At 33.7% G+C, this 57671-nt stretch carries 39 protein-coding genes and 1 pseudogene (1 of these 40 running past the window's edge); 32 read left to right on the top strand and 8 right to left on the bottom strand.

Annotated features, from left to right (window positions below; translation table 11 throughout):
* The 13 genes from FLS47_RS16435 to FLS47_RS16375 form a co-directional block, all read left to right on the top strand.
* On the top strand, positions 1–1126 hold the 3' portion of the coding sequence (locus FLS47_RS16435; RefSeq protein WP_149915413.1) for a CaiB/BaiF CoA transferase family protein. Its footprint begins 17 nt before the window's first position; the window shows 1126 of its 1143 coding nt (coding positions 18–1143); the start codon falls outside the window, past its left edge; it ends in the stop codon at positions 1124–1126.
* Complete coding sequence (locus tag FLS47_RS16430; protein ID WP_188347468.1) at positions 1119–2339, top strand: extracellular solute-binding protein; 1221 nt, start codon at positions 1119–1121, stop codon at positions 2337–2339. The genes FLS47_RS16435 and FLS47_RS16430 overlap by 8 nt, the downstream gene beginning before the upstream one ends.
* The gene (locus tag FLS47_RS16425; RefSeq protein WP_149915411.1) at positions 2336–3412 is read left to right on the top strand and encodes a Gfo/Idh/MocA family protein; all 1077 of its coding nucleotides are present in this window, start codon (positions 2336–2338) and stop codon (positions 3410–3412) included. The genes FLS47_RS16430 and FLS47_RS16425 overlap by 4 nt, the downstream gene beginning before the upstream one ends.
* A 24-nt stretch (positions 3413–3436) precedes the next feature.
* Complete coding sequence (locus FLS47_RS16420) at positions 3437–3895, top strand: MaoC/PaaZ C-terminal domain-containing protein (RefSeq protein ID WP_149915410.1); 459 nt, start codon at positions 3437–3439, stop codon at positions 3893–3895.
* Between the two features lie 46 nt (positions 3896–3941).
* Positions 3942–5243: an L-fucose:H+ symporter permease gene (gene fucP / locus FLS47_RS16415; RefSeq protein ID WP_149915409.1), complete on the top strand. Its 1302-nt coding sequence runs from the start codon at positions 3942–3944 to the stop codon at positions 5241–5243.
* A gap of 251 nt (positions 5244–5494) precedes the next feature.
* On the top strand, positions 5495–8620 hold the full coding sequence (locus tag FLS47_RS16410) for a SusC/RagA family TonB-linked outer membrane protein (RefSeq protein ID WP_149915408.1): 3126 nt from the start codon (positions 5495–5497) through the stop codon (positions 8618–8620).
* A 29-nt stretch (positions 8621–8649) separates the two neighbouring features.
* Positions 8650–10539 (top strand): RagB/SusD family nutrient uptake outer membrane protein, encoded by a 1890-nt coding sequence (locus FLS47_RS16405; RefSeq protein ID WP_149915407.1) that lies wholly within the window; start codon positions 8650–8652, stop codon positions 10537–10539.
* 202 nt (positions 10540–10741) lie between these two features.
* Positions 10742–12904, top strand: a complete 2163-nt coding sequence (locus FLS47_RS16400) for an alpha-L-rhamnosidase-related protein (protein ID WP_149915406.1) — start codon at positions 10742–10744, stop codon at positions 12902–12904.
* A 16-nt stretch (positions 12905–12920) separates the two neighbouring features.
* Positions 12921–16199, top strand: a complete 3279-nt coding sequence (locus tag FLS47_RS16395) for a glycoside hydrolase family 2 TIM barrel-domain containing protein (RefSeq protein ID WP_149915405.1) — start codon at positions 12921–12923, stop codon at positions 16197–16199.
* 22 nt (positions 16200–16221) lie between these two features.
* Entirely contained in the window at positions 16222–19632 is a 3411-nt protein-coding gene (locus tag FLS47_RS16390) for a glycosyl hydrolase (protein WP_149915404.1), read from the top strand.
* 4 nt (positions 19633–19636) lie between these two features.
* Positions 19637–21655, top strand: coding sequence for an aceric acid hydrolase (locus FLS47_RS16385; RefSeq protein WP_149915403.1), 2019 nt, complete (start codon positions 19637–19639; stop codon positions 21653–21655).
* An 11-nt stretch (positions 21656–21666) separates the two neighbouring features.
* A complete protein-coding gene (locus FLS47_RS16380) occupies positions 21667–23088 on the top strand; it encodes a sialate O-acetylesterase (RefSeq protein ID WP_149915402.1) in 1422 nt (473 codons plus the stop codon).
* 19 nt (positions 23089–23107) lie between these two features.
* Positions 23108–25423, top strand: a complete 2316-nt coding sequence (locus tag FLS47_RS16375) for a DUF5703 domain-containing protein (protein ID WP_149915401.1) — start codon at positions 23108–23110, stop codon at positions 25421–25423.
* Between the two features lie 59 nt (positions 25424–25482).
* Here FLS47_RS16375 and FLS47_RS16370 read toward each other — a convergent pair whose 3' ends face one another.
* Both FLS47_RS16370 and FLS47_RS16365 read right to left on the bottom strand, forming a co-directional pair.
* Positions 25483–27102, bottom strand: coding sequence for an NADP-dependent glyceraldehyde-3-phosphate dehydrogenase (locus FLS47_RS16370; RefSeq protein WP_149915400.1), 1620 nt, complete (start codon positions 27100–27102; stop codon positions 25483–25485).
* Positions 27103–27192: 90 nt separating this feature from the next.
* Positions 27193–28206, bottom strand: a complete 1014-nt coding sequence (locus tag FLS47_RS16365) for a zinc-binding alcohol dehydrogenase family protein (protein WP_223225385.1) — start codon at positions 28204–28206, stop codon at positions 27193–27195.
* Between the two features lie 348 nt (positions 28207–28554).
* Between FLS47_RS16365 and FLS47_RS16360 the strand changes: the two genes are divergently transcribed.
* Genes FLS47_RS16360 through FLS47_RS16340 form a run of 5 tightly spaced genes read left to right on the top strand, consistent with a single transcriptional unit; the run spans position 28555 to position 40689 of the window.
* The gene (locus tag FLS47_RS16360) at positions 28555–31290 is read left to right on the top strand and encodes a hypothetical protein (RefSeq protein ID WP_149915399.1); all 2736 of its coding nucleotides are present in this window, start codon (positions 28555–28557) and stop codon (positions 31288–31290) included.
* Positions 31287–32825 carry an MGH1-like glycoside hydrolase domain-containing protein gene (locus FLS47_RS16355; RefSeq protein WP_149915398.1) on the top strand — a complete coding sequence of 513 codons (1539 nt, stop codon included), beginning with the start codon at positions 31287–31289 and terminating at the stop codon, positions 32823–32825. The genes FLS47_RS16360 and FLS47_RS16355 overlap by 4 nt, the downstream gene beginning before the upstream one ends.
* A 2-nt stretch (positions 32826–32827) precedes the next feature.
* Positions 32828–34387 (top strand): glycoside hydrolase family 28 protein, encoded by a 1560-nt coding sequence (locus FLS47_RS16350; RefSeq protein ID WP_149915397.1) that lies wholly within the window; start codon positions 32828–32830, stop codon positions 34385–34387.
* 2 nt (positions 34388–34389) lie between these two features.
* Positions 34390–37185: a glycoside hydrolase family 95 protein gene (locus FLS47_RS16345; protein ID WP_149915396.1), complete on the top strand. Its 2796-nt coding sequence runs from the start codon at positions 34390–34392 to the stop codon at positions 37183–37185.
* 42 nt (positions 37186–37227) lie between these two features.
* Positions 37228–40689, top strand: a complete 3462-nt coding sequence (locus tag FLS47_RS16340; RefSeq protein WP_223225383.1) for a malectin domain-containing carbohydrate-binding protein — start codon at positions 37228–37230, stop codon at positions 40687–40689.
* 54 nt (positions 40690–40743) lie between these two features.
* Here the strand turns inward: FLS47_RS16340 and FLS47_RS16335 are convergent, their stop codons facing one another.
* Positions 40744–41631, bottom strand: coding sequence for an AraC family transcriptional regulator (locus tag FLS47_RS16335; protein ID WP_149915394.1), 888 nt, complete (start codon positions 41629–41631; stop codon positions 40744–40746).
* 513 nt (positions 41632–42144) lie between these two features.
* Here FLS47_RS16335 and FLS47_RS16330 point away from each other — a divergent pair.
* The 4 genes and pseudogenes from FLS47_RS16330 to FLS47_RS16315 all read left to right on the top strand — a co-directional run.
* Positions 42145–42975 (top strand): helix-turn-helix domain-containing protein, encoded by an 831-nt coding sequence (locus tag FLS47_RS16330; RefSeq protein WP_149915393.1) that lies wholly within the window; start codon positions 42145–42147, stop codon positions 42973–42975.
* Positions 42976–43040: 65 nt separating this feature from the next.
* Positions 43041–43652, top strand: a complete 612-nt coding sequence (locus FLS47_RS16325; RefSeq protein WP_149915392.1) for a DUF417 family protein — start codon at positions 43041–43043, stop codon at positions 43650–43652.
* A gap of 388 nt (positions 43653–44040) precedes the next feature.
* Complete coding sequence (locus tag FLS47_RS16320; protein ID WP_149915391.1) at positions 44041–45219, top strand: N-acetylmuramoyl-L-alanine amidase; 1179 nt, start codon at positions 44041–44043, stop codon at positions 45217–45219.
* Positions 45220–45231: 12 nt separating this feature from the next.
* Positions 45232–45492, top strand: a pseudogene (locus FLS47_RS16315) (transposase); the annotation flags it as partial.
* A 359-nt stretch (positions 45493–45851) separates the two neighbouring features.
* Here FLS47_RS16315 and FLS47_RS16310 read toward each other — a convergent pair.
* Positions 45852–46193, bottom strand: a complete 342-nt coding sequence (locus tag FLS47_RS16310; RefSeq protein WP_149915390.1) for a hypothetical protein — start codon at positions 46191–46193, stop codon at positions 45852–45854.
* Between the two features lie 523 nt (positions 46194–46716).
* On the opposite strand from FLS47_RS16310, the gene FLS47_RS16305 reads away from it, so the two are divergent.
* Positions 46717–47913, top strand: a complete 1197-nt coding sequence (locus FLS47_RS16305; protein ID WP_188347467.1) for a tyrosine-type recombinase/integrase — start codon at positions 46717–46719, stop codon at positions 47911–47913.
* 8 nt (positions 47914–47921) lie between these two features.
* Here the strand turns inward: FLS47_RS16305 and FLS47_RS16300 are convergent, their stop codons facing one another.
* Positions 47922–48410, bottom strand: coding sequence for a GNAT family N-acetyltransferase (locus FLS47_RS16300; protein WP_149915388.1), 489 nt, complete (start codon positions 48408–48410; stop codon positions 47922–47924).
* On the bottom strand, positions 48379–48696 hold the full coding sequence (locus tag FLS47_RS16295) for a type II toxin-antitoxin system TacA family antitoxin (protein WP_149915387.1): 318 nt from the start codon (positions 48694–48696) through the stop codon (positions 48379–48381). The genes FLS47_RS16300 and FLS47_RS16295 overlap by 32 nt, the downstream gene beginning before the upstream one ends.
* Before the next feature lie 78 nt (positions 48697–48774).
* On the opposite strand from FLS47_RS16295, the gene FLS47_RS16290 reads away from it, so the two are divergent.
* The 9 genes from FLS47_RS16290 to FLS47_RS16250 all read left to right on the top strand — a co-directional run bounded on the left by FLS47_RS16290 (position 48775) and on the right by FLS47_RS16250 (position 54961).
* The gene (locus FLS47_RS16290) at positions 48775–49773 is read left to right on the top strand and encodes a hypothetical protein (protein ID WP_149915386.1); all 999 of its coding nucleotides are present in this window, start codon (positions 48775–48777) and stop codon (positions 49771–49773) included.
* A 326-nt stretch (positions 49774–50099) separates the two neighbouring features.
* Positions 50100–50375: a helix-turn-helix domain-containing protein gene (locus FLS47_RS16285; protein WP_149915385.1), complete on the top strand. Its 276-nt coding sequence runs from the start codon at positions 50100–50102 to the stop codon at positions 50373–50375.
* A gap of 101 nt (positions 50376–50476) precedes the next feature.
* Positions 50477–51478 carry an AAA family ATPase gene (locus tag FLS47_RS16280; protein WP_149915384.1) on the top strand — a complete coding sequence of 334 codons (1002 nt, stop codon included), beginning with the start codon at positions 50477–50479 and terminating at the stop codon, positions 51476–51478.
* 251 nt (positions 51479–51729) lie between these two features.
* Positions 51730–52389, top strand: a complete 660-nt coding sequence (locus FLS47_RS16275) for a hypothetical protein (RefSeq protein WP_149915383.1) — start codon at positions 51730–51732, stop codon at positions 52387–52389.
* Between the two features lie 34 nt (positions 52390–52423).
* Entirely contained in the window at positions 52424–52618 is a 195-nt protein-coding gene (locus FLS47_RS16270) for a toprim domain-containing protein (RefSeq protein ID WP_188347466.1), read from the top strand.
* 117 nt (positions 52619–52735) lie between these two features.
* Positions 52736–53125: a hypothetical protein gene (locus FLS47_RS16265; RefSeq protein WP_149915381.1), complete on the top strand. Its 390-nt coding sequence runs from the start codon at positions 52736–52738 to the stop codon at positions 53123–53125.
* A complete protein-coding gene (locus FLS47_RS16260) occupies positions 53122–54075 on the top strand; it encodes a relaxase/mobilization nuclease domain-containing protein (RefSeq protein WP_149915380.1) in 954 nt (317 codons plus the stop codon). Before FLS47_RS16265 ends, FLS47_RS16260 begins: the two co-directional genes overlap by 4 nt.
* Positions 54076–54086: 11 nt before the next feature.
* The gene (locus FLS47_RS16255; protein WP_149915379.1) at positions 54087–54707 is read left to right on the top strand and encodes a hypothetical protein; all 621 of its coding nucleotides are present in this window, start codon (positions 54087–54089) and stop codon (positions 54705–54707) included.
* On the top strand, positions 54683–54961 hold the full coding sequence (locus tag FLS47_RS16250; protein ID WP_149915378.1) for a hypothetical protein: 279 nt from the start codon (positions 54683–54685) through the stop codon (positions 54959–54961). The genes FLS47_RS16255 and FLS47_RS16250 overlap by 25 nt, the downstream gene beginning before the upstream one ends.
* Positions 54962–55069: 108 nt before the next feature.
* Here FLS47_RS16250 and FLS47_RS16245 read toward each other — a convergent pair whose 3' ends face one another.
* Both FLS47_RS16245 and FLS47_RS16240 read right to left on the bottom strand, forming a co-directional pair.
* The gene (locus FLS47_RS16245; protein WP_149915377.1) at positions 55070–55516 is read right to left on the bottom strand and encodes an ASCH domain-containing protein; all 447 of its coding nucleotides are present in this window, start codon (positions 55514–55516) and stop codon (positions 55070–55072) included.
* Positions 55500–57593, bottom strand: a complete 2094-nt coding sequence (locus tag FLS47_RS16240) for a GNAT family N-acetyltransferase (RefSeq protein ID WP_188347465.1) — start codon at positions 57591–57593, stop codon at positions 55500–55502. The genes FLS47_RS16245 and FLS47_RS16240 overlap by 17 nt, the downstream gene beginning before the upstream one ends.
* Between the last annotated feature and the right edge of the window lie 78 nt (positions 57594–57671).

The raw sequence follows: 57671 nt of genomic DNA, 5'->3' as shown, positions 1-57671 counted from the left end.
GTATTTAGTGATAGATTTTAGCCAATTTTTGGCTGGTCCACTAGCTAGCTTGCGTTTAGCTGATTTGGGCGCAAGAGTAATCAAGATTGAAAGACCAGAAACGGGTGATATCTGCAGACATTTGTATACTTCAGATACTATTCTGAATGGTACATCTACAGTTTTTCATGCGATTAATAGAAATAAAGAGAGTGTTGCACTGGACATAAAAATTGAAAGTGACAAAGCAGTAATTTATGATTTGATAAAGCGTGCTGATGTCGTAATTCACAATTTTCGCCCGGGCGTAATGGAGCGTTTGGGTTTTGATCAAACTAGCGTCAGGAAGATTAATCCTACTGTAATCTATGCTGAAATTTCGGGTTATGGTTTAGATAACCCTTGGTCGACAAAGCCAGGGCAAGATTTATTGCTACAAGCAACATCGGGTTTAACTTGGCTAAGTGGTAATGCTAACGATGGACCTATTCCAATGGGACTATCAATTGTAGATATGTTTGCTGGAGCAAATTTATGTTCTACAATTCTAGCATGCATTTATCGTAAAGCGATTCATAATATGGGAGCGTCTATTCATATTTCGATGTTAGATACAGCTGTCGACATTCAGTTTGAAGTAATCACCACTTATTATAATGATGGGGGGCAGCTACCAAGTCGTACAGAAATAAGTAATGCAAATGCTTATTTGGGTGCACCATATGGAATTTATAAAACCAAAGATGGGTATCTCACTTTAGCTATGGGTTCTATCCCTGTGTTGGCCCAACTTTTAAACTGTACTGCATTAGAGAAATTTACAGAAATGTCTGATGCCTTTGATAAACGTGACGAAATAAAACAAATTCTTACCACACATTTAGAAACAGAAAGCACGATGCACTGGCTAGAGATTTTGGAGGCAGCGGATATATGGTGTGCGGATGTACTTTCCTGGGATAAATTATTTCAGCATGATGGATTTAAGGCAATAGATATGATGCAACAAGTCTTGATGGGTGATGGATATGGCTATACGACAACACGATGCCCTATTCGGATTGATGGTGAACTTTTGTTTTCTGAGCGGGGTTCCCCAAAATTGGGTGAACATAATGAACACATATTAAATGAATTGTATGGTTAAGTTAAGATTTGCCGTAAGAAAATTTGATCCCTTTGTAAAGGTGTTACAGTCTTTTTTAGAATCTTATAACGATCTAAATAAGAGTTCGATTGATATTGAGTTTGTTCCACTGGATTTGGAAGAACTTTATGAAGAATTATTTTTGAAAAAAGGTCTTCAGTCAGGATCATGGGATTTGGCACATATAAATACTGACTGGATCACTCAAGCTTACGAACAAAGGGGTTTACATTCACTTACTAATATCTTGAGAGAAAATCCGGTTGAGGATTACGAAAATGCTTGGAGTGAAAGCTTGACGCAATTTCAAAATTTTGGAGGAGACATAGTAGCACTTCCATTTCATGATGGGCCAGAGTGTTTGGTGTACAGAAAGGATTTATTTGAAAACCCAACAGAAAACGAAGACTTTGAAAAAAAGTTTGGTCGTCCGCTAGAAATTCCAAAGACTTGGGATGATTTTCTTCAAGTTGCCTCATTTTTCAATAGACCAGAGCAAAATCTCTTTGGGACAATACTAGCAGGATACCCTGACGGTCATAATGCCGTGTTTGATTTTTGTATTCAAATTTGGTCGAGAGGTGGAGACTTAATTAATGATAAAGGTGAATTATCTTTAAATAACTCATATGCTGTGCAAGCGTTAGATTTTTACAGAGAATTATTTAAGAATGCTGATTGCCTGCACCCCAAATCTAAAGTGTATGATTCTGTAAAAGCCGGGGAGGCCTTTGCCAATGGGGAAGTTGCTATGATGGTAAATTGGTTTGGGTTTGCATCCTGGGCACAGATTGACGACAATTCTGTTGTGCGTGGCAATGTAGATATCGATTCCATACCATCATTAACTGGTACTAATCCTATATCATTAAATGTATATTGGTTAACCGCTATCGCGGAAGGTAGTAGGCATAAAGAAATTGCCTATGATTTTTTAAAGTTTTCCGTGGGGAAAGAGCAAGATAAGCTGGTAACATTATCAGGAGGTGTAGGGTGTAGATATTCGACCTGGTACGACAAAGAAATTAATCGTCAGATACCTTTTTATACGAAGTTGAGCGATCTTCATAAGAAGGCAAAAACACTTCCTAGGCTGTCAAATTGGCCTGATATTGCTCATATTATTGATCAAGTAGTTAGTGATTCATTATCTAAAGAAGATGATAGTTATTCTCTATTGTCTCGTGCTCAACATAAAATAAATAGTTTATGATGTTACCAATAGAATATAAGGCCATACTACCTAAAACAAAGTTGCCAATTGTAATTATTGGAGCGGGGGGAATTGTCAAAGATGCACATTTGCCTGCCTACAAGAAGGCTGGATTTGAAGTTATTGGAATAGTAAATAGAACTCGCGCAAAAGCTGAAGCGTTGGCTGCGGAATTTGGAATTGCTAACGTCTACGATACTATTGAAGAGGCTGTCCAGAATTCACCAATAAATACAGTTTACGACATTACGATATTGCCTACGCAGTTTGTGAAAACTTTGGAGGTTTTACCCGATAAAGCAGCTGTACTGATCCAAAAGCCAATGGGGGATTATCTTACAGATTCTAAAGAAATACTTGATGTATGTAAACGGAAAAATCTTGTAGCAGCCATTAATTGCCAATTACGTCAAGCACCATTCGTTAATGCAGCTAGATGGCTAGTAGATAATGGACATATTGGCGATATATATGATATGGAAGTACGTGTTACGGTACATACACCTTGGGAACTTTTTCCACATGTAATGATTCATCCTCGGCTAGAAATTCTTTACCATAGTGTACATTACATCGATTTAATAAGATCTTTTCTTGGAAACCCGACAAGCATTTATGCTAAAACTTTCAAACACCCTCAAAAAGATTTATCCTCTAGTAGGTCTACTATGATATTTGATTACGGCGATGCGATTAGAGCAGTAGTGAATACCAATCATGACCATGATTTTACAGATAAACATCAGGAAAGTTTTATCAAATGGGAAGGAACTAAAGGAGCTATTAAACTTAAGATGGGATTATTAATGAATTATCCTGAAGGTGTTTCAGACAAATTTGAGTATTACATCAAAAACGATAAAGGAAATTCGGAATGGGTAGAAAGGACGCTAGAGGGTAGTTGGTTTCCTGATGCGTTTATTGGTAGTATGAGCAGCCTTATGCGCTATAAATTGGGTGAAATTCAAGTTTTACCTGCCGCGGTGGAAGATGTGATACATACTATGTCTGTAGTGGAAACAGCATATACAAGCAGTGAACGAGGAGGAGAAAAAATCAACTATATTTTTTAAAACTTATAAGACAAATTTTTAATCATGCATTTTCAATCGATATTTTTTGAAGATTATATTTTACAAGATAAAAGAGTTACACTAGGCAGAACCATTACAGAAACAGATTTCGTGGTTCATGCGGGGCATACTGGAGATTTTTTTCCACACCATATGGATGCAGAATGGTGTAAAAGTCAGTCCTTCGGACAAAGAATAGCCCATGGCACTATGGTGTTTTCTATTGGAATAGGACTTACTGCTTCTGTCATAAACCCTGAAGCATTTTCTAAAGGATACGATAGATTACGCTTCGTAAAATCAGTCTTTATAGGAGATACAATTCACGTAGAAATTATAATTTCGGAAAAATCTTCAGCTAAAAACCCAGAATATGGAACGGTAATCGAACACGTAAAGGTTATTAATCAACATAATGAAGTGGTACTCGTCGCTGATCATATTTTGTTGGCAAAGCGAAAAAGCCTTCAAGGAATGGAATAAAAATTTTGTATTAAAGCTCTTCCTAATTCAAAAAATCCTAGAACTAATGCAAACATCTATACAAAAAGCTGGCGAAGATAAGTACACTTCATCCAAAAAATACTTATTACCTTTTATACTTATCATAAGTCTATTTTTTCTCTGGGGAATGGCTCATAATTTAAATGGTGTCTTGATTCCTCATCTTAAGAAAGCATGCCAATTAAATAATAGCCAATCGGCATTAATTGATACTTCTATTTTTCTGGCATATTTCATTATGGCTTTACCAGCAGGTTATTTATTGCAAAAGATAGGATATAAACTTTCCATAATTATTGGACTTTTTGCGTTTTCTATTGGCGCATTTTTATTCATACCTGCTGCGAATATGCGTGTGTATGAATTGTTTTTAATCGCATTATTCATCATTGGTTGTGGATTAGCTATATTAGAAACCGCTGCTAATCCCTACACCACACTTTTAGGCCCACCCGAATCAGCGACAACTAGAATAAATTTAGCGGCGTCATTTAATGGTTTAGCAGCAATGCTTGCACCTATACTCGGGACAATTTTTATTCTATCTGGTAAAAATTACAGTGAGCACGAGATGAATCTGATGGCGGAATCAGATCGTTTAGCTTATTTAATGTCTGAAGCTTCATCTGTCAAACAACCATATCTAATACTAGGGTCGATATTACTTGTAGTTGCTGTACTTTTTATTTTTATAAAACTACCTGAAATTAAAAGTGAGCAACATGATGATGAAAAGAAGATAAAACGTCAAAGTATTTTTAGTGTATTAAAAAACAGAAATTTAGCATACGCTGTTTTAGCTCAATTTTTCTATGTTGGAGCGCAGGTTTGTGTCACCAGCTTTTTCATAATGGTTGCACAACAGGGCGCTGGAGTTGATGAGAAAGTTGCAGGGTATGCCTTAGGTATTTATGGATTTTTATTTATGATAGGACGTTTTATCGGGACTTTTTTCTTAAAATATATTACAGCTAGACATATGTTAACGATATGCGCTGCTGCTGCTATTTTACTTTCCTTAATCGCTGTATCTGGCTCAGGAATGATTGTATTATATTCTCTTGGTGGATTGGGTTTATTCATGTCTATAATGTTTCCTACAATATTTTCTTTAGGAATAATGGAGCTAGGTGAAGAGACCAAATCTGGATCATCTTGGCTTATCATGTCAATTGTGGGAGGAGCTATTTTTCCTTTTTTAATGGGTGAGATTGTTGATGTCACTAATGATATGCAATTAGGGTACATTGTTCCATTTGTGTGCTACATGGTCATATTATGGTATGCAACTTTAGGGTATAAAAATACAAGTAACTTGGCGCGCTAAATTGCTTTATGCATAATTAAAATCAGGCATAAAGCAATGCAAAACACTAAATACTGAGACTTCTATATACTTAACTATAATTAGGAAGTGAGATACATTAATGTCTTATGATAAAATACTATAATAATATGCTAAATACGGGAAATATAACTACCCTAATGCGTGCATATATTTGAAATAGATAATACCAAATTGAATATACAAAACCCAGTATATTTTCGATAACCATTGTAGAAGTATAAACTATATCTATGTTAAACAAATTAAAAAAAACTTGGCCTTTAGCTTTTTTGACTATCGGTGCGGCGCAGTTTAACATTTCATTTTCGCAGGCGAATGAAATGGTTGAATTGAAAAAGCAGACCTTCACGGTCTCAGGAAAAGTTACTAGAACGGAAGGTAATCCTCTTTCAAATGTAACCATTAGCGCTTTAGGAAAGAGTGTGCGCTCTAATTTAAATGGAGAATATTCGATTGATCTTAATGGCGCTGCTGATGTTACTTTTAGTTCTGTAGGATATATCAAGCAGACGTTTAAAGTTTCTTCTGGTCAAGTCTTAAATGTTGTGCTAAGTTCTCAAAATGAGGAGTTGGAACAAGTTGTAGTAATAGGCTATGGAAGTGTTAAACGGAAAGATTTGACAGGTGCTGTCTCTTCTGTGAAAGCTGAAGACATCGCTATGGCTCCAGTGGCAAACCCTATAGAGGCAATTCAAGGAAGAGTAGCAGGTCTCGACATTGCACGATCCTCGGGCAGAGCAACATCTGGCTCAGAAATCTTATTACGCGGTAATAGATCTTTAACGGCAGGAAATAGTCCTTTATATATAATTGATGGTATACCTGGAAGTATTACGAACCTGAACCCAAATGATATAGAAAGTATTGAAGTGCTTAAAGATGCATCATCAACAGCTATTTACGGTTCTTCAGGTGCAAATGGGGTGATTATCATCACTACAAAAAAGGCTAAAGAAGGTCGTGTATCAGTGAATTTGGATGCTTACGCAGGCATTAATTCCAATGGTCGATATCCATCTGCTCTATCTGGAGATGGTTGGTTAAAATATTTAGAAGATAGTTTTGTCTCTACAAATGGACGCCAACCAAATGATAGAGATGAGCTATTGACGGCTTGGAGTTTAAATCCAGAACAGATAGGAAAATATTTAGATAATAATCAATGGATAAATTGGATTGATGAAACTCTTCAAAATGGTGTTCAACAAAATTATTCATTATCCATAAATGGTGGAACGGAGAAAACTCAAGGATTTTTCTCTCTAGGTTACAACTCCACACAGGGGATTTACCGAAATGATAAATCTAATCTTTACACCGCTAGGACGGGAGCAAATACGAAGATAACGGATTGGTTTAAAGGAGGGATAGTTTCAGGTGTTACATGGCGAGATAATGAATCGAGACCGAGTAGGATCAATAAAACATTTGATATCGCTCCTGTTGGTCAAGTGTATGATAGTGAGGGGAATATAAATGTATATCCTATTGATGGAATGACTGCACCAAGTCTATTGGCAGACGATATTCCAAATACCTTAAGAAATAACTCTAAGAACTTAGCTTTAACTATCAATCCGCACATTGATATCGACATCGCAAAAGGATTTACATTCAGATCCATTTTGGGCGCTACGCTAAGTAATCAGCGAACTGGAGCATTTAATAGTGATCGCACATATATGATGTTAGCGGGAAGTTCAGCTCAAGTTCGTAACGCAAGTGTCACATCAAATTTGAATTATGGCTATGTGTGGGAAAACATCGCAAACTATAATACAACAATAGCAGAAGATCATAATATTTCAGCGACAGTTGTTTCATCGTGGGCGAGCAATCAGTCCGAAAATTCAATGGCTTATAATGAAGGATTTTTGTACGATGAATATTTGTGGTATAGTTTGCAAGGAGGTACAGTACCGAATGTGAGTTCAAGTTACAATATGTCAAAGCGGATGTCTGTAGCTTCACGTTTGAATTATGGCTATAAAGGTCGCTATTTGTTAACCTTGACACAGCGTACGGATGGTGTTTCACAATTAGCTCGTCGTTGGGATACATTTTTGGCTGCTGCTGGAGCTTGGAGGATAAGTGAAGAGGCTTTTATGCAAAATATTACAAATACAGTCAATAATATGAAGTTGCGTGTTTCTTACGGTGTGACTGGTAATTCAGGAATAAGTCCATATTCAACAATGACTGAAGTAACCAGTTCAGGATTAGATGCGATTAATCTTGGCGGAGGTGTATTACCTGTTAGTGTGTTGACTAGGGCAGTAGGTAATCCCATGTTGGGCTGGGAAAAATCATACAACTTTAACATAGGATTGGACTTAGGTTTATTTAACGACCGAGTGCAGGCAGTTGTTGAATTATATGATACAGATACTAGAGATGTGTTATACTCTAGAAATTTACCATTTTCTAGTGGAGGATTTACGCCTAAAATTCCTTATCAAATCACAGCTAATTTAGCTAAAATGAATAATAGAGGTGTGGAGGTGACATTGACGACAAAGAATATTCATACGGATGCATTTAAATGGAATTCAACACTTACCTATGCTTATAATAAAGAACGTGTTCGTTCAATAGATTTAGGAAGTGGCACATCTGTAGACGACCTTATATCAGTTGGATTATTCATGGATGAACCAAGTAAAATATTATATGGACACAAAAAGTTAGGTATTTGGCAATCTGATGAAGCATCAGATGCTGCAGTATTTGGATTATTACCTGGTGATGTAAAGACACAATCTAAACTGACACGTCTAAGAGAAGGTGTATGGGTTGACAATACGGCGGAGACACCAGTAGAATATACGTCAGCAAATCCTTATTCTATAGCTGCTGGCGATAGAACTATTTTGGGTCAAGGAAGTCCAAAATGGACTGCTGGATGGCAAAATACATTCTTATACAAAGGATTTGATTTGAATGTATTCACAATAGCACGATGGGGACATCATATTGATGCCGATTTATTGGGCTATTTCAAATACAAGTCCATTAATATGCCTGCAGTATATGATTATTGGACTCCTGATAATCCTACAAATGACTACCCAAGACCATATCTTAATCGCACGACAAACAACACTAATCCTGTAATGGGCTTAAACGTTGTAGATGGATCATTTGTGAAAATTAAAAACATCACTTTAGGTTATACTTTGCCAACAAGCATGGGCAACAGACTTGGATTATCAAGACTTAGAGTGTATTCAACTATGTATAACCCAATAATTTTTACAAAAAGTCATTTGTTGAAAGATATGGATCCTGAGACAGGAGCATCAGATGAATTTCCATTATACAGACAATTGGTGTTTGGACTTAACCTATCTTTCTAAGCGTATTATAAAACGAAAAAATTAAAATTATGTCAATTAAAAAAATAACATATAAACTTTCTTTCGCATTAATACTTGCAGGAGGAATGACATCGTGTTCTTTAGATGAATGGAATCCATCAACAGTGGATGTAGAAACAGCCTATAAATATAAAGATGGTTTTGAAAGTCTTATCAATTACTGTTATGACGGCTTGTACTATTTCTATGGCAAGGTTGATGGCATCGGAGCCATGGAAATGGGTACTGATTTGTGGACAAATGTAGGTAATACGGAGTCTGGCTTCATATTGTATAACAGTAATATGAATGCGCAATTAGGTACGCTTAATACCATTTGGAATGGTCTTTATTCTACAGTAAACTATTGTAATACGGCAATACATTATGCGACTTTGGTACAAGGATATACAGACGCTGAACGTAATCAGAAAGTTGCCGAAGCGTATTTCCTTCGTGGCTGGGCAAATTGGCATTTGGTAGAACAATTTGGTGGAGTGGCACTAACAACAATTCCATCGTCTGTTTCTGGTGTAATAAGTAGCCCAACACGTAGCTCGGAGGAACAATTCTACGATTTAATAATCGAAGATTTAAAATTTGCGGCAGCTAATCTTCCAGATAAACCTGCTGGAGAGCGTGGTCGTGTAACCAAGAAAGCAGCTTATGCTATGCTCGCAAAAGCTTATTTGCAACGCACACGTTTAGGTGGAAATACACAGGAGTATGCAAAACTTGCATTGGAGGCAGCCGAAGAATTAATCAATAATGGTGCAAAATATGGAGTTGCATTATACGAAAGTGATAACAATACCTCAGGATATGCAAAATTATGGGCTGGAAGTAACAATAAAAACAATACTGAATTCCTATTCCTTGAAGCAGTAGATCATGTCGATGGACGTAATCCAGAAGGTTGGAATAGAGGACGTACGCGCCAATATTACCTCATGGATGCACGTACTGTTGGAGCTCCTTGGGGTACTCAAGAGAATGACGCTGTTTTGGGACGTGCCAACAGCAGAATTTTCAAACCTACGAAATATTTGCTTACAGAAATTTTTGAACCGGTTCGTAATCCTGCTGATACGCGATTCAGTGAAACGTTCTTTTACGAGTACTATAACGCCACTTGGGCAGATAAAACAATTACTTCAGCTATGGTGACTCAATATCGTAAAAATCCGAATTTAATAGGACACGTCATCAAAAATACTGCTGCAACTGGTAGCAGTTTGGTACAGGGCAATCGCGCTATTAATCATTATGGCCTAGTAAATATGGTTGATAATGACAATGATGGCTATTTGGATGGATTGTCCATTTATACACCTAATTATGTCCTTCCTGTACAGGAAAAAGCTGATTTACCTTTTTGGGTGGCGGATCCATCTGATTGGTTTGATGCGGAGGGCAAATGGATAACAGCGCAGAATAATACTAAAGCGTCTGCGGAATTTGAAATATTTCCCTCTTTAAAGAAATTCTCAAGTAAAGAATATGTATATGATAGACAATATTGGATGGGAGATATTCCAATCATTAGATTGGGTGAAGTCTTTTTAATAGCTGCAGAAGCTGCAATTATCAATAATAATGATGTGAATAAAGCACAACAATATATTAATACATTACGTAAAAGAGCTGCGGTAAAATCTAGAGAAAATGAAATGATTGTTGATGCTTCGAAAGTGAATTTGGATTTTATTTTAGCAGAAAGAGCACGTGAATTAGCAGGAGAGCAGACAAGATGGTATGATCTAAAAAGAGCTGGAAAATTAACAACAGCTTATCTAAGAGGTACGAATCCGGAAATCTTAACGTTTGATCCATCTAAGCACAGCACAAGACCTATTCCACAGACTTTCTTGGATGCAATTGCAAATCCAACAGAGTTTGGACAGAATACAGGATATTAGAAATTAGAAAGGTTTTGACAAGAAGCTGGTACATTATACCAGCTTCTTGTTTTTAGATTATTGCTAATTATATATAAAAGCTGGAGAATATATCATATTCAGAAAACAGTCAATTCCATTAAGTTTGTAGTTGCATCTCTATCATAAATATCACCCTAGATAGTGATAGGTGCTAAATTTATTGTATAACCATTTATAAATTATGAAGAAAATAATCCTAATTCTTTATGTTTCAATTCTAACCTCTTTCTGCTATGGACAGCAAAGTGCAACATGGATTTGGTATCCTGGAGACTTCGAAATTTGGTTAAGTAATGACATGCAAAATCGGCGAACAGAAAGAGGGACTTATTTTCCTCCTTTTTGGAGAATGGACAGTCACTACGTATTAGTTGAATTTCACAAAGAGTTTGAATTAAAGGAGGATGAGGAAATCACAATAAAAGCAGAGGGTATTTACAATATTAAAGTAAATGGGAAGATGATTTCAGGAATGCCGAATAAATTACTCCTGAGAAAGGGAAGCCAAAAAATAAATATAAAAATCTATAATCAACATACTCCGCCAGCACTGTTTGTGTCAGGAAAAAATGTATTCACTGATAAAGACTGGTTGGTTACGTATGAAGATAAAGAATGGATAGATGAGACAGGGAAAGCTTCCGATGCTTCGGGCACTACTTATTCAAAAGTAGGATATTGGGATTTTGATCGTGCAGACCAACTTCCATCTAAATTTAAACTTCCAACACGCTTTGAGAAAGCGACCAATATATCGAAAACAAACAATGGTTTATTGGTTGATTTTGGCAAAAATACCTTTGGTTTTTTGACCTTTCATAATTTAAAAGGAAATGGTAATCTGCGTATTTACTACGGTGAATCTAAAGAAGAAGCCTTAGATACAGCGAAATGCGAAACCTTGGATTACCTACAGATTGTCAATAAAATAGCAAAAGATAGTACACTTTTAAATTCTAAAGGATTTCGTTATGCCTATATTGAACACGGCAATGATATAGCATTTACAGATGTCAGTATACAATATGAATTTCTGCCAGTAGAGGAGAGAGGAACTTTTCGTAGTTCGGACGAAGAATTGAATCGTATTTGGGAGGTTTCAAAATATACAATGGAACTTACTTCAAGAGAATTTTATATCGATGGGATAAAACGTGACCGATGGATTTGGAGTGGAGATGCGTATCAATCTTACGCCATGAATTACTACTTAGGATTTGACTCTAATACAGTGAAGCGTACTATTTTAGCTTTACGTGGTAAGGAGCCAACGATGAGTCACATCAACACCATTATGGATTATACTTTTTATTGGTTCTTAAGTATCTATGATTATTATCTGTACACTGGTGACAAAGAATTTATTGAAAATGTCTATCCAAGAATGAAATCTTTGATGGCGTTTTGTCTTGATCGTAGAAATAAAAACGGATTCATGGAAGGATTAGCTGGTGACTGGGTTTTTATTGATTGGGCAGAGGGTCTAAGTAAACAAGGGGAAGTAAGTTTTGAACAGTTGTTATTCTGTAGAAGTTTAGAAACTATGTCTTTATGTGCAGATATTATAAGTAATAGTGAAGATAAAAACTTCTATTCCAAAATTTCATCAGAATTAAAATCAAAGATTTTTCAATCGTATTGGAATCCATCCAAAAATGCTTTTGTACATAGTTTAGTTAATGGTAAACAGACCGATAATGTCACGAGGTATACCAATATGTTTGCAATATTTTTTGACTACTTAAATTCTGATCAAAAAGCAGGGGTAAAGAATGACGTGCTGTTGAATGACCGAATCCAAAAAATTATGACACCGTATATGCGCTATTATGAGTTGGAAGCATTATGTGTTGTTGGGGAAAAGGATTTTGTGATGAAGGAAATGAAACAGTATTGGGGAGCAATGCTGAGAGAAGGTGCTACTACATTTTGGGAAGAATACAATCCGAATAAATCTGGAGCAGAACACTTGACCATGTATGGACGTGAATACGGCAAAAGTTTATGCCATTCTTGGGGAGCAAGTCCAATATATCTTCTAGGAAAATATTTTTTAGGCGTAAAGCCTACATCGCCTGGCTATGCAACTTATGATATTGAACCTTATTTGGCAAGTCAAGATTGGATGGAAGGAAAAATTCCTACACCAAAGGGAGAAATTGACTTATATGTTTCTAAAAACAAAATTAAAGTTCAATCTCCTATAGGTACAGGTACTATTCGCATACAAAGTAAAATAACACCCAAATCAAACCAAGGGAAATTTGTCAAGGTAGACAACACGACATATACTTTAAAACTAGAGGCTGGTGTGAACTACGAAATTAATTATAAAACTATATAGGTTATAATTTAAGGAAATGATAAAAATATTTAGTGCAATTCTCTTGTCACTTTGTGGCATATATACATTATCTGCTCAGACAGTGGACGGTAAGCCTGCTGTAGTACCACCTATTCCAGATGGAAAAATAGCAACAGCGTGGGAAGATCCATTAATCACATCGGTCAACAGACTACCAGCACGTGCTACTTCATATTCTTATTCTAGTATTGATAAGGCTCTAAAAAATGATAGAAATTCAAATGAGCGCATGTTATTTCTTAATGGAGATTGGCAATTTAAATATGTATCAAAACCTGCAGATGCACCCAAAAATTTCCACACAAGTGAGGTTGATGGCTGGGATAAAATAGAAGTACCTTCGAATTGGGAAATGAAAGGTTATGATATACCCATTTATCGATCAGCTGTATATCCATTTGACCCTATAGATCCACCACGAATTCCGCAAGATTATAATGCCGTAGGTTCTTATCAACGGACATTTAATTTGCCAGACACTTGGGACAATATGAATGTGATTATTCATTTTGGTGGAGTAAGTTCTGCTTACCATTTATGGATTAATGAGCACTATGCAGGATATGCTGAAGACTCCTGTTTACCTTCAGAGTTTAATATTTCATCGTACTTAAGAAAGGGTAAAAATCGCGTTTCGGTTCAGGTTATTCGTTGGAGTGATGCTTCATATTTAGAAGATCAGGATCATTGGCGTATGAGTGGAATTCACCGCGAGGTATTTTTGATGGCAGAACCAAAAGTACGCATAGCAGATTTTCATTGGCAAGCCAAATTGGATGAAAATTATGAGCATGCTAAATTTTCATTAAGACCTAAAATTGATAACTTTTCAGGCCAAGAAATGGAGGGTTTCATACTAAAAATGCAGTTGTATGATAAAGAAGGAAATACTGTTCTTAATAAACCAATCCAAAAAGAGGCAAACGAAATTTATAATGAAATATATCCTCGACTTGATAATGTCAAGTTTGGCATCATGGAAACAGAGGTTATGAATCCCAAAAAATGGTCACCAGAAGCCCCCAATTTGTATAAACTCGTTGTTAGTCTTTATGATAAGCAAAATAACTTGTTGGAAGCTAAAAGTTGTAATGTAGGGTTTAGATCTGTGGAGTTTAGCAAAGAAAATGGTAAGTTCTTAATCAATGGTAAAACTACTTATTTCTATGGTGTAAATAGGCACGATCATCATCCCGTACGAGGTAAAGCCTTGACTCGTGAAGATATGGAGGCGGATATTTGTCAGATTAAGCAATTCAATTTTAATGCAATACGTACATCACATTACCCAAATGATCCATATGTATACGAATTGTGTGATAAATATGGCTTAATGGTAATGGATGAAGCAAACTTAGAAACGCATGGATTAGGAGGGAAACTAATGAACGATCCTCTGTGGTTGAATGCGCATATGGAGCGTGTCATCAGAATGATTGAACGCGATAAAAATCATCCAAGTATTGTTGTCTGGTCACTAGGGAATGAATCTGGAAGAGGTCCGACGACAGCTGCTATGGCTGCATGGATTCATGATTTTGATATCACAAGACCTGTACATTATGAGCCTGCAATGGGCAGTCATCAACTTCCAGGATACATTGATCCATCAGATTCTCGCTACCCAAAATCTAATGATCATGCAAACCGAATCCAAAATATTAAAGATCAATATTATGTAGACATGGTATCAAGATTCTATCCTGGAATACATACACCAAAATTATTGCTTGATCAAGAAAATGGAGATAATAGACCAATACTTTTTGTTGAATATTCACATTCTATGGGGAATTCGACTGGAAATATGAAAGATTTTTGGGATTTATTCAGAAGTAACCCTAGATTAGTTGGAGGTTTTATTTGGGATTATAAAGATCAAGCCTTAATCAAAAATGATCCAGAATATGGTAAAGTGCTTGCGTATGGTGGAGATTTTGGTGAAAAAAAACACAATGGGTCCTTCGCGCTGAACGGTATAGTGGATGCTTGGGGGAGACCTAAAGCGGCAATGTTTAACAATAAAAAGATATATCAACCTGCTGAGATTCATTTATTAGATCCACAAACTTTAGAAGTGTTTATTAAAAATAGAGGTTCTGTATTGAATCTAAACTACTATAAGGCGCAGTTGAATATCAGAAAAAATGGAAAGATTATAAAAGTTATTGAATTACCTGAGGTCAACCTAGACGGCGGCGATTCTACTATCATGTCTTTGAAAAAATTCATTACTATTAAGCCTTCAAAAAACAAAGAATACCAAATTGACTTTCAATTTTCACTAAGAGACGACATGCCATGGGCTAAAGCTGGTCATGTTGTTTCTACATCTCAACTTCGATGGATAGAATTTGATAAGTATTCTACGCCAAAGTCTGCTCAGAATAAATTAGAAATAATTGAAAATACAGATCAATATTCTGTAAAAGGCAAAGCTATTGAAGTGATTTTCGATAAAAATACGGGCGCATTAATACAATATAATTTTAATGGTAAAAATATAATTGCAAGTGATTTACTTCCAAGTTTCACACGTCCTGCTACAGATAATGAACGTAGAGGATGGAAACCTCACGTTAAATTGAAGTATTGGTACAATACACCGATTCTCCAGTCTATTACACATAAAGAATCTTCTGTAGGTATTATTCTCAATGCAAAATATAACATGCCTGGAGATTCTGCCTTAATTCAAATTGCATACACTATCAAATCTTCAGGGATTATTGATGTCAATTATGATTTGCAAGTTAAGTCTGGATTGCCAAATGTTCCTAAAATAGGACTGAAAATGGGGATAAATCCCAATTTTAACCAGATAGAATATTATGGTCTAGGTGCTATGGAAACATATAGTGATCGCGCATATGGTTTTAATTTGGGACAATATAAGATGAGTTTGGATGAATTTACTGAACCTTATCTCGTACCCCAAGAGAATGGAAATCGTATGGATGTACGTTGGTTTACATTGGGAGATAATAAAAACGCAGGTGTGCTAATCCTCGGAAATCAAGCTTTGAATGTAAATGCAAGTTACTTTTCATTAGAGCAAATGCAGAATACCAAACACTGGTACAAACTAAAAAAAGAAGATAAAATAACTTTAAATGTGGATTACAAAACAATGGGTATTGGAGGTAATGACACGTGGACAGATGTATCACAGCCATTACCACATTATCAAGTACCTGCTACTGATTATTCATATAGTTTTAGCATCGTACCATTAAATGCCTCATCTAAGATTGAAGATTATTTTAATAAATAGTTAACGTAGCTGCCGAATACAAATGAGAATCCGATTTAATATTTTAGTTATTATCCTTAGCATATTTCCTTTTGTTTTTATAAATGGACAAATAAAGAGTATCCCGAAGTCAATTGTTCCTTTATCTTCACAATCATTTCAAAATGCAAAACCATGGGTAGTATGGTATTTTATGCATGCGAGTTATTCCAGAGAAGGAATAAAGGCGGATTTGGAAGCAATGGTAGCGAACAATATTGCGGGAGCATATTTTACACCTATTAAAGATAAGACAGACCCGCTGTTATTTGCACCAGCAACAGAAACACTGACACCAGAATGGTGGGAAATGTTTCGTTATTTAGTGACAGAAGCTAAAAAACTAAATATACAAATAGCTATGTTTCCTAATGATGGTTTCGCTACAGCTGGTGGACCTTGGATTACTCCTGAAAAGTCAATGCAAAAAATTGTATGGGCAGATACAGTAGTTTCTTCGGTGGGCAAAGCATTAAAAGTAGTTCTTCCACAGCCTCAAACTCTTGCTAATTATTATAAGGATTTAAAAGTCTTAGCTATTCCATTGGCGCATAAATTTCGCCGTAGTGATACAGAAAAAGTCGTTGTGAGTTCATCGTACAATCAAGATTTGTCACGTATAGCAGTGCGTGGTAATAAGACAATTTTTGCGTCATCGGAGCCTGGATGGATTCAATATGAATTTGCGGAGAATTTCACTTGTAATTCACTTAAAATTGACTGGACAGCATCAAATTATCAAATCAATAGAATAAAAATTCTTGCTAGCAATGATGCTGTGAATTTTACGGAGATAGTACAACTAACTGCACCTAGAACGGGATGGTTGGATTGGGATAATGGTGTCACCCATACAATACCGCATACTACTGCCAAATATTATCGATTTGTCTATGATCCTGCAGGTTCTGAACCAGGCGCTGAAGATTTGAATGTGGCAAAATGGAAGCCTTCCATAAAGTTTACAGGAATAACGCTATTTGAAGAATCAAAAATTACAAATATAGAAGGTAAAAGTGGTGAGATTTGGCGAGTGTCACCTTACACAGCAACAGACTTTGTAGATGAAAAATCCATCATTAATAGCACAAAAGTTATTGATATAACGAATGCTATGGACGAAAAAGGCAATTTGGCTTTTACACTTCCTAGTGGTCTTTGGAAAATCTTGCGAATTGGTCACACATCTACAGGTCATAAGAATGAAACAGCAGGAGCAGGAAAAGGACTTGAAGCGGATAAATTGGATAGTAACATTATGGGATTTCAATTTGAACGGTGGTATGGTACCGCAAAAAAATCGATTGCTCCTGATATTTCAAAAGATGTGTTGACTATTTATCATATCGATTCTTGGGAATGCGGAAGTCAAAATTGGACTCGTAAGATGGGAGAAGAATTTGAAAAGAGAAGAAATTATCCCTTGGATAAATATTGGCCTGTTTTGACAGGAATGATTGTAAACAGTGTGGGGGAATCTGAAGCTTTCTTGTCTGATTATCGTTTGACTCTTGCGGAATTGTTAAATGAAAAATGTTTTGGCACATTAAAAGCTAAATCCGATCAATATGGAGTTAAATTCACAGCGGAGACTACGGCTCCTGTAATGGTGAGTGACGGATTGAGTCATTTTGCTTATACAGACAATACGATGGGTGAATTTTGGTTTAGAAGTCCATCACATGACAAGCCAAATGATATTTTGGATGCTGTATCTGCTGGACATATATTTGGAAAGAATATTATCATGTCAGAAGCATTTACGCAGATCCGAATGCAATGGGATGAGCATCCAAGATTATTGAAAAGCCTTCAGGATAGAAACTATGCGATTGGGGTGAATAGTTTAGTCTATCATGTTTACACACACAATCCTTGGTTAGATCGCAAGCCCGGAATGACATTAGATGGTGTGGGTATATATTTTCAAAGAGATCAGACTTGGTGGAATCAGGGTAAAGAATGGGTGAATTATGCCATACGAAATCAACAATTATTACAGCATGGGAAACCAGTTCGTGATATAGCGGTATTTATTGGAGAAGAAATTCCTCGTCGATCTATTTTGCCAAATAGGCTTGTTAATTTTTTACCAGGTTTATTGGGTGAAAAGCGCAGTGCAGTGGCTCATCGCATGTTGGAAAATAAAAATATTCCAATGCAAAAAATTGCTAATGTGAGCACCACAAAAAATATGTATAATCCTGAGGAATGGGTTGATCCGTTTCAGGGTTATGCCTTTGATTCTTATAATCCAGATGCTCTTATAAACAATACAAAAGTTGTAAATGGCAAAATTGTGCTTTCAGATCGAGTGGATTATAAGGTACTTTTAATTCCGTCAAATCATACATTAAATCATAGAGGAACATATTACACCCTACCCACTTTAAAAAATTTGATCAAGTTAATTGAGCAGGGAGCCACTGTCGTTTTTGAAGAATTACCAAAATATCCGCGAGGTATATTATCTCCACAAGACTCGATTGAGTTTGATGCATTAGTACAGCAGTTATCATCGAATATTCAGGTACAACAGTTATCAAAATCCAAGCTTTTGACTAAACAAATTGGTCTAGGAAAATTATATGTGGGGACTATACACGAAAAAAATTTATCTTTCCTAGGGGTGGACGAAGATGTAATCATCAATAAAAAAAACAATACAAAAATATCTTGGAATCACAGAAATTTTGAAGGTGGCGAGATTTATTTTTTAGCATCCCAAGATAGTTCAAAGCACACGACCAATATTTCCTTCCGTCATCATAAAAAGTATGCTTACCTATATGATCCAGTTTCTGATAGTTTTCGTTATATAAATGGAGCAATAGAGGATGGTAGGTATAATCTGGATATAGAATTTGTAAAACAAGAATCGCTATTTGTTATTTTTTCGGATGAAAGAGTCGATCTTCCAAATTGGAAAACAACGAAGATTGAACCTTTATTTTCGGAGTGGACATTGCGTATGCATGATCTTAAAGTTGATGATATTAAGCTTGAAACACCTAAATTTTGGACAGCACAAGATAATCCAGAAGTGAAACATCATTCCGGTGAAGGAAGTTATTCTACGGTAGTATTTGCTAAAAAACCTAAAAAGAATGAAAGAGTATTATTGCAATTAACGGAAGTCGAAAGCATGGCAGAGATTATTATTAACGGAAAATCCGCTGGTGTTATTTGGACTGATCCATACCAGCTTGATATTACTCAATACCTCATCGCTGGCAATAACGAAATCGAAATAAAAGTAGTAAATACATGGGGTAATAGATTTTTATACGAAACTCGAAATCCTGATTTAAAAAATAAAAAAATCAATACAACAGCGCCTAATAAGTTTCTAAAAGGATTATTGCCTTCAGGTTTACAGGGGAACGTAGAACTATTATGGCAAAATAAGAAGTAAGTCTATGAAAGCAATAAAGTATATATTTTTTGGGTTTTTAGGTACTTTTCTTACACGAGCGGAAGCACAAGAAAAGGCTATTACCAATACAGCGAATAGTCCCTACGCAGTCAAAAAAGCAGTTAATATTGGCGATGTAAAATGGACACAAGGTTTTTGGGCGGACCGTACTAAAGTTTGTGTAGATCATATGGTTCCTAGCCTTTGGGAAGTGTACACGAATGCGGAAATAAGCCATGCTTTTCGAAATTTTGAAATAGCTGCGGGTTTGTACGAAGGAGAACACAAAGGACCTTCTTTTCATGATGGTGATTTCTATAAAACGATCGAAGCTGTTGTGGCTATTTATGCCCAGACAAAAGATGTTAAATTATCTAAGATGCTTGATGAGGTAATTGAAGTGATTGCAAAATCTCAGCGGCAAGACGGGTACATTTATACCAAAGCGACTATTGATCAACGTAATGCAGGATTGAATATTGAATTTCAAGATCGGCTTAGTTTTGAAGCCTATAATATAGGCCACTTAATGACTGCTGCATGCGTACATCACCGCGTAACAGGTAAAACCAATTTATTGTCTATTGCAATAAAGGCTGCGGATTATTTATATGGATTCTATAAAAAGTCAAATCCTACACTTGCGCGAAATGCTATTTGTCCTTCCCATTATATGGGTGTAATTGAGTTATATCGAACAGTAAAAGATGAAAAATATCTTGAGTTAGCAAAGCATCTAATAGACATAAAGGGAGAAATAGAAGACGGAACAGATGATAATCAAGATCGTGTTCCATTTCGTCAGCAAAATAAAGCAATTGGTCATGCTGTTCGTGCCACCTACTTATATGCGGGCGTGGCAGATTTGAGTGCAGAGATTCGTGATACTACACTTAGCAATCGTCTGCATAATATTTGGGACGATATGACACAGACCAAAATGTATATAACTGGTGGAGTAGGCTCGTTGTATGATGGAACTTCGCCAGATGGTACTTCATATGATCCAAAAGATGTACAAAAAATTCATCAAGCTTTCGGTAGAGATTATCAATTACCAAATCTTACTGCGCATAATGAAACATGTGCAAACATAGGTAATGTTCTTTGGAATTGGCGTATGGCTAATTTGACAGGAGATGGTAAATACATAGATGTCTTAGAGCTTGCTTTATACAATAGTGTTTTGTCGGGAGTAAGTTTGGATGGAGATAAATATTTATACACAAATCCATTAAGTTATTCTTCGGATTTGCCATTTCAACAAAGATGGTCCAAAAAGCGTGTTCCGTACATTTCTCTTTCGAACTGTTGCCCTCCTAATACAGTACGAACCATTGCAGAAATTAGTAATTATGCATACAGCTTTTCGGATAAACATATTTGGGTTAACTTGTTTGGAGGCAATGAATTAAATTCAAAAATAAATGGTGAGCAAATTACAATTAAACAAGAGACTCAATATCCTTGGAATGGAAAAGTCAATTTTAAAATATTGGATATTCCATCTTCATATAAATTAAAGTTACGCATACCAGGTTGGGCAGAACAAGTTGTTTTGAAGAAAAATGGTAAATCGGTAGCATACACTATGGAAAAAGGATATGCAATATTAGCAGAAAACTTAAGAAAAAATGATCTCATAGAAATGGAAATTCCGATGGAAGTATCTTACATGGAATCTAACCCGTTAGTCGAGGAAACACGCAATCAAATTGCAATCAAGCGTGGACCTGTAATTTATTGCTTAGAAAAAGACGACATTGAAAATGATGTTAATCTCTTTGATCTTAAGTTTAAAGTTTTGGAATCATTTACTCCAGAGTATGATAAAATATTAGGTCAAGATATCGTCTTTTTGAAAGGTAAAGCCTATAAAGAACCTTCGTTGACAAAATGGAATTCTTTATATAGAAAGATATCGTCAACAAATAAAGAAGAGGTGAGTGTACGATTGGTGCCTTATTTTGCTTGGGGTAATAGAAATTTTGGTGATATGTCTGTTTGGCTCCCTTCCTTTTAATTGGAGTTTTTATGTTAAGAATAGTAGTTACTGCGTTTTTTGTACTTGTATTTGGCGTAGCGCATGCAAACCTTTCATTGTCTTCAATATTCACAGACAATATGGTGTTGCAACAGCAAAAGAAACTTCCGATTTGGGGTAAGGCTTCTGTAGGGAAAAAGGTGTCTGTCAAAACATCATGGAATAATAAAACCTACTATACTGAAGTTGATCAGTCAGGAGCGTGGAAAATACAGATCACTACGCCCGCGGCTGGAGGTCCTTATTCTATTGATATAGTTGCTGGTGAGAAATTTGTTCTTAAAAATATTCTAATTGGTGAAGTTTGGTTGTGTAGTGGTCAATCAAACATGGAAATGCCTTTGAAAGGATATCCGTCACAGCCAATTTTAGAAAGTACGACATCTATTTTGCAGGCAAATAATGATAATATACGATTCTATACTGTGCCTAGAAACCCAAAACTTTTACCACAGCAAGATTCTAAACCTTCTAAGTGGAAAATTTCTAATCCGGAGAATGTCGCTAATTTTAGTGCAACAGCCTATTTTTTCGCGAAGAGATTGAATGATATACTACAAGTTCCGGTAGGTGTCATCCTTAGTGCCTATGGTGGATCTAATGTTGAAGCTTGGATGCAAGAAGAATGGCTTAGAGACATTTCTTCTCTGGAAATTCCAAAAGAGGAAGATGGGCTGAAAAACAAAAATAGAATTCCTACAATGTTGTATAATGGAATGATACATCCGATAAAGGAATTTGGCATAAAAGGCATTATCTGGTATCAAGGCGAATCAAATTATGAAAATGCGGAGACTTACGAAACCCTATTCACGCGTATGGTAAATGAGTATAGAGCAATATGGCAAGATGACAAGCTTCCATTCTATTTTGCTCAAATAGCACCTTTTGATTATGCCGCTCTACCACCTTATCACAAATTAGATAAGTATAATTCTGCATTTCTTCGTGATGCACAACGAAAGTCCTTAGCTGCGTTACCAAATTCGGGAATGGTCGTTACATTGGACATTGGAGAGAAAGATTGCATTCATCCTTCCAAAAAAAGAGAGGTGGGAGAACGGTTTGCACTATTAGCCTTACAAGACTTATATATGTTTAATGGAATCCATGCTCAGAGCCCAATTTATGACAAATTTGAAATCCATGATGGTCAAATATCTGTTTATTTTAAAGATGCTCCATTAGGTTTAACAAGTTTTGGTCAAGATTTAAATCATTTTGAAATTGCTGGTGAGGATAGAGTATTTTATCCTGCACAAGCAACCATAAAAAAAAATATAACAGTAGTGAGTTCTCCTAAAGTGAGTAAACCTGTCGCTGTTCGATATGCTTTTAAAGATTTTGTAACGGGTGACTTATTTGGTGTAAATGGATTGCCTGTATCATCATTTAGAACGGACGATTGGTAAGCCAATAATATTTAATTGTATGTTATTCAAATTTTATATAAACATATTCTTCATCATTTTTGCCATTTCAGGAATGAGCAATGCACAGTCTATAAGTGATTATAATGTGAAATGGACTTCCCAAAGCAAAAATTCTTCTGAATCAATGCCAATAGGTGGTGGTGATATTGGTGTCAATCTATGGGTTGAAAATGGTCAGGTTTATCTCTATTTAGGTAAGACGGGTGCTTTTGATGAAAATAACACCCTGCTTAAATTAGGTAGAATAAAACTAGACCTATTACCCAATCCATTTGCTGGACAATCATTTTCCCAAGAACTTATACTTCAAAAAGGTCATGCGATTATCTCTGGAGAACACAATAAAAATAAAGTTGAAATATTAGTTTGGGCGGATGTGTTTCGACCAAATATACATATTGAAATCAAATCGCAAAAAAACATCCATGTAAATGCAACGTACGAATCTTGGCGATTCAAAGATCTTTTTCCTCAAAAACGAGAGAATAATATGAATTCGTGGAAGTGGGCACCGCCGCATCAAGTCGTTACGTATAAGGATAGTGTGCGAATCAATAAAAATGAGATTCTGTTTTATCATCAAAACCGAGATTTTACGGCTTTCGATATTGTCGTAAAACAACAAAAAATGGATGCTGTTAAAGATTCGCTATATAACCCATTGCGTAACTTGATTTCTGGAGGTATATTGAAAGGAAATAATTTTGAATATATATCTACGAATAGAGGTCGGTACATGGATACGGACTTTCTGGGTTATGTTTTGGCGAGTAAAAGACAGGCACAAAAACATCATTTGCAAATTTCGCTATTTGTTGACAAAGAAAAAGATATATCTTCCTGGACTACTAAACTCAATCAAAAAACAAGCTACAATAAATCATTACTAGAAGTAAAAAAAGAGAACGAAAAATGGTGGTTTGATTTTTGGCAAAGAAGTCATATCATTATTCAACCTAAGGATAAGAACAATCATACAGAAGTATGGCAAGTTGGCCGCAATTATCAATTGTTTCGTTATATGCTAGCTTGTAATGCATATGGAGATTATCCAACTAAATTTAATGGTGGATTATTTACATATGATCCTTCCAGCATCAACAAGGATTTCCTATTCACTCCTGATTTTAGAAATTGGGGCGGAGGTACGCATACCGCGCAGAATCAACGCTTGGTATATTGGCCGATGCTGAAAAGTGGCGATTTTGATATGATGCCTGCGCAATTCAAATTTTATCAGCGTATACAAAAGAATGCTGAATTAAGATCGAAAGTATACTGGGGGCATGAAGGAGCGAGTTTTACAGAGCAAATCGAGAATTTTGGTTTACCGAATCCTGCAGAATATAATTGGAAAAGACCAAATACTTTTGATCCTGGTATCGAATACAATGCATGGTTAGAACATCAATGGGATACGGTTTTAGAATTCTGTATGATGATGCTTGAATTGGAATCGTATAACAATCAAAATGTCGATGAATATGTACCGTTTGTGATGAGCTGTATTAAATTTTTCGATGAACATTATCAATATAGAGCGAAACAACTTGGCAATAAAATCTTGAATGAAAAAGGTCACTTGATTTTTTATCCGGGTTCATCTGCCGAAACGTATAAGATGGCTTATAATGCTTCAACGACAGTCGCAGCATTGTTAGGAGTAACTGAGAAATTAATTTCCTTAGATTCATCTATTTTAAAGGATAGCGATCTTGAATATTTACAAAGTTTTTTAAATAAAATACCTTCTTTACCACGACGTATAATAGATGGTAAAGTAATGTTGGCGCCAGCAGAAATATGGGCACGAGTAAACAATACCGAATCTCCGCAACTTTATGGTGTGTATCCATGGGGATTTTATGGCATAGGTAAGCCAGATTTAGAGGTAGCCATCAATACATATCAATATGATCCTGATTTATTGAAATTCCGTTCACATATAGGTTGGAAGCAAGATAATATTTTCGCTGCTAGATTGGGACTAGTTGATGAAGCTAAAAAATATACAACCCTAAAATTAAAGGATTCAGAACGAAGATTTCCCACATTTTGGGGACCCGGTTTTGATTGGGTGCCTGATCATAATTGGGGAGGTTCTGGTATGATAGGATTACAAGAAATGCTTTTGCAGACGAATGGTAATAAGATTTATTTGTTTCCCGCATGGCCCAAAGAATGGGATGTTGATTTTAAATTGCATGCATCGAAGAATACCATCTTATCAGGAAAACTTATTAACGGTGTTGTACAAGATTTAGTAGTCTTTCCAAAAGAAAGAATTCAAGATGTTGAAATTTTACTGCAATAATTATATTTATATTGAAATGAAAGAGAGCTGAAAATTTTTTCAGCTCTTACTTTTTAATATTAGAATATAAACTTAGTACTCAAGAAATTGGATTTATTATTTTCAATAATTTGATTGAGTAATTGCTTATTTTGAGGCGTTGCTTTTGTTGCTACAATAGACCTAATTGAAAATGATCGTAATGCATCCCTTACCGACAATGTTCCTTCAGCACTGTCTTTTCGACCCGTGAATGGAAAACTATCTGGTCCGCGTTGACATTGACTATTGATATTGACTCTGCCGACTTGATTAACCAAAGGAGAAATTAATGATGTAATCACTTCATCATCATTACTAAACAAACTTACTTGTTGGCCATGCGAAGAATTTATTACATATTCTATAGGTTCATCAATGTTGTCATAAGGAACAATTGGAATTATAGGTCCAAATTGTTCTTCTCTGTAAATTTTCATGTTTCGATTTACAGGATACACAACTGCTGGATAGAATAATGATTCGCAAATTTTGCCACCTTGTTCATTGATGACAGATGCACCATGTGCAATGGCATCATCAATACAATCTTTTAAGTATTGTGGTTTATTTATTTCTGCAAGCGGCGTTATTGTCACGCCTGATTCCCAAGGCATACCAATTTTTACCTTTTTTAATTCGCTTTTCAACTTATCAAGGAAAGGATTTACGACTTTACGATCTACAAATATGATTTTCAATGCTGTACAACGTTGTCCATTGAAAGATAATCCTCCCATAATAGTTTCTTGAACTGCAAGATCCAAATCAGCTTTTTGATCAATAATCGCTGCATTTTTAGCATCAAGACCTAGAATAGCACGTAGTCTATTTACTTTAGGGTGCAATTTTTTAAGGTCATTCGCTACTTTACTTGATCCGATTAATGCCAATACATCAATCTTTCCAGATTTCATTAGATCAGGTACAATTTTGTTTCCGCGACCATAAATTGTGTTTACCACACCTTTAGGGAAACTTGTTTTGAAAGCTTCTAATAATGGTGAAAATAATAATGTACCATGCTTAGGTGGTTTGAATAAAATTGTATTACCCATTACTAAAGCTGGAATAAGGGTAGTAAATGTTTCATTTAATGGGTAATTGAAAGGGCCCATACACAATACAACCCCAAGCGGAGCGCGTCTTACTTGAGCGATGATTCCTTGCTCTATTTGAAAACGAGAAGATTCTCTATCAATATCTTTTAACTCTTGGATGGTGTCGTACATATATTCTACTGTACGGTCAAATTCTTTGTTCGAATCAGCAAATGATTTACCAATTTCCCACATGATTAACTTCACAACGATATCTTTTTTAGCTATCATTTTCTGTGTGAAATTTTCTAAGCATTCGATACGTTGTTCGACACTCATGGCAGGCCATTCACCTTTGCCGTAATCGTAAGCTTTTACCGCAGCATCAAGTGCTTTTTGTGATTCCTCCACTGTCGCAAGAGGATAACTCCCGATACGTTTGCGATTAATACCATCTGCGGATTTTACACAAATAGGAGAGTAGACATCGTTCACTTCACCATGCCAAGTAATCATTTCTCCATCGCAAAGGAATTCGCGTTGATTTACTTCTTCTGGCAACATAAAGTCGCTAGGAATCTCGTCTTCACTCGGAAAGACGTTTTGTAATTCAAGTTTCATTTTAAATTGAAATTTATAACTGTTTAATAATGTTTAGGTCAATGCTAAGTCGTCAGATAAGACTGTAGCAGATTATAGGCAAATTAATACTTAATTAAAATCTATGACTGTTTTAATCCCAGACTTTAGGTTTTCGGGCTTATTCCTTAGATAAGTGACCGAATTTTCAAAAGGAACTCTTTTGGTGATAAAGTCTTCAGCTTTTAAAGACTTATTCAAAAATTTAAATATAATGTCATTAAAGTCATCTCGAACAGCATTTCGGCTACTCATTAACGTTCCCTCACGTTTATGGAATTCAGGATGGCTGAATACAATATCTTGGTTTTGAATGCCAACTAATACATAACGCCCACCGTGAGCCATGTAATTGAATGCCTCATTTATAATTTTAACATTTCCACTTGCATCAAATATTAAAGTAGGCATATTGCCACTTGTTAATTTGGATAGATTATCAGCGATATCATCACCTAATGGATTCAGGATATAATCTGCGCCTAATTGTTTTGCATGAGCCAAACGCGAGCAGTCGACATCCATGGCAATTACTTTAGCACCACTTAGTTTCGCTAATTTAATAATACCTAATCCTATTGTTCCGGCACCAATAACAAATACAAACTCACCAGGAATTACCTGCGCTCTTCGAATAGCATGCGCTCCAATCGCAAGTGGTTCAACCAATACGAGTTGATCATAAGTCAAGCCCTTTGAATAAATCAAAGATGCCGTAGGAACAACTATGTACTCGGACATGGCGCCATCTGTATGTACGCCCAATACTCTCATGTCTGTAGCACAATTTGGTTTACCCATTTTGGAAGCATTATCTATTCCTTTTGTCAGATATGGCACTAACGTCACTTTGTCTCCAGGAGCCAAATCTACAGCATCGCCTTCTACATACTCAGCCGCTATTTCGTGTCCCAAGACACGAGGATATGTAAAATATGGCTGCTGGCCAGCAATGGCGTGTATATCTGTACCACATATACCCACTCTTTTTATCTTAATTAATGACTCACCAAGTTTTGGTGTCGGAATAGCATGTTCGGTATACGATAACTGGTTCGGATTTTCACATACAAGCACTTTCATCATATCATTTGAAAATTTATGATTATAAAAAACTTTGCATTATTTACAATCTCAAATCTCATCAAAAAAAATGCAATAATTAAAATTAAACAACGAAATCGTTGCCAAAATCATAAAAACTATTTTTTGAAAGGACTGAAATATTTAATTATACCAATATATGAAGGGGGGTAACTTTGAAGCTTTATATAGCTTTCTGCTAGAAAATAGTCAGTATAACAAGCTTAAAGATAATATTGTATAAAGATCCGCTAATTACTAACACTCAATTAAACTCTATTTTCAGTTTATTTGAAAAAGCAATAACCAATTCAAAAAGCAGCTAAACTTTATTTGATTAAAAAGATATTTATGAAAAGCCTATTTGTCATATTAGCATTTGTAACAATATTTCCGATAGTTGTCATTTCTGCTAACTATGATATCTACTATTCAAAAAAGGGAGTTACAAATATAGAGCGATTTGATTATGCCTTAAATAAACTCAATAGTGGTTTTAAAAATGCTGGATTGAATTCATATAAAACCAATTCTAAACTGTCAAAGCACAGTATTTTCGTAGGTTTAGCTTCTTCAATCCACAATCCAAGCCTAGAAATTAATACTTCCAAAGTAGATCAGTTGACACAACCTGAATCATTTTTACTATTCAGAGCGAATTCAAATCAACCACTTTATGTATTAGCTAAAGATGAATCTGGATTATTATATGCTATCAACAAACTTATAGCCGAAAAACTGTACTTAGAAACAATAGTAGATGTATTTGAATCACCAGAAATGGTATTACGCGGCACCAGTATAGGTCTCCAAAAAACCGAATACCTTCCAGGACGTGATGTTTATGAATATCCTTATACAGAAGAATCATTTCCATGGTTTTATGACAAGGATCATTGGACAAAATATCTCGACATGATGGAAGAAAACAGATACAATTCGTTATATCTATGGAATGGACATCCATTCTCTTCATTAGTTAAGCTTGATGATTACCCATATGCGTTAGAGGTGGATGAACAAACTTTTGCTAAAAACGAGGTGATGTATAAGTTTATTGCAGAAGAAGCAAATAAAAGAGGTATATGGCTTATACAAATGTTTTATAATATATTATTACCTAAGCCATTTGCGGATAAGCATAATTTGAAAACACAAGATCGTAATCGAATTATTACGCCATTGATTGAAGATTATACACGAAAATCTATTGCTGCTTTCGTCGAAAAATATCCTAATGTAGGCTTACTTGTCACTCTAGGAGAGGCAATGGAAGGTGTTGGTAACGATGATATTATGTGGTTCACAAAAACTATTATACCTGGTGTAAAAGATGGATTAAAGGCGAATAATATTAAGATTGAACCTCCTATTATTTTGCGTGCACACGATACAGATGCAGTAGCAGTTATGCATGCTTCAAAACCAATATACAGTAATTTGTATACTATGGCTAAATATAACGGTGAAGCCTTGACTACTTATACACCTAGAGGAAAGTGGGCAGAATTACACCAAAATCTAAGTAATATTGGGACTACACATGTTCAGAATGTTCATATTTTAGCGAATCTTGAACCTTTTAGATATGGTTCTCCAGATTTTATACAAAAATCTGTTTTTGCCATGCACGATATTCACAAATCCAAAGCTATACATATTTATCCCCAAGCTTCATATTGGGATTGGCCTTATACTGCAGACAAAACTGCCCATAGAATGTTACAAGTGGAAAGAGATTGGATGTGGTATAAAGCTTGGGCAAGATACAGCTGGAAACGTACGTACTCCAAATCACAAGAAGAGGTTTTTTGGGCTAGATCAATTGCTGACCATTATGAAATCCGTTTAGATGAAGCGCAAAATTTATTGAAAGCAATAGAAGAGATTGGAGAGATATCACCTAAAATTTTGAGACGATTTGGTATTACGGATGGTAACCGTCAAACATCTTCATTGGGTATGCTGATGACCCAATTAATTAATCCTTATCGCTATGGTTTATTCACCTTATTGTATGAATCAGAGGCGCCAGAAGGCGAGATGATTATCGAGTATGCAGAAAAAGAATTTAAAGGTGAGAAACATATTGGTGAAACACCAATTTTAACAGCCAACGAAATCGTTGCACATGCAGAAAAAGCTGTAGAATATATTAGTGATTTAAAAATTTCTAACAAACACAGCGAAGACTTTGGCCGATTAATCAACGATATTCATATACACCATGCACTTGCAAAGAATTATAGCTATAAAGTAAAAGCTGCATTAACTGTACTACAATATAAGTACACTAAGGATGTAAATATACTAAAAAGTGCATTACCTGATCTTGAGAAAAGCGTATTAGCATATAAAAAATTAGTGGATCTAACAATTGATACCTATCTCTATGCGAATAGTATGCAGACCAAGCAACGAAAAATTCCAATGCGTGGAATTGATGGCGAGTTTAAACATTGGAAAGAATTACTGCCTGTGTTTGAAAAAGAATTATCAAATTTCAAAGCAAGTATAGATTCTTTAGAAAATTCCGCTTCAGTGGCTCCTGTAGAAAAGGATAAATTTGTGTCAACTCCTATCAATTTCGATACACCAGTGTCATATGTTGAATTAAAAAAAGGTGCTAAAATCTTTACTAATCAAGAGCTAGTAATTACACATTTACCGCAAGAATTAGAAGGGCTAAAGGCTATTCAAACTAATTCTGAATTACAAAAATTGGAAGGCACATTTTTGCGTTTTAAAAATGATAAACCAATAAAAATTTTAGTTGGCTATTTTAATAGTGAGGATAAAGTTTTCGCGCCCAAGCCAGTGCTTGAAATCGATGCCTCAGCAAATAATCATGGACAAGCAGAAGCAAAAATTAGAAATGTGCTACGTGTACAATATATGCCAATGATTGATATTCACACGTATAGCTTTCCTGTTGGTAAAAATGAACTAAAAATACCAAAAGGAGAGTGTATTATTGTGGGAATAATTGATGATAAATACTTACAAACTACCTATAATGCGGATATAGATAATCAAGGTGATGAACTTGATGATTTATTTGGTTATTTCAACGATACTAAACTATGATAAAGAGACTTTTTATACTATCTATTTGTTATTTAGCACCAAGTTATGTTTTTTCACAAACTGATCTGTCGAAAAAACTAGATACTTATGTAAGCCAATTTAACAGTTATGATAATGAAGCTGTAATAAATATGGTGAGCAATTCACGAAGTGCTGAATGGCTTAAATTAAATATTCCTTTGGTGGATATTCCGGATTCTGCTATAGAAAAGACGTACTATTTCAGATGGTGGTCTTATAGAAAGCATCTAAAACAAACTCCAGAAGGAATAATCGTTACTGAATTTATAGAACCCGTAAAACATGCTGGTAAATTTAATTCTATCAGTTGTGCGTTGGGACACCACATTTACGACGGGAGATGGCTACGTAATAACGATTTCCTTAAAGAGTATATTGATTTTTGGTTTTTCCATGCAGATAAAGGTCAGACTCGTCCTAGATTTCATCAATTTAGTTCATGGATAGCAGATGCAATGCTGCAATATTATAAAGTGGATAACGACAGACATTATGTGTTGAGTCGTCTTGATGATTTAGACCATGATCTGGATAAATGGGAAGAAGAAAGACTTCTAGATAATGGTCTTTTTTGGCAACATGATGTAAAAGATGGAATGGAAGAATCGGTATCTGGCGGAAGAAATGTCAAAAACATGAGACCGACAATTAATAGCTACATGTATGGTAATGCGGTAGCAATGATTGAATTATCCAAACTTGCTGGTAGATCAGATTTGATTCAAAAGTATGAACTGAAGTCAAAAGCATTCAAGAAAAATGTAATTGATTCGCTATGGGATGATAAGGATAATTTTTTTAAAACAAAATTAGAAAATGGTCAATTACATTCTGCTCGAGAAGCAATTGGATTCATTCCTTGGTATTTTAATCTCGTTCCTGATCAGGCTAAGTATGCTCAAGCATGGAAGCAGGTAAATGATCCAGATGGATTTAATGGGGTGTGGGGCTTAACTACGGCAGAGCGAAGAGAACCCACATTTCAAACCAGAGGAACAGGGCGTAGTTGCGAATGGGATGGTCCAATTTGGCCTTTCGCAAGTTCGCAAACACTGAAAGGAATGGCAAACTTCCTAACCAATTACAAGAATACATCTTCAATATCAAAACTTGATTTCTATAATCAGGTGTCAAAATATGCAAATTCGCATGTGATGAATGATAAGCCATACATTGGCGAATATCAAGATGATAAAACAGGTTATTGGCTAAAGGGTGATGATCCTAGAAGTAAATTTTACAACCACTCTACTTATGCAGATGTAATTATTAATGATTTATTAGGATTTAAACCTGCATTAGACAATTCATTTACATTGTCACCACTCATACCAGATAGCAAATGGGATTATTTTGCTATCGAAAACTTAAGGTATAAAGGAAGAGATATCAATATCTATTGGGACAAAACCGGTCAACGTTACCAAAAAGGGAAGGGGTTACGAATATTTGTCGATGGCGTATTAGTCTCATCATCATCTACATTAAAAGACATTAAAATTAAACTTAAATAAGAATGAAATTATACTATTTAAATCTACTGCTGATAAGCTTACTGTTCAGTAATATTACCTTCGCACAACACACAGTTAATTTGCTTGATTTGGGAGCCAAAAACGATAGTACCGGTATTAACACCGATATTATTCGCAAAGCTATACAGCAAGCTTCTGATAAAGGTGGAGGCACTGTATATTTTCCGGCAGGTAAATACATTACTGGTCCTATACATATGAAAAGCAACATTACGTTGTTTATCGATGCAGGTGCAGAACTCCATTTTAGTGACAACTTTGATCACTATTTGCCCATGGTGGAGTCCCGTTGGGAAGGAACAGAAGTAACTAATTTTTCTCCACTTATATATGGTACTGATCTAGAAAATATTGCAATCATCGGAAGAGGAAAAATTGATGGTCATGGTAAGAATTGGTGGAAATTTTCGGAGGTGGATGTTAGAAATGGTCTTCAGAATAGCAAATGGCAACTGGAGTTCAAGCGTCTAAACAAAGATGTGTTAGCTCCAGATTTACCGGGGTGGGTAGAACGTGGATTTTTGCGTCCTCCATTTATTCAATTTTTAAGATGTAATAATCTTCAGATTAAGGATATTACAATTGTAAATTCTCCTTTTTGGACTATTAATCCGCAATACTGTGAGAATGTATTGATAGATGGAATTTCTATAAACAACCCACCTTCTCCTAATTCTGACGGAATCAATCCAGAATCTTGTCGAAATGTACGTATCGCAAACTCATTTATTTCGGTAGGTGATGATTGTATTACTATTAAATCAGGAAAAGATCGTTCGGGTAGAAAGGTAAATATTCCCGCGGAGAATTATACTATCACAAACTGTACTATGCTTAGAGGACATGGTGGTGTAGTAATTGGTAGTGAGATGTCTGGTGGTGTAAAAAATATAGTAATTTCTAATTGCGTATTTGATGGTACAGACAGAGGTATTCGTTTAAAGACTGCGCGTGGTAGAGGTGGTGTTGTGGAGAATGTTCGCATCAGCAATATTGTAATGCGTAATATTAGAGATCAAGCGATTGTATTGGATATGCGTTATGCAAAAGGAGATGTTGAGCCCGTTTCAGAACGTACGCCAAAATTTAAAGACATATTCATTAGCAATATAGCAGGTAGTACCAATAGAGTTGCACGAATCTCTGGTTTGGAAGAAATGCCAATTGAAAATATTAGTTTAAGTAATATTAATATGCAAGCAACATCCGGAATCTTGGTAGAATATGCACGTAAAATTTCTTTATTTGACATACAAATTGATGCACATAACACGCCGACGATTCAAGCTTCGAATTCTGAATTTTTAGATATTCAAAAGATTCAGAATTTTAATACGAAGACCGAGAAATCATTTATTCAACTGGAGAATGTAAGTAAAGTAAATATTGCTAATAATTTCCCATCTAAAGCATCGAACTTCTTGGAGTTAATTGGTAATGAGAATAAACAGATAACTGTTCACGGTAATAATTTAAAAAATGCATCTAAAGTATTACTAGGCAATGCGCAACATGTAGTACAGAGTAATAATATTCAATAAATATGTTTATTTTTTCTAGGTCTTTCTATCTTTTAAGTATTATTTTTTTTCATGCTCTATCAGTGTATGGACAGGGTGACCTCGTTTTAAGATATCATAAGCCAGCGCAGATATGGGAAGAGGCACTACCTATCGGTAACGGTAGGGTAGGTGCTATGGTATTTGGTGGTGTAGAAGAAGATCACATTCAATTCAATGAAGAAACACTTTGGACGAATGGGCCGAGAAATTACAATAAACCTGGAGCCTATACTTACTTAGATAGCATACGACGACTATTAGTAAGTGGCGAGCAGTCTAAAGCGGAAAAGCTTGCTATGGACAAGTTTATGGGAGAGAAAAGTGCGCAAGGAGATGTAAACCAATGGCTAGAAAAAATTAAAAAGACTCGAGAAGAAAAAAGAAATCCTTCAACCTATAACTTTAATGATAAGCTTTGGAAAACGCTAAAAGTTCCCTCTTATGAAGGTTGGGAAACAGTTGGATTAGAAGCTATTGATGGTGTTGTTTGGTTTAGGAAAGAAATTACATTGTCCAAAAATCAAAGTAAAAAGGATTGGATTTTAGATCTTAATAAAGTTCGCGACATAGATTATACCTATGTTAACGGGGTTTTGATGGGATCTCAAGATAATTTTGATAAAATAAGGAATTACAAAATTCCCAAAGGATTACTTCGAGAAGGTAAAAATATTATTGCTATACAAGTTATAAATCTTCAAGGTAAGGGCGGTATTGCGGGGTACAAAGACACCTCGAACAAGATTAGTCTAAAGAATAACCAAGAGAAAATTGTTTTAAATGGGGACTGGAAGTATTTTATTCAAGATAGCAATAGTCCGATGACAGGTAAATTTCAAGCGGCTTACCAACCCTTTGGAGATATTAAAGTGATTTTCCCGCACAAAAAAATAACGAATTATGAACGCACTTTGAACCTCGCAAGTGCAGAAGCAAAAGTTGTTTATACGTATAATAATACATTATATCGAAGAACTTATTTAGCGAGTTTTCCGCATAATGCGTTAGCGATTAAATACGAAGCGGATAAATCAGGACAATTGTCTTTTGATGTAGAATTATCAAGCAAGCACGAGCAACAGCAAATTAAATTAATTGATAAGCAAACTATCAATTTAAAAGTGCGAGTGAAGAACGGAGTATTACAAGGCGACGCTATTTTACATGTCAAGATTGAAGGAGGTAGCATATCTACACAAGGCAATAAATTAAGAGTTAAAGAAGCTAATACCGCAACACTTTATCTAACGGCAGCGACAAATTTTGAGAGCTACGATAAATTTTCAGCTAATTCTTTCGATAAAGCAATTGACTTTCTAAAGAACGTTCAAAGCACGTCTTTTGAGGATGTAAGACAAGGTCATCAAAAAGATTATAAAACTTTATTTGATGGCTTTAGCATTCATTTAGGTAAGCAAAGTGCAAAAGAAACGGATCAACGATTACGAGACTTTGCTAAAGAAGTGGATCCATCTTTTGCGGCTCTATATGTACAGTTTGGTAGATATTTATTGATAGCTAGTTCCAGGGAAGGGACCCAGCCTGCAAATTTGCAAGGTATTTGGAATCATCTTCTTGAACCATCTTGGGATAGTAAATATACGACTAATATCAATTTGGAAATGAATTACTGGCCTACGGAAGTATTAAATCTAAGCAATCTTCATCAGCCACTTTTCAAATTGATTCGCGAAGTCAGCGAAAAAGGAAAAGAAACGGCCAAGAATTATTATAATGCCCGAGGATGGGTGTTGCACCATAATACAGACATTTGGCGAGGAACTGCACCCATAAATAATTCCAACCACGGTATATGGCCGACAGGAGGTGCTTGGTTAGTGCAGCATATTTGGGAAAGCTATTTATACAATCAAGACCCGACGATTTTGAAAGAGAATTATGATGTTATTAAAGGTGCTACTTTGTTCTTCAAAGACTTTTTAACACCACATCATAAAACAGCTGAATTAGTGACGAATCCTTCCAATTCTCCCGAGCATGGGGGATTAGTAATTGGACCAGCAATGGATAGCCAGCTGGTAAGAAATTTATTTCGGATTTATACGAATACTTCTGCAATCCTAAACGTAGATCCGGACTTAAGAGATTCCATTCAAATATTATTGCCAAAAATAGCTAAAGATAAAATAGGTAGATATGGGCAACTGCAAGAATGGATTGAAGATGTGGATGACGAGAAGAATAAGCACCGTCATATTTCACATTTGTGGGCTTTGCATCCAGGTAATGAAATCAATTGGTTGGAAACTCCTGAATTATGGAATGCAGCCAAACAATCATTGATTTATCGCGGGGACGAGGGAACTGGATGGAGCTTAGCATGGAAAATAAACTTTTGGGCTCGACTATTAAACGAGCAGAAAAGTCTCGACTTGGTCAAAATGCTTCTTCGTCCAGCGGACAAGAATGGGGGATCATACCCGAATTTATTCGATGCACATCCACCATTCCAAATTGATGGAAATTTTGGTGGGGCAGCGGGAATTATTGAAATGATGATACAAAGTCATACAAAATATATTCATTTACTGCCGGCTTTGTCCAAAGATTTTGCTTTTGGCGAGATAAAGGGCGTGAAAGCTAGAGGTGGTTTCATAATAGATTTCAAGTGGGAAAACAGCAAAATCAAAAGTTTAAAAGTTAAGTCAATTGCGGGTAATGTGCTTAATTTAAAACATAACACAATAGAAAAAGTATACAATACTGAAAAAGGAAATACCTACATATTTGACGCTAACCTTACACTTATAAAGTAACCGCTAATGTTTTTGAAGATATTTATGTGCACAATATTTTTTGTGTCAAGTTGCCTGTTTTGTAAGGCTCAGGAAATAAGAATTGTAAAGTCCTTAAATGAAGAATGGAAAACAACTTTGGATAGCAATCATTCCTTGAATGCTGAAGTTGTTACGACACTTCAACCATCAATTAAAAAGAATTGGACATCTGTATCCGTTCCACACAATTGGGATGATTATTTTGGTTACAGACGATTATTTCACGGTAATCTTCACACTACAGCTTGGTACAGTAAGGCTTTTGTAACGCCTCCTGTAGCTTCTCAAAAGAGATTCTATTTATTCTTTGAAGGAGTAGGTTCGTACGCTACAGTATGGTTAAATGGTGTAAATGTCGGCAGTCATGCAGGAGGACGCACAACATTTACATTAGATGTGAGTCAAGCAATTCGAAAAGATAAAAAAGAAAATATACTTGTGGTAAAAGCTGAACATCCTTTGAATATTAGAGATTTGCCTTGGGTAGATGGAGGTTCATCGACTGAACGAGGATTTTCTGAAGGTTCACAACCATTAGGTATATTTAGACCTGTATCATTAATCATTAAAAGTGCTATTAATATAGCTCCTTTTGGAACACATTATTGGAATGAGACAAATATTTCAAAAGAAAAGGCTATCATCAAGCAAACTGTAGAACTTGTTAACAGTACGAATGCAACAGAAAATATTACTGTTCGAACAAAGGTTTTGGATCTACAAAATAAACTGATTTTTAGTTCACAAAACAATTTAGAATTACCTGCTAATGAAACAAAAGTATTTTCATTATCTGATCTACAGGTTCGCAATCCAAAAATTTGGTCTATTGAACAACCCAATTTGTATGCATTAGAAACTTCTATCATACAAAATGGTAAGGTTGTAGACCAGCAGATTACAAATTATGGTATTCGGAAAATTACATGGACCAAGAATACGGAAGGAGAAGGATATAGTAGAGTTTATTTAAATGACAAACCTGTTTTTATAAATGGGATTGCAGAGTATGAACACAAGTTTGGCAATTCGCATGCCTTTACAGATGAAGAAGTATATGCACGTGCTAGCGAGATGAAATCATTAGGTTTTAACTCCTTTCGTGATGCACATCAACCACATAATTTGAGATATCAGGATTATTGGGACAAATCTGGCATGCTACTTTGGACACAGATGTCTGCACACATTTGGTTTGACAACCCGAGTTTTAAAGAAAATTTCAAGAGACTATTAATTCAATGGGTCAAAGAAAGACGAAATAGTCCATCGGTTTTTTTATGGGGTATACAAAATGAAAGTAAACTTCCAGAATATTTTGCGAAAGAATGCACAGAAATTATTCGGCAGTTAGATCCTACGGCATCTATTCAACGTTTGGTAACAACATGCAATGGTGGTAAAGGTACGGATTGGGATGTTCCTCAAAACTGGACTGGAACGTATGGAGGCCATCATAATACATATGGAGAAGATTTAAAAAGACAGAAACTTGTCGGAGAATTTGGAGCTTGGCGAACATTAGAACTCCATGCTGAACAACCGTATCTACCCAATGATAATGTTTATTCAGAAGGACGTTTCACAGAGATATTAGAGACAAAAATTAGGCTTGCAGATTCTGTCAAAAAAGAAATTGTTGGTCACTACCATTGGTTGTGGACATCACATGATAATCCTGGTAGAGTACAAGGTGGTGAAGGCTTTAGGGATATGGACAAGATTGGCCCTGTCAATTACAAAGGTCTTTTGACACCTTGGTTAGAACCAACAGATGCCTATTTTATGTATAGAGCGAACTATGCGCCGAAGTCGGATCCCATGATTTACATCGCTTCTCACACGTGGCCTAATAGATGGCTCGAGCCGGGTATTAAGAACGATATTCGCATATATTCTAACTGTGATGAAGTGGAACTGTATAATGATATCGATAACATATCCCTTGGCAAACAAGCAAAAGGAAAAATCGGCACACACTTTCAATTTAATCAAGTGGATGTGAAGTATAATGTACTGTATGCTGTAGGAAGAATAGCCAATAAAATTGTTGCACGAGATACTATAGTCTTGTTCAACTTGCCGCAAAGTCCTAATTATGCTAGATTAATAGACCGTAAATCAACTTTACTTAAAGCAAATAAAAACTTAAATTATCTCTATCGAATTAATTGTGGAGGAGATAATTATACGGATTCATTTGGTCAAAAATGGTTAGCTGATAAGCATTACGATGCTGGAAATTGGGGATCGCACACTTGGACAGATTCTTTCGAAGAAATTAATCCATTATTTGCAAGTCAACGTCGAGTATTTGATCCTATCAAAGGGACGGCAGATTGGCCAATATTCCAAACATTCCGATATGGATTGCATAAATTAGGTTATACTTTTCATATACCGAATGGAGAATACGAAATAGAGTTGTATTTCTCTGAACCTTGGATTGGAACTGGTGGTGCAGCAGATGCTTCGGGAAGAAGATTATTTGATATTAGTATAAATAACCAAACTGTTGAGAAAAATCTAGATTTATGGAAATCAGCAGGTCATGATACCGCTCTAAAAAGAACATATCATGTGAAAGTGAACAACGGAAAGCTGGTCATCAAGTTTCCTAAAGTATCTGTAGGGCAGGCTATAATTAATGCAATCGCTATTGGTGCTTTGGAACAGAAATTGACTCCCATAGTTGATGAACCTTACAATATTCTTGTGAACTCAGCAAAGGATTTGAAAATTAATTCGGCTTTGGATATTGGAACTGTGTATGATTTGGAGAAACAAAAATTTATTAATGATTTAGCACCTAGTTTGTACGGAAGCGATTATTTTGTACCAAATTCTGTTGATGTGCGAAAGCAAATAACGCTTGCTTTCAAATATGCTACAAATTTATATTTGATTACGAATAATCAACCGAAAGATTTTGAAAATACAGGGGATTCTGTAAGAAATAATCTAGGAGTTAAGTTTGCAGTAAATCGAAAAATGCTAGCTCCAAATGAAAATTTTATATTGGCGAATAAACAAGGTGTTGAATTTGTTGCCTATCAAAGACTGAGTGGAATTCAACCGGCATATGATCTTAAGAAACCTTCAATTTATAAAGCAAGCGAGAGTAATGTTTTTAAAAATGTATCAAAAGTTCACTTTAACGACCAAGATAGAATGAAATTTTTGGATACTAGTCAGAGCATGATTGGTTGGACATTTCAAGTTGGTGCGGCTGATGTATATGCTTTAACATTTAAATATCATAATCCATTTAAAGAATCTAAAAAGGGCTATTATGAATTAGTATATCCAGATGGTACAGTTCTAAAAGCAAAGACAGAAGTTTTATTTGATCCAACTCGTGAAGGTAAATGGAATTATCTCAATGAAAATACAACTACTATGATTAATGCAGGAACTTACATCGTAAAATTGTATTCGGAGGATGCTTCTGGTGTGATGCTTGATTACCTAGAAGTAAAATAAAAGCAGTAGACAAACTAATGCTATTTAGAGGCATTAGTTTGTCATCATATATTTTTATACTGTTATTTTAGATCGCACCAAGTATTTTTTCTTGTATTCCATTGGAGTCAAATTGGTTACTCTTTTAAAATGTCTATAAAAGTTGGATACATTGTTAAAACCGCATTCAAAACAAATGACTTCAGTTGGTAAAAGATTTTCCACTAATAGTCGACAGGCATGACTTATGCGAATTTCAATTAGAAAATCATTGTATGTTTTCTTTGTCATGGATTTAAAATAGCGACAAAATGAAGTCACACTCAGGTGTGCCATATTAGCTACATCCTCTAAATTAAGATCTTTACGGTAATTGGCATACGTATAATTCAACACATCATTCAAACGTTTATTGTCTGTCTCATTGCCTGGATTATATGTGCTTTGAACATTCACTAATGTCTCATAATCTTGATTTTCAGCTAATAATTTTAATATAGATAGAAATGTGATAATTTTATCCATTCCCTCCTCGTGCACACATTGGCGCATAAGATTAGCTATTTTCGTTTTATTTTCACCTTTGATGACCATCCCTTTTTTGGATATCTCATACAGATGAGGAATCAAATACATCTCTGGCATCGACAAAAACTGCTTGCCTAAAAAATCTGGATGAAACTGAATAACAATAGCTTCTACTTGAAAATTGGGGTCATTGTTATAATATTCCTCATTACAACGCCAAGCGTGAGATAGCATACTACCGACTAAAATTATTTCATCCGGCTCGAACTTGCTGATGTTGTCACCTATAAATCGAATTCCGTGGCCTTTAATAGTATAGTGTAATTCTATTTCTTCGTGGTAATGCCAGACATTGCCGAAGTTTGGCATTATATCATGACGTGCTACAAATGAGTTTTCGAATTGTGACGGTACTTTCCTAAATAAAGGTTTCATAGTAGAAATTGAATAGTAAGAATCTGCTTAATTGAAGTAATTAAATTACTTCAATTTATTCTATAATTCGAAAATACATAGTAACAATTTAAAAACAAAAAATAGTGATTAGCTATACTAAATGTATAATTTTCCAGCAATTAATTGTTTGTGTGGTTGATTTGAATATAATGTGGTATAATTCGCGATATTAATTTGGATGTATAAAAGCCTATTACAATGGGTAAAATTCTAGAATATTTTGAAAAAGACATACTTTATTCTATTCCTATTTTGTGCTTTTAATAGTGTCTAGGCACAACAAGTAAAATTAAAAGGAACAATCTTAGAATATCATTCTAAAGACATCTACACTATAATAAATTAAATTTATGAGAAAATGTATTTTTAATAAATCTCAATATCATCACAAGAAATTAGCTGACTTGATTAAATTTCCAAAAGTGAATTTGGGGAGAAATAGTTTTAATGCTTATCTTTTCGAAAAATCATAATTTAATTCAAGAATATTCCATGCACAAAAGTATAAGGATTTACGATTACGATTCTTCTGTTGGACATATTAAGCTGAATGATCCTTATTATTATGTTATTTTATTAAAGCATGTAAAATCCATTTCTATCAATTTAGTAGCATACAAAACTGCAGATTTTACGGTCTTATTTTTAACACCTTATCAATTACTAAACATAGAATTACCATCGAATTCTATGGTAAAGGTATTGCAGTTTCATGCTGATTTTTACTGCATAGAATACCATAAGAAGGAAGTGGCGTGTAATGGTGTGCTGTTCAACAATATTTTTGAACGACCTCTAATTGATACATCCTCAAATTTCATTGCTGAAACGTATGTTTTATTCAATCATATACAAAGTATTCAAGTTGCGAAAGAGTCTTATAATCTTTCTATCATGAAAGCGTATTTGCAATTGATATTAGCACTATGCAATAAGGAGATGTTGCTACAAAGACAGGATTATGCTCCTAAGTCCAGTATTGTTTTAGCTGATTTGCGCAATGTGATTAATGCTAATTTTATTGAACAGAGATCTGTTCAGTTCTACGCTGATTATTACAAGATGAACTTGAATAGTTTTAGTAAGCGCGTCAAACTCGAATATGGCAAATCTCCTCTGGTTTTAATTCAAGAACGATTAATATTAGAAGCCAAAAAACTACTTCATCTTACGTATAAAAGTATCAAAGAAATAGCTTTCATATTAGCATTTGAAGATGTTTTCTATTTCAGTAGATTTTTCAAAAAACATGTCGGTGTTTCTCCCAAAAGATTCAGAGAAGAAATTGGAATTGCAGAAATTGCTGAAAAGTCCATAGATTGATTTTATTTGTCCATTTATACTGCCACATGAAAGTTCTAATTTAGCGTAGCTTATATTTAGGACTTATGAAATCTATACTTACGTTTTTTGCATATTCTACAATTTCTTTTACTCATTTTTTGCGCATTGCAATATTTGTCGTGATGGCATGGATTGGTGGCTTGAAAATTTTTCAATATGAGGCGGATGGGATAGTGCCGTTTGTGATTAATAGCCCGTTTATGAGTTTTTTCTATTCAAAAACAGATGTTATGGCTTATAACAAAGATGGTGTTTTGGTGAAAGAATATAACCTGCATAAGAATCCTGAAGGCTTAGTTGTACAAAAAAATATAGAATGGCATACTGAAAATGGAACTTATGTGTTTTCGTATGGTTTGGGATTAGTGATTTGTATTATCGGTACTTTGGTATTACTTGGGATTTGGTTGCCAAAAATTGGTTTCTGGGGAGGTATATTAACATTCGGGATGTCTATTGTTACGCTCTCTTTTTTGATTACTACTCCCGAAGTATATGTACCCAATTTGGGAGGTGATTATCCAACGCCACATTATGGTTTTCCATACCTTTCTGGAGCTGGTCGTTTGGTGTTGAAAGATATTATCATGATGGGAGCAGGGTTAATAATTGCGTCAGAATCAGCTAAACAGTGGCTGAAAATTAAAACTACTTAACAATTACAACTTTATATTTTTAAATTCCTGCGGAGTGAATAGCACGTGTCTTTTAAAGAATTTTGTGAAATTGGACTTGTCTGACGCTGGTATTTGCTTACAATACCAACTCCAAATAGCCATTATGCTTGTGTGCTTGGGTATGTCTTTTATTGTTGTCAAATTCAGCAACTTTTATAAGTTTTTTCGATTGAATTTTATCATTTAACAATGATTTGTTTGCTCTTCATGAATATGAATTGAAATGTATCCAAGAAACAAATCATTTTCAATAAAAAATCTATCTTTACCAAGTACCATTTGTGCTAAGAAATGAATTGAATTTTAAAGGAATTCACATAAACTAAAGATTTACAGATGTTCGAATTGAATTTCAAATCTAAAACCTATGAAAACCATTTTGTTTACAATTTTTCCAATTGCTTTATTTGTTTCGATATTACTTCCGGCAAGCGCTCAAGAACCTTGGATTGGTAGAACCACTGGAGACTTGCCTTATATGGAATATTGTGATGGTATAGTTAGATTAGGAGCTGATAAAATGACTTTTATCGATTCTGCAGTGCGATTGGTAGTAATAGATTCAGTAGAAAATAGATATAAAGTCAAGTTATCCGAAAATTGGCAAGCGTATATCCCTAAACGCTTTATTAAGCGTGGTTTTGAAGGGTTAGAAGCTAAAGTCACTACTAATTTTTTAACTGGTTCTTGGCATTTGTCTGCCAAAGAAAAGTATGACGTACTGACTGTCGCGCTACCTGATCGACTTCCATATAGAAGTTTTCAGTTAGTAGAACCCAATAAAATCGTTATTGATATTTTTGGAGCTGTTTCAAACACTACATGGATTACTCAATTAAGAAATGCACAGATAGTCAAGAATGTTTACCGTGAGCAGCTGGAGAAAGATGTTTTCCGAATACATATCGATTTGAAAGATACTCAAAATTGGGGCTATAGCGTTAATTATAGCAATAAGTCTCTGCGAATATGTGTTAAACATGCTCCCTCAAAATCAGGTATAAAGAATCTATTTATTGCCATAGATGCTGGTCATGGAGGGAGTGCCAAAGGGGCTGTTAGCTCAAATGGTACAGAGGAGAAAATATATAATTTGTTGTTTGCGAAAGAATTGGAAAGATTATTACGCAAGAAGGGTGTGAAAAATGTGTATTTGACCCGAAGCGAAGATGTGGATATTTCTACTACAGATCGCGTGCTTAAATTAAAAGAGGTAAAACCCGACTTACTTATCAGCTTACATTTTAATGCATCATCTAGATCCGAGGTGAAAGGCGTAAGCACATATTACCACCATATGGGGAGTAGAGAAGTCTCTAAATATATTTTAGACGAAATGTTAGATTTAGGATTGAATGAATTTGGATTGATTGGTAATTTCAATTTTTTACTAAATTCTCCAACAGAATATCCGAATAGTTTGGTTGAAATCGCTTTCTTAAGTAATCCAGAAGATGAGAAACGCATACTTGACGAAAAATTCCATAAACAGACTGCTGACAAGATTTATAGAGGAATCGTAAAATGGTTGAAAAAAGTCCAATAACATTTAATTCCTATGACCACCTATTTCCGATACGATAAATCCATCCGAAAGTTGATCTACACGACTAACACGATCGAAGGATTTCATCGCCAAGTGCGTAAGGTCACCAAAACTAAAGGTGCATTCACCTCCGATATAGCGTTATTGAAATTGATTTATTTAGCACATAACAACATTAAGAAGAAATGGACGATGCCACTGGCCAATTGGGGAACAACAGCACAGAAATTAGCAATTTGGTTTCCGGGAAGAATGGTGTTAGATTTGCAATAAGAAAAATGGTTGAATTACCGCCCCGCGGGGCGGTAATTCAACCATTGACACAGTTTATTTTACACTCCCTTAATTAAAATGAAATCATCTGATAAATTTTCTAATTCTTTAACGACCTTCTGTTCTCCAATTGCACCATATAAATAATTATTCAGTTCATATATTATATTCTTCTTTCTATTTAAATTGTTTATATCTTTTACAGCACTTAGATTGATAGCAGTTTCAAAATTTGTCTCAATAAAAGAAAGTCTCTCATATTTATTTTTATACTCTTCTTGTAAATTTTTATATGACAGTAATACTTCATTTGAGAAGTTTTTCTCCTTATATTTTAACTTTCTTTTTTTATTTAATAATCAAACATTTTTAGAAATCTGATTAATAAAGTTATTAGGAATTATAGACTCTAATGATTTAATATTATTATTTAGAATTTCTATTTCTAATGTTAATTTTTTAATCGTCGCATCTTTTAATTCATCTATTTTTGATTGAATAAATGGTAATTCCGCATTTAGGGACTCTTTTTCCTTTAATATAATTTTTTCATGAAGACTTAGTACACTGTTCCTCAATTCTTCATATGAGTTTTTAAAATTGATAATATCTCTTACTGATTTGAAATCAGTAATATTATAATAATCTAGTCTTTCTTTTAAGGTCGTTAATGAACCAATTTTATTGTAAACTTTGCACAAAATATTATTTGATAAGCGGATTCATAATTTAAAAATTAAAGATAGTTAATCCTCAATAAAATTTGGACACGAAAATTTACATGGGGGTATAGATGTAAAGAATGAAGTCCAAATATTTCTACGTTTAATCTAAAAGTGAACCAAAAGTGAACCAAGATTGAACCAGATTAGAGGGTTTTTATTATGTTTTTTAGTAATTAGCATTAATTAATTAATTAATTAATTAACAGAGTGTTTACAGGCTCACTTCGGATTAAACAGGATTAAACAGCTGAATAGGAGAGGTTTAAAAACAAAAAATCCCCACATTTCTGTGAGGATTTCAGTGCTCCCAACTGTTCTAATTTGATTTTTTAGTTTATTTTAATATACTTTAGTGTATTGAAATACAGGTTGTTATGAATTTATTTTCAGAGTCTTTAATCCATTTTAATAGACTTTAATAGAAATTCTGCCCCCTATATTGCCCCCTACATTAAAGTTTGTTACAATGAGGTGTAATTTTGAAATTAGAAAAGACAAAGTGTCAAAAATTGGACTAGCACCAATTAGATTGGTAGTGAAACATGAGAAAATTAGAATTCGTAAGAATTTAGAAGTTAAGTCTGGAATTGATGACTGGGATTCAGAGACTGAAACAATCGTTTATTCAAAAAGTCATCCTTTTGCTAAGGAATATAAGGAATGGAATAAAACACTTTTTGAGATAAAGGATAAAGTTGATAATATATTTGAGTTCTTCAAGTACAATAGCATTGAATTTTCAGAAAAGCAGTTTTTAGAACGTTTTGAGTCTAATAATAAATCTGTAGCTATTGATTTCTTTCAAGCATTTGATGAATATATTAATGTTTGCAAATTGACTAAAGCTGAAAGTACAATTAAGAAGATAACCACTTGTAAGCATAAAATTTTTGAGTTTAAAGAGTTTTCTAAATTTCCTGTTCGCTTTGATAAGATTGATTATAGATTTGAGGAAGCATTTATGGATTATTGTTTTAATGTCAAAGGGTATTTGAACAACTATTACAGCCGTGTCATTGCAGTTTTAAAAACTTTTATGAGTTGGGGACTTCGTCGGGGTTACCATTCGAATCTTTCTTTTAAAGAGCTTAAACGAATTGAAAATGAAATAGAAGTCATTCGATTGACTTATGAAGAATTAATGATGCTCTATCGTTATGACTTTAAGAATGGTACTTTAAATAGATCGCGTGATATGTTTTGTTTCGGTGCATTTACTGGATTAAGGCATTGTGATGTATATGATGTAAGTGAAGCTATAATTGAAGAAGAACTGATTAGTCTAACCATTCAAAAAACAAAAACTTTCAATCATATTGTTCCAATAAATAATCATTTGAGTGAGTTGATTGAATTATATAAAGGAACTATTTACGAACCAATCCCGAAACTAAGGAGCCAAAAATTGAACGATAATTTGAAAAGGTGTTGTGAGATATTAGGATGGGATAAGAAAATAGTTTTAACTCGTTATCGCGGTGCTAATGCAGAAAAACGTGAATTTTACAAGTATGAATTAATAACAAGTCACGTGATGAGGAAAACATTTATTTCAGTATCTCTCGAATTAGGAATTCCAGAACGTGTAGTTAAAACAATAAGCAATCATAAAGATGAAAGAAGCTTTAGACGTTATGTGAAGCTAGAGAGTAAGTATTTAGTTGATGAAATGAGTAAATGGAATAAGGGAGCTTAATCCCTATTCTATTTAAATAAGTCAATTATTGTTTTTAGTGGTAAGAACATTCGATTTGAAGTTTTCAAAGGTACAAATCCAAGTTTAGCATAGAATTTTGTAGCAATATCATTAATAGGGTCAACAATGACAGCGTGATTTCCAACAAGTGCACTTATTTCTACGATACGTTTTAGAGCATCAATCAGTAATGTTTGCCCAAGTTTATTTCCTTGGTAATCTTTATGCACTGCCAAGCGACCTATTATGATAACAGGTATTTCAACATACTTTAATGACTTTGCTAAATCTTCTGGAATGTCTGAAAGGTCTATACTATTAGAAGAAAGCGTATAATATCCGATTACTTCATTGGCTTGATCTGCAATAACATAACAAACAGCTAATCGTTTTTTAATGTCTTGATTTGCATATTGTTTTAGATAATTGTCTAATTCATCAATACCACAAGAGAAGTTTTTGCGGTTATGATTTTTTTCTAAAACTGTGGAAATCATTAGGATTTGATGAATTTAATAAATCGTTATAATTACCTAATGCTGATTTTAAAGCTTTATTTGGAGTAGGAGGATTAAGTAAAGTTTCTACAAAGAGTACTTTATCATCCATTGACTTAAGTAGTCGAGTTTCTTCTTCGATGATTCTCTTGGCTTCATTTTTTGCTAATGAAACAATAAACTCTGAAACAGTTTTAAAACCACTTATTTCAGCAGCATATTTAATAAGGTCTTTGTTCTCCTTACTAATACGGATATCAATACGATCTGTTGCTATTGTTGCCATGATAACAAATAATTTATTAATACAAATGTACGTAAATATTCCGTACATTTAAAATAAAAAAAACAAACTATTTAAATAATGGAAGGAAAAGATAGTTCTAATGTGTCTAAGTATTATAATAATTTTAATATACTCTCGCCCGTAGAGCAATTAGTATCTCAAATTGGAAATGATGAGTTAAATGAAAGAGACTATGAAATCATAGCTTATATAGTTTATGAAAGTTTTTCATTTGATGAATTATTAGAGTTAGATGCATTATCTGTTCATGATTCAAGATTAAAATACATATTAGAAGAATATCCACCAAATTGGAATTATGCTTCTGTTGAAGATGTTATAAAAGATTTAGATGAATATGAGGGTAAATTGAATTTAAGCTTATATATATTCTTTTTGTTAAAGGCTAAGAAAAAATTCATCTCAAAATCTCCTAATACTTCTTCTATAGAAAAATGTCTAAATAAAATACTATTTAATATTAATAATAGAATTAAAGAAAGGCTAATAATTCTTGAATGTGATATGAAAGATTTTTATTCCTATAAAGATTCTTTTGGATTATTTCTAATCTATGAAAAAGAAGAGGCTTTAAAGAGATTTAGCAGTTTTATATCAAGATATTATCAATTACCCACATTTGAATTAATGCAGTTAAAATTTTATACACTTTTTGATCATGTTTTCAATATTATAGGTGATGAATTTATACCCTATTTAAATACAAGAAATTTTGATAATATAAGTACTTTAAATAATGAGAACGATTTATTTGCAACAAAAGATGAAATACGTAAGATCATAGAAATTCCTTTAGAATTTGATAAAGATGTGTTGGGACTTTTGAATAAAAAACATATTCTAAACAAGGAATTAGATTTTATGGACTTTGATACTTTTAAATTTCATGTTCACAACTTTTTCAAACCATATATAAAAGATAGTCGTAATGTAGAGGTTTTCATGGATCATATTACCAGTTACGATACAAAGTATGACTTCTTTACTTTAGAATTAGCAAGAAGGGAAATTATTCTGTCGTTTAAGGATGAGAAGAGGTACTTGTTAATTTTTTAGCCTTGATATATGAATTAGATGAGAATAAATTTATAAGTGGATGCAAAAGTAAGTTTATAGAAATACTTGACTTATATATACCTGATAATATTATTAGAAAAAGTAAAATAAAAGTTCAGTTGATGACAACGGTACATCCGAAATTACAGAAAGAAGATGATGAAAAGCTATTTGTTTTAAAGGTTGCGAGAGATAAAATGAGTAACTTAATTTACGGCAACAATTAATCGATTGTATCACAGCTGTTTATTTGAGTTTTTTTTGAAACATGTAAATCTTTTAAAATTTGTTCAAGCAAATGTTTGCTGATTTAAAACATTTAAAATATGAACAAATTTACATCGAAAGGTAATGTCGTTCTAGGTGATGACAACCTTAATCAATCTGACAATCCAATTCAAATTACATTACCCACAAAGGAAGATCGTATTGGATTAAAACAAGTTGCTGAGTTATTTGGTACAACTCCACAAACCATTTTGAACTGGCGCAAAAAGAATATAATACCTTATTATCAAATTAATAAGTTTACAAGACCATTCTATTCAAAGTCGCAATTGACCAAATTAGCGAGTCAAAATCAACATCTTATTAAACAATAAAAGTATTCAGTCTGGACACTGAATACTTTTAAATCTTTTTTATTTACTTGAAATACAGACAAATTTAACTAATTGTCTTGTGTTTCCATAATTAATATTTTATGGATAAAAATAAGCTTCAAGAATTATACGATAAATACTCTAATAATTCTAAATATAACATTTTAAAAGATTTAACCGCTAATGAGTGGTTGTCCAAAGGCCTTGAAATAGATATACCTAAACCTCTGTTTGGTAATATTTGGTCTGAAGGAGAGGTTGGAATACTCTTTTCTGATACTGGTCAGGGTAAGTCTATTTTAGCGGTACAAATTGCAGATAGTATAGCATCAGGTAAAGACATTTTAGGTCTTTCAAGTACTAAGCATGGAGTTTTATTTATTGATTGTGAACTCACGAACAAAAGTTTTCAAAGAAGATATACTGATGATAATAATCAAATATTTAGTTTCGATGATAAGCTAATTCGTGCTGAACTTGATACAGATAAAATAGTTAATAGTGATAAGTCTATTGAAACATTAATTATTCAATCAATTGTTGAAATCGTCATTAAACGTAATATACGGGTTGTAATAATAGATAATATAACTTATTTATCCGAATCAAATGAGAAGGCTAAGGAGGCAAATTCGTTGATGAAAGCTATTCTAAATTTATCACGTATAGGTTCATTAGCAATTTTGATCATTGCACATACTCCTAAACGTGAATTTTATAAAGCTTTACGGATAGAAGATATGGCAGGATCAAAGGCTTTAGCTAACTTCTGTGATGTGGCATTTTGTATCGGAGCTTCTCTTAAGTCTCCTAAAACAAAATATATCAAAGAACTAAAGAACCGAAATAATCCTATTGAATTTCATGATGATAATGTTATTGAGTGTGAAATTGACAAATCGGATGGTTTTTTAAAGCTTCAATATACAGGATTAGGGGCGGAAAGAGATCATGTTTTAAATGTAGGTAATATTTCTACTCAAGATGAAGAGGAGATATTCATTAAAGTAGCGAAAAAACATAAGCTTAGTAATGTTGAGATAGCGAAAATTCTTGGTAAGTCTGAAAAGACAATTAGGAACAAGTTAAATAAAATAGACTAAAAAGTCCGAGAAAGTCCAAGGTTGTTTTTTAACATAACTATTTATAATATAATTATTTATATCTGTTATTTAAATAAAAATATCTCGGACTTATGGAGTGTAACTATTATATAAAATATAAGTCCGAGGTCCGAATCTATATAGAATTAATATTAAAAATTGCAAGATGCTTATTATGAGTTGTTTGCGGATTTAATTTACACGAAATTTAGTGGAATCACCTCGGACTTTATTGTCCAATCTTAATAATAATGCAAACAAAAGAGATTAACTTGATACCAATCCCATTATTCTTAGAATCAATTTCAGTTTACCCAGAGAGAAAGTGTAATGGCTATTGGATGTATAAATCATTTTTAACTCCAAACCAACGTTCAGGAAGTCTTAAAGTATCTTCTAATAACCTTTGGATAGATTATTCATTGAATAATACAGGTGGTACATTAATTGACCTCATTTTAATGATATATCCAGAGTTGACTGTAAATGACATTGTGTATAGATTCAATTCGGGTATTTTTTCTTTTCAACAGCAAAGCAATTCTATAGCTATTGAAAAGAAAAAGGAAGAAGAGGGTATAATTATTCTAAATGATTATGATGTTTTAAGACAGCCATATTTGTTGAAATACCTTACCGAAGATAGGGGGATTTCTAATGTCGAAATGGCTTCAAGATATTTGAAAACATATCAATATCGATGGCGTAACTCAAATAAAGAATATTGGAGCTTAGGTGCTAAAAATTTTTTAGAAGGATATGTTTTGTTCTCTAAGAATTTTAAAACTGTCACTAAACAAGGTTATACTATTTTTGGGAACGTAGGTGCTCAAAGTCGTATATATTTTGAAGGAATTTTTGATTTTTTGAGTTTTTCTGATGATCTACGAGAATCAAGAACTACTGCATGAATACTGTGTCCTAAATTCTGTAAATAATCTAAAAATGTCTTTTGAGAATATTCCTTTTCAAAGAGATAATCCAAAGCAAACCATAGGTTTTTTCGATGCTGATATAGCAGGTGATAGAGCGACAGCATTATTAAAGATGGAGTCAGAAAAACATGGAATAAAATTCTATGATTACAGATCAACTTTCAAAGGAAAGGATTTGAATGATTTCTTGCTTGGAAAATATTAAAGATTAGAAGGGTCAAGATATGTCGAGTGGCAAACATAAGTTGCCATCGACTTCTTGCCAATTCCTCCATACTGTCGGAATTGGATTAACTAGAATGTTGTATAAAATTCAATTGTTATGAATGATTTATTTGATGAATTAGAACGCTTGATTAAGCAAAATAAACAAGAACCTAAGCTCAAAAATGAGGAGGGAACTTCAGAGGATAAAAGGACTTTTAGATGGTGTATACGTTTACGTAAATCTGAGTTCGAACGATTAAACGAACTGTCTGAAAAGTTAAAAATTAGTAAGTCTGATTTGGGTAGAAATTTACTTTTCTATAAAGCTAGAATTCCTAAAATGAGTCAAGAACAAAGAGAACTGATGATGGAAATAGCAAATCTCCGAACTGCTTTTTCAAGAATTTCTAATTATATGAAGTATGATTTGGATATGAAATTAAGAGAAGAAATAGCAGATACTATTTATAAAATAGAGGTGATTTATAAAAATCAAATTCGATGACTGGAAAAATTAAAGCTGTTAAAGGAAGTTCGCAAGGACTGGATTATCTTTTGAATGACAAAGGAACAGCGGTAGAGCTTTTACGAAATGGGGTTATTGGAAAGGATGGTTCAGAAATGTTTCGGGAGTTTAAGATGATGACACCTAACAATCCAACAAAAAACTTAGCATTGAGTATTGTCATAAGTCCACATAAAATCTATACTAAAGATTTCAATGAATCCGATTGGCAACAACTGTGTCAAGATGTTATAGCTAAGTTAAAACTAGAAGAACATCAATTTTTATGTGCCTTACATTCATCAAGAACAACTAAGCATGCTCATATTTATGCAAATCGAATTTCTAGTTCTGGAGCTACTTATTCAGATAAGTTTTTAGCTTTTAAAATGCAGGCAGCATATGATCAGATTTGTAAAGAGAGGGGTTGGTATAATGCCAAAGAAATAAATAAGCATTTGAATAAAGTAGAAAAGCAACACGCTTTAAAAGCTATCAGAGAAGAGCTAAGGAATCCCATAAATACATCTCTTGATAAATTTAAAGAAGGCCTGTTAAAAAGAGGCTATGAACTTCATTTGACAAAAAATAGTAGCGGTTATGTTGGTGGAAGAATTATTCCGACTGATTATAAAAAGGAGGCAACAAGCAAATTAGAAGATATAACTAAGAAAGGTGGATTTAAGTTTTCAGAATTGGATAAAGATCTTAGAGTAGAAACTATTTTAAACACGCTTGAACAGAATAAAATTAAGCTAGAGTTAGAAAAGCCAAAAGAACAAATATCAGAAGGTGTTGAAAATAAAATTGATCTGACTGAAGCTAAGTCTTTTAGTACGAGTATTGGAAATGCTTTTAATATTCTAGGAAGTTTTGGAGCTGGTGCAAATGATCAAGCTGATGAGAATCAAAAGATGAAAAAAAAGAAAAAGAACTATTACAGAAGGTAAATTGATAAGCTATGGAAGAAAAATTACTGGAATTGCTAAAATCTATTTTACAACGATTAGAGCAACTTGAAGATAAATTGCACAAGCAAGTTTGTGCTGACGAGGCTGATAAGAATAAAGTTATTGAAGAATTAAATCAAGTTTTAGAATTACATAAACAACAATCTATTAAGATCTTCAATACTAAACAATCAATTGAGCAGAAGTCATTAGATAATCAGGTTAATGTTTGTAAAGTTATTGATGCTGCATTAAAGAAAATTCAGGATGATTTTAATTCAACCGTACAAGGAGAAAATCTTAAAATCTTGAATGATAATTTTCAGTTGGTATCAGCTCAATTTAAAGATGATTATAAAAAAGTAGAAGCTGATTTGATTACTATCGAAAGGCGAATGAAAAAAGTGAGAAATCCTTATAGTATTTTTTTGTTTTCAATTGCTCTAATCGCTCTGTCATTTGGATTAATTGGATTTCTATCAATTCAATTGTCAGATACAGCTAGAAAACTTAAAAAGTTAGAAACCTATAACTTAAGGCAATATGAATTAGGGAGAATCAATAAATATTTTAAAGAAAATCCAGATAAATACAAATTATATAAAAAATGGGAAGACCTAGAAAAACAGTAGAACATCCAGTGGAAATAATGAAATTAATGGAATTGTATAAGAAATTTCAAGATGGAGAAACTATTATATCTTTAGCACGTAAATTAGATATGGACTCATTACTTCTTAATAACTGGATGAAAGAAATAGAAACTATTGACAAAATTCTTAAGTCCGAAGAAGTACATTATGAAGAAAAGGAAATTTGGAAAAATATGTATCTAAAAGCTGCGTATAGATTAGAGCAACTCGAAAATCAAAAGTCTGATAGTTAGTTATTTTACCTGCCGTAGGCGCCAACCTCCACAATAAACTTTAAAAAGATTTATTGTGGAGGTTGTTTTGTTTTGATCATTTAAAATGATTAAACCTACTTGGCTTTTTTAGTTTTTTTTATGAAAATTTTTGAGTGTAGAAAACTTATTTAAATATTTAAATGTTTGAGGGGGAGAAAAATTTGGATAAATAGCTTTGATTGCATTTAGGAAGATTGCGTCATCTAATTTATAGACATTTATTAATTCTATACCAATTGCCTTTCCTGAATTTTTGTAATACAAATCAAAATCGTCTTTACTTATGCCTAACTTATCAGAATATTTTTCCCACATTTCATGCGGTGATAAGGATATAATATTATTAATTACTGCTATAGCTGTAATCGCTTTTTTTGGTTTTGTAGTATATATGATTAATGATTCTCCTGGAGCAATATTTGGTTTAGATTTTCTTAATTCTATTGTTTTTTCTCCTGATAATATTTTATCGACAAATTTTTCGTGAATAGATATTAATAAAAATTTTGACATTAAATTACTGTTTTGTTTCATTATATATGTGTGTAAATATATCAGAATTTATTTTAACCGGTGAGACAAAATTATTATGTTTAAAATTATGTTCTTTTAATAATCTAATTAATTGAGTATAAGTTATAGTCCTATTGAAAGATTCAGAATTACTGAATTTTAAGATTTTAATTTCATTGTTTTCATTACCTTTAGTAAGAGGCATTATATGTTTATCCCAATCAAAAATTCCATATTTTTTGTGTTTTTTAAACAACTCTTTTGCCGATCCAACAATTATTTCATCCAAATAAGAAACACCAACAATGCATTTTTGTCTAGCAGAATTATTGTCAGAACTTGCATACCATAGAATTCTAGCAGGAAAAGTTTCTATATTGGGGTGGATATTTCTATAATATACATTCTCAATATTCCAAATCAATTTTGGTGATGAACCAAACAATGTTGATTTAGCAGAATTTGTATCGAATAGTTCTCTAGCATATATAGGTTTTATAGGTATAATGTATGTTGGAAGAAAATTTAAATCTAATTTGAGAGGCCAGAATTTCTTTTCTAAATAATACTGTAACCACGTAGGGTTACTATCTGTATTAAAAGTTGTGATTTTTGATTGAAGTGATTCTAATTGTGGAATTTTTTTACATATTTCAATCATATATTTTGAAAAATCATTATATTTTAAAATTTTGTTATTTAAAGCTTTAATAAATTGTTCTTCTACTTTAAAAAAACCTAATTGTTCAAAAATCGATAAATTGTAGTTATGTATATTATTGTCATTAATTATAATAAATGAAATGTTATTTTGTGACGCATAATTAATTATTTCATATAAATTTTGAATAATAACTGTGTCAGATAACTTATCTTTTATCACTCGTAATAAATCAACAATTAAATTATTTTGCAATTTATAATATCCAATTATTGAATAATATTCTTCTTTATTTTTAACAATATTAACTATACCCTTATTGTTTTGAATAACTTTAATTTTATCATGCAGCTCTCTTTTATTCTCAACTTTTGATGCTATGAAGAAATTCAGATGATTTAAATCATTAGTTGTTAATTTGTTTATGAAAAAATTACCAGCAGATAATTTTGATGGGTAGTAATTAAGACTATTTTTTAATTCATCAATTAATAAAGGAAAAGATTTAGGATGAAAGATTTTAAGGTTATACTTTTCTTCAATTATTGAAGATTTTCTTAATATACCATTATCAAGCGTAATGAAGTAGGATATGTTTGATACAATTGTTTCTGCAATTTGTCTACAATCAGATATATCATTTCTTCTATTTCCACTAAACAAATGTTTAAGTTCATCAGCAATCTGACTGACATCGAGTTTATTTAAATTTAATTCTTTATACGATTTAATAAATTCTCTACTTTTTTTATTTCTTTCTAAATTCTCATCCCTAAATATTTCATTAATTGTTTCAGAAGTAATATTGAATTCAAATTCTTCTGTTATCCAATCCTCGGTTAAAAATTCTATTTCAGGATCATTGTGTTCATAGAAGTGTATATCCCTTAATTTAGAAATAATATTAAAATCGATTACTACAGAAATTTTGTTTGAATTAATTGATGAAAATAAATCAGGCTTCCCAAAATTATACCACCAAGTTATCAGTTTAATTTCGGGATTATTACCTCTACTTGGTTTTTCATGTTTAGGTTGAAAATTATATTTTGTCCAAAATTTAATTGCCTGATGGTAATCACTTCGACAGCTCAATTTAATTCCAGCGACTTTATCTTTATATAACAAAACCAGATTATCGACTAGCTTTTTAGCGATACCAGTTCCTCTTAGATTTTCACATACACATAAATGAACAATTGAGACTGTTTGTGTTCTATATGTATAACGAAACTGTAAATAACCGACTATATCATTTTGATCATTTAAACAAATTAATATCCATTTCTTTTTTATGTGTTCCTCAAATGCATCTCGAGGCATCAATCCCAAAGTAGATCTATGTCTCTTCCATAGTTTTAAAATTCCTTCTAAATCATGTCGTTGAGTGGGTATTTCGGAGGGATAGTGCCAGTGTTTTCGGTCAAACTGTGCCACTTTTAAGATGCTGCAATTATATCAAAAAAAACTTATAAACCTCTTATATTTTTCCTTTACGGAGAGAATTTCCTTCTA

This window comes from Sphingobacterium cavernae, assembly GCF_008520265.1.
In the GTDB taxonomy this organism is placed as follows: domain Bacteria; phylum Bacteroidota; class Bacteroidia; order Sphingobacteriales; family Sphingobacteriaceae; genus Sphingobacterium; species Sphingobacterium cavernae.
The sequence above is the reverse complement of the archived record's forward strand: the minus strand, read 5'-3'. Positions and strand labels throughout refer to the sequence as shown.

What these genes read in the sequence shown, in the direction of transcription:
- FLS47_RS16390 (WP_149915404.1), top strand. Translation starts at nt 16,222, where the DNA reads ATGAGAATCCGATTTAATATTTTAGTTATTATCCTTAGCATATTTCCT.
- FLS47_RS16280 (WP_149915384.1), top strand. Translation starts at nt 50,477, where the DNA reads ATGGATAAAAATAAGCTTCAAGAATTATACGATAAATACTCTAATAAT.
- FLS47_RS16250 (WP_149915378.1), top strand. Translation starts at nt 54,683, where the DNA reads ATGGGAAGACCTAGAAAAACAGTAGAACATCCAGTGGAAATAATGAAA.
- FLS47_RS16405 (WP_149915407.1), top strand. Translation starts at nt 8,650, where the DNA reads ATGTCAATTAAAAAAATAACATATAAACTTTCTTTCGCATTAATACTT.
- FLS47_RS16320 (WP_149915391.1), top strand. Translation starts at nt 44,041, where the DNA reads ATGAAAACCATTTTGTTTACAATTTTTCCAATTGCTTTATTTGTTTCG.
- FLS47_RS16265 (WP_149915381.1), top strand. Translation starts at nt 52,736, where the DNA reads ATGAATGATTTATTTGATGAATTAGAACGCTTGATTAAGCAAAATAAA.
- FLS47_RS16355 (WP_149915398.1), top strand. Translation starts at nt 31,287, where the DNA reads ATGATAAAGAGACTTTTTATACTATCTATTTGTTATTTAGCACCAAGT.
- FLS47_RS16420 (WP_149915410.1), top strand. Translation starts at nt 3,437, where the DNA reads ATGCATTTTCAATCGATATTTTTTGAAGATTATATTTTACAAGATAAA.
- FLS47_RS16385 (WP_149915403.1), top strand. Translation starts at nt 19,637, where the DNA reads ATGAAAGCAATAAAGTATATATTTTTTGGGTTTTTAGGTACTTTTCTT.
- FLS47_RS16425 (WP_149915411.1), top strand. Translation starts at nt 2,336, where the DNA reads ATGATGTTACCAATAGAATATAAGGCCATACTACCTAAAACAAAGTTG.
- FLS47_RS16260 (WP_149915380.1), top strand. Translation starts at nt 53,122, where the DNA reads ATGACTGGAAAAATTAAAGCTGTTAAAGGAAGTTCGCAAGGACTGGAT.
- FLS47_RS16395 (WP_149915405.1), top strand. Translation starts at nt 12,921, where the DNA reads ATGATAAAAATATTTAGTGCAATTCTCTTGTCACTTTGTGGCATATAT.
- FLS47_RS16325 (WP_149915392.1), top strand. Translation starts at nt 43,041, where the DNA reads ATGAAATCTATACTTACGTTTTTTGCATATTCTACAATTTCTTTTACT.
- FLS47_RS16350 (WP_149915397.1), top strand. Translation starts at nt 32,828, where the DNA reads ATGAAATTATACTATTTAAATCTACTGCTGATAAGCTTACTGTTCAGT.
- FLS47_RS16360 (WP_149915399.1), top strand. Translation starts at nt 28,555, where the DNA reads ATGAAAAGCCTATTTGTCATATTAGCATTTGTAACAATATTTCCGATA.
- FLS47_RS16300 (WP_149915388.1), bottom strand. Translation starts at nt 48,410, where the DNA reads ATGATTTCCACAGTTTTAGAAAAAAATCATAACCGCAAAAACTTCTCT.
- FLS47_RS16330 (WP_149915393.1), top strand. Translation starts at nt 42,145, where the DNA reads ATGCACAAAAGTATAAGGATTTACGATTACGATTCTTCTGTTGGACAT.
- FLS47_RS16410 (WP_149915408.1), top strand. Translation starts at nt 5,495, where the DNA reads ATGTTAAACAAATTAAAAAAAACTTGGCCTTTAGCTTTTTTGACTATC.
- FLS47_RS16255 (WP_149915379.1), top strand. Translation starts at nt 54,087, where the DNA reads ATGGAAGAAAAATTACTGGAATTGCTAAAATCTATTTTACAACGATTA.
- FLS47_RS16375 (WP_149915401.1), top strand. Translation starts at nt 23,108, where the DNA reads ATGTTATTCAAATTTTATATAAACATATTCTTCATCATTTTTGCCATT.
- FLS47_RS16270 (WP_188347466.1), top strand. Translation starts at nt 52,424, where the DNA reads ATGTCTTTTGAGAATATTCCTTTTCAAAGAGATAATCCAAAGCAAACC.
- FLS47_RS16295 (WP_149915387.1), bottom strand. Translation starts at nt 48,696, where the DNA reads ATGGCAACAATAGCAACAGATCGTATTGATATCCGTATTAGTAAGGAG.
- FLS47_RS16290 (WP_149915386.1), top strand. Translation starts at nt 48,775, where the DNA reads ATGGAAGGAAAAGATAGTTCTAATGTGTCTAAGTATTATAATAATTTT.
- FLS47_RS16335 (WP_149915394.1), bottom strand. Translation starts at nt 41,631, where the DNA reads ATGAAACCTTTATTTAGGAAAGTACCGTCACAATTCGAAAACTCATTT.
- fucP (WP_149915409.1), top strand. Translation starts at nt 3,942, where the DNA reads ATGCAAACATCTATACAAAAAGCTGGCGAAGATAAGTACACTTCATCC.
- FLS47_RS16380 (WP_149915402.1), top strand. Translation starts at nt 21,667, where the DNA reads ATGTTAAGAATAGTAGTTACTGCGTTTTTTGTACTTGTATTTGGCGTA.
- FLS47_RS16370 (WP_149915400.1), bottom strand. Translation starts at nt 27,102, where the DNA reads ATGAAACTTGAATTACAAAACGTCTTTCCGAGTGAAGACGAGATTCCT.
- FLS47_RS16400 (WP_149915406.1), top strand. Translation starts at nt 10,742, where the DNA reads ATGAAGAAAATAATCCTAATTCTTTATGTTTCAATTCTAACCTCTTTC.
- FLS47_RS16430 (WP_188347468.1), top strand. Translation starts at nt 1,119, where the DNA reads ATGGTTAAGTTAAGATTTGCCGTAAGAAAATTTGATCCCTTTGTAAAG.
- FLS47_RS16345 (WP_149915396.1), top strand. Translation starts at nt 34,390, where the DNA reads ATGTTTATTTTTTCTAGGTCTTTCTATCTTTTAAGTATTATTTTTTTT.
- FLS47_RS16285 (WP_149915385.1), top strand. Translation starts at nt 50,100, where the DNA reads ATGAACAAATTTACATCGAAAGGTAATGTCGTTCTAGGTGATGACAAC.
- FLS47_RS16365 (WP_223225385.1), bottom strand. Translation starts at nt 28,206, where the DNA reads ATGATGAAAGTGCTTGTATGTGAAAATCCGAACCAGTTATCGTATACC.
- FLS47_RS16275 (WP_149915383.1), top strand. Translation starts at nt 51,730, where the DNA reads ATGCAAACAAAAGAGATTAACTTGATACCAATCCCATTATTCTTAGAA.
- FLS47_RS16245 (WP_149915377.1), bottom strand. Translation starts at nt 55,516, where the DNA reads ATGAAACAAAACAGTAATTTAATGTCAAAATTTTTATTAATATCTATT.